Origin of the sequence: Amycolatopsis lexingtonensis (assembly GCF_014873755.1) — a bacterium.
Taxonomy (GTDB): Bacteria; Actinomycetota; Actinomycetes; order Mycobacteriales; family Pseudonocardiaceae; genus Amycolatopsis; species Amycolatopsis lexingtonensis.
Window position 1 is genome coordinate 8,125,398 of sequence record NZ_JADBEG010000001.1, and the last position, 54,627, is coordinate 8,180,024.

Annotated in this window: 59 protein-coding genes and 2 riboswitches (1 of these 61 cut by a window edge); of the genes, 34 read left to right on the plus strand and 25 right to left on the minus strand. The window is 71.3% G+C overall.

Annotated features, from left to right (window positions below):
• The 4 genes in view from H4696_RS37715 to H4696_RS37730 are tightly spaced (at most 46 nt apart) and all read left to right on the plus strand, a layout consistent with a single transcriptional unit that may run on beyond the window.
• A protein-coding gene (locus H4696_RS37715) for a ring-cleaving dioxygenase (RefSeq protein WP_086858917.1) crosses the window boundary here: on the plus strand, positions 1-83 show its final stretch. It extends 880 nt beyond the left edge of the window; the window shows 83 of its 963 coding nt (coding positions 881-963); its start codon lies beyond the left edge, outside the window; it ends in the stop codon at positions 81-83.
• Positions 83-685: an alpha/beta hydrolase gene (locus H4696_RS37720; RefSeq protein ID WP_086858918.1), complete on the plus strand. Its 603-nt coding sequence runs from the start codon at positions 83-85 to the stop codon at positions 683-685. The genes H4696_RS37715 and H4696_RS37720 overlap by 1 nt, the downstream gene beginning before the upstream one ends.
• A gap of 42 nt (positions 686-727) precedes the next feature.
• Complete coding sequence (locus H4696_RS37725; protein WP_086858919.1) at positions 728-1,867, plus strand: dipeptidase; 1,140 nt, start codon at positions 728-730, stop codon at positions 1,865-1,867.
• Between the two features lie 46 nt (positions 1,868-1,913).
• Positions 1,914-2,321, plus strand: coding sequence for a LapA family protein (locus H4696_RS37730; RefSeq protein ID WP_086858920.1), 408 nt, complete (start codon positions 1,914-1,916; stop codon positions 2,319-2,321).
• A gap of 59 nt (positions 2,322-2,380) precedes the next feature.
• On the opposite strand, the gene H4696_RS37735 is transcribed toward H4696_RS37730, so the two are convergent.
• A complete protein-coding gene (locus H4696_RS37735) occupies positions 2,381-3,202 on the minus strand; it encodes a maleylpyruvate isomerase family mycothiol-dependent enzyme (RefSeq protein WP_086858921.1) in 822 nt (273 codons plus the stop codon).
• 72 nt (positions 3,203-3,274) lie between these two features.
• Here H4696_RS37735 and H4696_RS37740 point away from each other — a divergent pair, with 72 nt between their 5' ends.
• Together H4696_RS37740 and H4696_RS37745 are read left to right on the plus strand one after the other, a co-directional pair.
• A complete protein-coding gene (locus H4696_RS37740; protein WP_086858922.1) occupies positions 3,275-4,066 on the plus strand; it encodes an Abi-alpha family protein in 792 nt (263 codons plus the stop codon).
• A 4-nt stretch (positions 4,067-4,070) separates the two neighbouring features.
• Positions 4,071-5,306, plus strand: a complete 1,236-nt coding sequence (locus tag H4696_RS37745; protein ID WP_086858923.1) for a DUF445 domain-containing protein — start codon at positions 4,071-4,073, stop codon at positions 5,304-5,306.
• Here the strand turns inward: H4696_RS37745 and H4696_RS37750 are convergent.
• Positions 5,303-5,662 carry a winged helix-turn-helix transcriptional regulator gene (locus H4696_RS37750; RefSeq protein ID WP_086858924.1) on the minus strand — a complete coding sequence of 120 codons (360 nt, stop codon included), beginning with the start codon at positions 5,660-5,662 and terminating at the stop codon, positions 5,303-5,305. The genes H4696_RS37745 and H4696_RS37750 overlap by 4 nt on opposite strands.
• 115 nt (positions 5,663-5,777) lie before the next feature.
• Here H4696_RS37750 and H4696_RS37755 point away from each other — a divergent pair, with 115 nt between their 5' ends.
• From H4696_RS37755 to H4696_RS37785, 7 genes are all read left to right on the plus strand, one after another.
• Positions 5,778-6,764: a zinc-dependent alcohol dehydrogenase family protein gene (locus H4696_RS37755; RefSeq protein WP_086858925.1), complete on the plus strand. Its 987-nt coding sequence runs from the start codon at positions 5,778-5,780 to the stop codon at positions 6,762-6,764.
• Between the two features lie 103 nt (positions 6,765-6,867).
• Complete coding sequence (locus H4696_RS37760; RefSeq protein WP_086858926.1) at positions 6,868-9,810, plus strand: patatin-like protein; 2,943 nt, start codon at positions 6,868-6,870, stop codon at positions 9,808-9,810.
• A gap of 217 nt (positions 9,811-10,027) precedes the next feature.
• Entirely contained in the window at positions 10,028-10,582 is a 555-nt protein-coding gene (gene ectA, locus H4696_RS37765) for a diaminobutyrate acetyltransferase (RefSeq protein ID WP_338064902.1), read from the plus strand.
• Positions 10,583-10,597: 15 nt separating this feature from the next.
• Positions 10,598-11,851, plus strand: coding sequence for a diaminobutyrate--2-oxoglutarate transaminase (ectB, locus tag H4696_RS37770; protein ID WP_192782758.1), 1,254 nt, complete (start codon positions 10,598-10,600; stop codon positions 11,849-11,851).
• Positions 11,852-11,863: 12 nt separating this feature from the next.
• The gene (locus H4696_RS37775; RefSeq protein WP_086862814.1) at positions 11,864-12,256 is read left to right on the plus strand and encodes an ectoine synthase; all 393 of its coding nucleotides are present in this window, start codon (positions 11,864-11,866) and stop codon (positions 12,254-12,256) included.
• A gap of 31 nt (positions 12,257-12,287) precedes the next feature.
• Positions 12,288-13,190 (plus strand): ectoine hydroxylase, encoded by a 903-nt coding sequence (gene thpD, locus H4696_RS37780; RefSeq protein ID WP_086862815.1) that lies wholly within the window; start codon positions 12,288-12,290, stop codon positions 13,188-13,190.
• Positions 13,191-13,581: 391 nt separating this feature from the next.
• Positions 13,582-16,350 (plus strand): AfsR/SARP family transcriptional regulator, encoded by a 2,769-nt coding sequence (locus H4696_RS37785; protein WP_086862824.1) that lies wholly within the window; start codon positions 13,582-13,584, stop codon positions 16,348-16,350.
• Positions 16,351-16,655: 305 nt separating this feature from the next.
• Here the strand turns inward: H4696_RS37785 and H4696_RS37790 are convergent, their stop codons facing one another.
• From H4696_RS37790 to H4696_RS37815, 6 genes are all read right to left on the minus strand, one after another.
• The gene (locus H4696_RS37790) at positions 16,656-17,321 is read right to left on the minus strand and encodes a hypothetical protein (RefSeq protein WP_086862816.1); all 666 of its coding nucleotides are present in this window, start codon (positions 17,319-17,321) and stop codon (positions 16,656-16,658) included.
• 250 nt (positions 17,322-17,571) lie between these two features.
• Positions 17,572-18,456, minus strand: a complete 885-nt coding sequence (locus H4696_RS37795) for a hypothetical protein (RefSeq protein WP_086862817.1) — start codon at positions 18,454-18,456, stop codon at positions 17,572-17,574.
• Positions 18,453-18,929 carry a DUF6932 family protein gene (locus H4696_RS37800; protein WP_086862818.1) on the minus strand — a complete coding sequence of 159 codons (477 nt, stop codon included), beginning with the start codon at positions 18,927-18,929 and terminating at the stop codon, positions 18,453-18,455. Before H4696_RS37800 ends, H4696_RS37795 begins: the two co-directional genes overlap by 4 nt.
• A 56-nt stretch (positions 18,930-18,985) precedes the next feature.
• Positions 18,986-19,372 carry a hypothetical protein gene (locus tag H4696_RS37805; protein WP_086862825.1) on the minus strand — a complete coding sequence of 129 codons (387 nt, stop codon included), beginning with the start codon at positions 19,370-19,372 and terminating at the stop codon, positions 18,986-18,988.
• A 13-nt stretch (positions 19,373-19,385) separates the two neighbouring features.
• Positions 19,386-20,123, minus strand: coding sequence for an OmpA family protein (locus tag H4696_RS37810; protein ID WP_225955911.1), 738 nt, complete (start codon positions 20,121-20,123; stop codon positions 19,386-19,388).
• A 211-nt stretch (positions 20,124-20,334) separates the two neighbouring features.
• On the minus strand, positions 20,335-21,162 hold the full coding sequence (locus H4696_RS37815; protein ID WP_086862827.1) for an SGNH/GDSL hydrolase family protein: 828 nt from the start codon (positions 21,160-21,162) through the stop codon (positions 20,335-20,337).
• A gap of 267 nt (positions 21,163-21,429) precedes the next feature.
• On the opposite strand from H4696_RS37815, the gene H4696_RS37820 reads away from it, so the two are divergent.
• Positions 21,430-22,089 carry a DUF3159 domain-containing protein gene (locus tag H4696_RS37820; protein ID WP_086862819.1) on the plus strand — a complete coding sequence of 220 codons (660 nt, stop codon included), beginning with the start codon at positions 21,430-21,432 and terminating at the stop codon, positions 22,087-22,089.
• 101 nt (positions 22,090-22,190) lie between these two features.
• On the opposite strand, the gene H4696_RS37825 is transcribed toward H4696_RS37820, so the two are convergent.
• Together H4696_RS37825 and H4696_RS37830 are read right to left on the minus strand one after the other, a co-directional pair.
• A complete protein-coding gene (locus H4696_RS37825; protein WP_086862820.1) occupies positions 22,191-23,156 on the minus strand; it encodes an N-acetylglucosamine kinase in 966 nt (321 codons plus the stop codon).
• Positions 23,153-24,199, minus strand: coding sequence for an SIS domain-containing protein (locus H4696_RS37830; protein WP_086862821.1), 1,047 nt, complete (start codon positions 24,197-24,199; stop codon positions 23,153-23,155). Before H4696_RS37830 ends, H4696_RS37825 begins: the two co-directional genes overlap by 4 nt.
• Before the next feature lie 148 nt (positions 24,200-24,347).
• Between H4696_RS37830 and H4696_RS37835 the strand changes: the two genes are divergently transcribed.
• Positions 24,348-25,103: a GntR family transcriptional regulator gene (locus H4696_RS37835; protein ID WP_086862822.1), complete on the plus strand. Its 756-nt coding sequence runs from the start codon at positions 24,348-24,350 to the stop codon at positions 25,101-25,103.
• Between the two features lie 42 nt (positions 25,104-25,145).
• The gene (locus H4696_RS37840) at positions 25,146-26,669 is read left to right on the plus strand and encodes an MFS transporter (RefSeq protein WP_086862823.1); all 1,524 of its coding nucleotides are present in this window, start codon (positions 25,146-25,148) and stop codon (positions 26,667-26,669) included.
• A 107-nt stretch (positions 26,670-26,776) separates the two neighbouring features.
• Here the strand turns inward: H4696_RS37840 and H4696_RS37845 are convergent, their stop codons facing one another.
• Positions 26,777-27,727: a threonine ammonia-lyase gene (locus tag H4696_RS37845; RefSeq protein ID WP_086863248.1), complete on the minus strand. Its 951-nt coding sequence runs from the start codon at positions 27,725-27,727 to the stop codon at positions 26,777-26,779.
• Between the two features lie 147 nt (positions 27,728-27,874).
• Between H4696_RS37845 and H4696_RS37850 the strand changes: the two genes are divergently transcribed.
• Positions 27,875-28,606, plus strand: coding sequence for a hypothetical protein (locus H4696_RS37850; protein ID WP_086863247.1), 732 nt, complete (start codon positions 27,875-27,877; stop codon positions 28,604-28,606).
• Positions 28,607-28,665: 59 nt separating this feature from the next.
• On the opposite strand, the gene thiE is transcribed toward H4696_RS37850, so the two are convergent.
• Complete coding sequence (gene thiE, locus H4696_RS37855) at positions 28,666-29,325, minus strand: thiamine phosphate synthase (protein ID WP_086863246.1); 660 nt, start codon at positions 29,323-29,325, stop codon at positions 28,666-28,668.
• A 31-nt stretch (positions 29,326-29,356) separates the two neighbouring features.
• Positions 29,357-29,462, plus strand: a riboswitch (TPP riboswitch).
• On the opposite strand from thiE, the gene thiO reads away from it, so the two are divergent.
• The 4 genes from thiO to H4696_RS37875 all read left to right on the plus strand — a co-directional run bounded on the left by thiO (position 29,456) and on the right by H4696_RS37875 (position 32,015).
• Entirely contained in the window at positions 29,456-30,529 is a 1,074-nt protein-coding gene (gene thiO / locus H4696_RS37860) for a glycine oxidase ThiO (RefSeq protein WP_086863245.1), read from the plus strand. (Overlaps the previous riboswitch by 7 nt.)
• Positions 30,529-30,729 carry a sulfur carrier protein ThiS gene (gene thiS, locus H4696_RS37865; RefSeq protein ID WP_086863244.1) on the plus strand — a complete coding sequence of 67 codons (201 nt, stop codon included), beginning with the start codon at positions 30,529-30,531 and terminating at the stop codon, positions 30,727-30,729. The genes thiO and thiS overlap by 1 nt, the downstream gene beginning before the upstream one ends.
• A 1-nt stretch (position 30,730) precedes the next feature.
• Positions 30,731-31,489 (plus strand): thiazole synthase, encoded by a 759-nt coding sequence (thiG, locus tag H4696_RS37870; protein WP_086863243.1) that lies wholly within the window; start codon positions 30,731-30,733, stop codon positions 31,487-31,489.
• Positions 31,490-31,586: 97 nt separating this feature from the next.
• Positions 31,587-32,015: a MarR family winged helix-turn-helix transcriptional regulator gene (locus tag H4696_RS37875; RefSeq protein WP_086863242.1), complete on the plus strand. Its 429-nt coding sequence runs from the start codon at positions 31,587-31,589 to the stop codon at positions 32,013-32,015.
• 1 nt (position 32,016) lies between these two features.
• Here the strand turns inward: H4696_RS37875 and H4696_RS37880 are convergent, their stop codons facing one another.
• Positions 32,017-32,376 carry a winged helix-turn-helix transcriptional regulator gene (locus tag H4696_RS37880; protein WP_086863241.1) on the minus strand — a complete coding sequence of 120 codons (360 nt, stop codon included), beginning with the start codon at positions 32,374-32,376 and terminating at the stop codon, positions 32,017-32,019.
• 91 nt (positions 32,377-32,467) lie between these two features.
• Here H4696_RS37880 and H4696_RS37885 point away from each other — a divergent pair, with 91 nt between their 5' ends.
• Positions 32,468-33,307 carry an SDR family oxidoreductase gene (locus H4696_RS37885; RefSeq protein WP_086863240.1) on the plus strand — a complete coding sequence of 280 codons (840 nt, stop codon included), beginning with the start codon at positions 32,468-32,470 and terminating at the stop codon, positions 33,305-33,307.
• Here H4696_RS37885 and H4696_RS37890 read toward each other — a convergent pair.
• Entirely contained in the window at positions 33,304-34,107 is an 804-nt protein-coding gene (locus H4696_RS37890) for an ion transporter (protein ID WP_086863239.1), read from the minus strand. The two genes, H4696_RS37885 and H4696_RS37890, sit on opposite strands and share 4 nt — an antisense overlap.
• Before the next feature lie 78 nt (positions 34,108-34,185).
• On the opposite strand from H4696_RS37890, the gene H4696_RS37895 reads away from it, so the two are divergent.
• Entirely contained in the window at positions 34,186-34,482 is a 297-nt protein-coding gene (locus H4696_RS37895) for a hypothetical protein (RefSeq protein WP_086863238.1), read from the plus strand.
• 3 nt (positions 34,483-34,485) lie between these two features.
• On the opposite strand, the gene thiD (H4696_RS37900) is transcribed toward H4696_RS37895, so the two are convergent.
• The gene (gene thiD, locus H4696_RS37900) at positions 34,486-35,304 is read right to left on the minus strand and encodes a bifunctional hydroxymethylpyrimidine kinase/phosphomethylpyrimidine kinase (protein WP_086863237.1); all 819 of its coding nucleotides are present in this window, start codon (positions 35,302-35,304) and stop codon (positions 34,486-34,488) included.
• 103 nt (positions 35,305-35,407) lie between these two features.
• On the opposite strand from thiD (H4696_RS37900), the gene H4696_RS37905 reads away from it, so the two are divergent.
• The 3 genes from H4696_RS37905 to H4696_RS37915 all read left to right on the plus strand — a co-directional run bounded on the left by H4696_RS37905 (position 35,408) and on the right by H4696_RS37915 (position 37,444).
• Entirely contained in the window at positions 35,408-36,418 is a 1,011-nt protein-coding gene (locus tag H4696_RS37905; RefSeq protein ID WP_086863236.1) for a phosphatidylinositol-specific phospholipase C domain-containing protein, read from the plus strand.
• 160 nt (positions 36,419-36,578) lie between these two features.
• The gene (locus H4696_RS37910; RefSeq protein ID WP_158104385.1) at positions 36,579-36,722 is read left to right on the plus strand and encodes a hypothetical protein; all 144 of its coding nucleotides are present in this window, start codon (positions 36,579-36,581) and stop codon (positions 36,720-36,722) included.
• A complete protein-coding gene (locus H4696_RS37915) occupies positions 36,719-37,444 on the plus strand; it encodes a DUF6338 family protein (RefSeq protein WP_086863235.1) in 726 nt (241 codons plus the stop codon). The genes H4696_RS37910 and H4696_RS37915 overlap by 4 nt, the downstream gene beginning before the upstream one ends.
• Here H4696_RS37915 and thiD (H4696_RS37920) read toward each other — a convergent pair.
• The 4 genes from thiD (H4696_RS37920) to H4696_RS37935 all read right to left on the minus strand — a co-directional run bounded on the left by thiD (H4696_RS37920) (position 37,387) and on the right by H4696_RS37935 (position 41,276).
• A complete protein-coding gene (gene thiD, locus H4696_RS37920) occupies positions 37,387-38,187 on the minus strand; it encodes a bifunctional hydroxymethylpyrimidine kinase/phosphomethylpyrimidine kinase (RefSeq protein WP_086863234.1) in 801 nt (266 codons plus the stop codon). The genes H4696_RS37915 and thiD (H4696_RS37920) overlap by 58 nt on opposite strands.
• Complete coding sequence (thiC, locus tag H4696_RS37925; RefSeq protein WP_276328951.1) at positions 38,184-39,821, minus strand: phosphomethylpyrimidine synthase ThiC; 1,638 nt, start codon at positions 39,819-39,821, stop codon at positions 38,184-38,186. Before thiC ends, thiD (H4696_RS37920) begins: the two co-directional genes overlap by 4 nt.
• A riboswitch (TPP riboswitch) is annotated at positions 39,815-39,936 on the minus strand. Its footprint overlaps the gene before it by 7 nt.
• Positions 39,937-39,984: 48 nt before the next feature.
• A complete protein-coding gene (locus H4696_RS37930) occupies positions 39,985-40,896 on the minus strand; it encodes a S1C family serine protease (RefSeq protein WP_086863232.1) in 912 nt (303 codons plus the stop codon).
• Positions 40,897-41,132: 236 nt separating this feature from the next.
• On the minus strand, positions 41,133-41,276 hold the full coding sequence (locus H4696_RS37935) for a hypothetical protein (protein ID WP_158104384.1): 144 nt from the start codon (positions 41,274-41,276) through the stop codon (positions 41,133-41,135).
• A gap of 159 nt (positions 41,277-41,435) precedes the next feature.
• Between H4696_RS37935 and H4696_RS37940 the strand changes: the two genes are divergently transcribed.
• Positions 41,436-43,601 carry a glycoside hydrolase family 15 protein gene (locus H4696_RS37940; protein ID WP_192782759.1) on the plus strand — a complete coding sequence of 722 codons (2,166 nt, stop codon included), beginning with the start codon at positions 41,436-41,438 and terminating at the stop codon, positions 43,599-43,601.
• A gap of 62 nt (positions 43,602-43,663) precedes the next feature.
• Here H4696_RS37940 and H4696_RS37945 read toward each other — a convergent pair whose 3' ends face one another.
• Complete coding sequence (locus H4696_RS37945; protein ID WP_086857645.1) at positions 43,664-44,242, minus strand: peptide deformylase; 579 nt, start codon at positions 44,240-44,242, stop codon at positions 43,664-43,666.
• Between the two features lie 154 nt (positions 44,243-44,396).
• On the opposite strand from H4696_RS37945, the gene H4696_RS37950 reads away from it, so the two are divergent.
• Entirely contained in the window at positions 44,397-44,705 is a 309-nt protein-coding gene (locus H4696_RS37950) for a DUF3263 domain-containing protein (protein ID WP_086857646.1), read from the plus strand.
• Complete coding sequence (locus tag H4696_RS37955) at positions 44,702-45,325, plus strand: LytR C-terminal domain-containing protein (protein WP_225955912.1); 624 nt, start codon at positions 44,702-44,704, stop codon at positions 45,323-45,325. The genes H4696_RS37950 and H4696_RS37955 overlap by 4 nt, the downstream gene beginning before the upstream one ends.
• 33 nt (positions 45,326-45,358) lie before the next feature.
• On the opposite strand, the gene H4696_RS37960 is transcribed toward H4696_RS37955, so the two are convergent.
• From H4696_RS37960 to H4696_RS37970, 3 genes are all read right to left on the minus strand, one after another.
• The gene (locus tag H4696_RS37960) at positions 45,359-47,626 is read right to left on the minus strand and encodes an AAA family ATPase (RefSeq protein ID WP_086857662.1); all 2,268 of its coding nucleotides are present in this window, start codon (positions 47,624-47,626) and stop codon (positions 45,359-45,361) included.
• 97 nt (positions 47,627-47,723) lie between these two features.
• On the minus strand, positions 47,724-48,674 hold the full coding sequence (gene pssA, locus H4696_RS37965) for a CDP-diacylglycerol--serine O-phosphatidyltransferase (protein WP_086857647.1): 951 nt from the start codon (positions 48,672-48,674) through the stop codon (positions 47,724-47,726).
• A gap of 3 nt (positions 48,675-48,677) precedes the next feature.
• A complete protein-coding gene (locus H4696_RS37970) occupies positions 48,678-49,403 on the minus strand; it encodes a phosphatidylserine decarboxylase (protein ID WP_086857648.1) in 726 nt (241 codons plus the stop codon).
• Between the two features lie 257 nt (positions 49,404-49,660).
• On the opposite strand from H4696_RS37970, the gene H4696_RS37975 reads away from it, so the two are divergent.
• Entirely contained in the window at positions 49,661-49,876 is a 216-nt protein-coding gene (locus tag H4696_RS37975) for a hypothetical protein (protein ID WP_086857649.1), read from the plus strand.
• Positions 49,877-49,915: 39 nt separating this feature from the next.
• On the opposite strand, the gene H4696_RS37980 is transcribed toward H4696_RS37975, so the two are convergent.
• Positions 49,916-50,200, minus strand: a complete 285-nt coding sequence (locus H4696_RS37980; RefSeq protein ID WP_086857650.1) for a GlsB/YeaQ/YmgE family stress response membrane protein — start codon at positions 50,198-50,200, stop codon at positions 49,916-49,918.
• A gap of 72 nt (positions 50,201-50,272) precedes the next feature.
• On the opposite strand from H4696_RS37980, the gene H4696_RS37985 reads away from it, so the two are divergent.
• Positions 50,273-50,833, plus strand: a complete 561-nt coding sequence (locus H4696_RS37985; protein ID WP_086857651.1) for a helix-turn-helix domain-containing protein — start codon at positions 50,273-50,275, stop codon at positions 50,831-50,833.
• Positions 50,830-52,083 (plus strand): MFS transporter, encoded by a 1,254-nt coding sequence (locus tag H4696_RS37990; RefSeq protein ID WP_086857652.1) that lies wholly within the window; start codon positions 50,830-50,832, stop codon positions 52,081-52,083. The genes H4696_RS37985 and H4696_RS37990 overlap by 4 nt, the downstream gene beginning before the upstream one ends.
• Here H4696_RS37990 and moeA read toward each other — a convergent pair.
• Complete coding sequence (moeA, locus tag H4696_RS37995) at positions 52,037-53,230, minus strand: molybdopterin molybdotransferase MoeA (RefSeq protein ID WP_086857653.1); 1,194 nt, start codon at positions 53,228-53,230, stop codon at positions 52,037-52,039. The genes H4696_RS37990 and moeA overlap by 47 nt on opposite strands.
• A 72-nt stretch (positions 53,231-53,302) precedes the next feature.
• Here moeA and H4696_RS38000 point away from each other — a divergent pair, with 72 nt between their 5' ends.
• The gene (locus H4696_RS38000; RefSeq protein WP_086857654.1) at positions 53,303-53,980 is read left to right on the plus strand and encodes a TIGR00266 family protein; all 678 of its coding nucleotides are present in this window, start codon (positions 53,303-53,305) and stop codon (positions 53,978-53,980) included.
• A complete protein-coding gene (locus tag H4696_RS38005) occupies positions 53,980-54,603 on the plus strand; it encodes an AIM24 family protein (RefSeq protein ID WP_086857655.1) in 624 nt (207 codons plus the stop codon). Before H4696_RS38000 ends, H4696_RS38005 begins: the two co-directional genes overlap by 1 nt.
• Positions 54,604-54,627 lie beyond the last annotated feature (24 nt).

Below are 54,627 nucleotides of genomic sequence, written 5' to 3' on the forward strand. Positions count from 1 at the left end.
CGTGGCTGGAGCCGCGCCGCGAGGAGATCCAGCACATGCTGCCCAAGCTGAACCTCCCCGCCGAAAACAACCCGGAGCTGTGATGACCCTGCGGCACAAGTTCGTCGAAGGCGCGCCGGACGCGCCGGTGCTGCTCCTGCTGCACGGCACCGGCGGCGGCCCGGACGACCTGCTCGGCCTGGCGCGCGAGCTCAGCCCGGACTCCGCGGTGCTGGCCCCGGCCGGCCCGGTGTCGGAGCACGGCGCCGCGCGCTGGTTCCGGCGGCTGGCCGAGGGCGTGTTCGACCACGAAGACGTCGTCAAGCGAGCGAATGAGCTTGCCGACTTCGTGCTCGAAGCCCGCGAGGAGTACGGGTTCGGTGGCCGGCGCGTGGTCGCGGTGGGCTTTTCGAACGGGGCCAACATCGCGGCCGCGGTCGTCCTGCTGCGGCCCGAAGTCGTGCGCGAGGCCGCGCTGTTCGCGTCGATGTCACCGGTCCCGGAGCCTCCGGCGCACGATCTCAGCGGCGCCCGCGTCTTCCTGGCCAACGGCGAAAACGACGCCATGGCGCCATTGGCGTCGACCGAGGAGCTGATCCGGCTGCTGCGCGAGCGCGGTGCCGACGTCGTCACGCAGCGCCATCCCGGTGGGCATCAGATCACTGTGGACGGTGTCCGCGCCGCGGCCGAGTGGATCAAGCTCTAGCGTTTGTACGGGGCGTATACCGGTGCGTCCTACGATCGGGCGATGACTAACGAGGCACTACAGCGTGCCGGCAAACTGCTGGACGCGGCCATCCTGGCCGACGGGCACAACGACCTGCCGTGGGAGCTGCGGCAGCACGGCGGCCCGAACCCGGTCGAGGCGGCCGCGTCGCTGGACCTGACCGTCCGGCAGCCGGCCCTGCACACCGACTTCCCGAAGCTCGCCGACGGGAAGCTCGGCATGCAGTTCTGGTCGGTCTACGTGCCGTGTGAGTTCGAAGGCCACAGCGCCGTGACCGCCGTCCTCGAGCAGATCGAGGTCGTCCACCAGCTCGCCGAGCGCTACCCCGACCGGCTCCGGCTGGTCGACACCGCCGACGAAGCCGAAGCCGCGTTCGCCGACGGCCGGATCGCGTCGCTGCTCGGCGCCGAGGGCGGGCACAGCATCGCCGAGTCGCTCGGCGTGCTGCGGATCCTGCGCCGTCTCGGCGTCCGCTACATGACGCTGACGCACAACTTCAACACCACGTGGGCCGACTCCGGCACCGACGAGCCGGCCCACGGCGGGCTCACCGAGTTCGGCCGCGACGTCGTGCGCGAGATGAACAAGATCGGGATGATGGTCGACCTCTCCCACGTCGCGCCGTCGACGATGCGGGCGGCGATGGAGGTCAGCTCGGTCCCGGTGATCTTCAGCCACTCCTCGTGCATCGCGGTCAACGACCACCCGCGCAACATCCCCGACGACGTCCTGGCCAAGCTGCCCGGCAACGGCGGCGTCGCGATGGTCACCTTCGTGCCGGCGTTCATCTCGCCGAAGGTCGCGGCCTGGGACCAGGAGCTGAAGGCCGCCATGGAGGCCGCGGGCCGGGAGTACCGGAACCTCGCCCAGCGCGGCGAGTTCGTGAAGGAGTGGGACGGCCCGGTCAAGCCGAAGGCCACCGTCGGCGACGTCGTCGCGCACATCGAGCACGCCCGCGAGGTGGCCGGCGTCGACCACATCGGCCTCGGGGGCGACTACGACGGCGTCGGCACGCTGCCCGAGGGGCTGGAGGACACCTCCAAGTACCCGGTGTTGTTCGCCGCGCTGCTCGAGCGCGGGTGGAGCGAAGAAGACTGCGCGAAGCTGGCCGGCAAGAACACCCTCCGCGTCCTCCGGGAGGTTGACGGCTTCGCCCGTTAGGGGGTTTGACACGGCGCTCCCCGCGTGCCGGGCGGACACTGGGCACATGACGCACGCGCGCGGGGACGCGGCCGACCGCCCCACCGGTTCCGCACACCACGACCTGCCCGAGGGCGCACTGGAACCCGCCGAGCTGCGGGCCGGCGACGTCCGGCCCGGCGAGGAGGAGGTCACGCCGGTGCGCCCGGCGCCGGCCAAACCGGCGGGCAAGGCCCGGCCGACGCGGATCAGCGGCACCTGGGTCGCGGTCATCGCCGGCCTGGTCGTGCTGGTCGTGCTGCTGGTCTTCATCCTGCAGAACCTCGACCCGGCGACGGTGCGGTTCTTCGGCGCCGAAGGCAGCCTGCCGCTGGCCATCGCGATGCTGTTCTCGGCTATCGGCGGCGCGGTGCTGGTCGCGCTGATCGGCGGCGCCCGGATCCTGCAGCTGCGGAAGCAGGCCCGGCGCCGCTGACCCGCACTTTCACGTGAAAGTGCCGCCCCCAGGTGGGAGCTTTCACGTGAAAGCTACGGTCAGACGATGATCGAGGTCATCCCGAGGACGACGGCGCAAACGTTTTCGTCGCCGGTCGTGCGGACGCGGGCGAGGTCGGCGGCGTTGCGGGTGCAGAGCCGCCAGAGCGTGTCCAGGTCCGTCGTCACCGTGGCCAGCGGGGTGCGCGACGGCGGTGCGCCGCGGTCCAGGACCCAGCCGTCGCGCTCGCGGCGGGCGTACCACTTGCCGGCGCCGGTGACGGTGTAGCCGACCTGCTTGCCGACGCGCGCGTCGACGTCGCGCAGGGTGTGTGGCAGCGCGCGGACGAACGTGTCGGCGATCGGCTCGGCGTACTCCGCCTCCAGCGGCGTGTGCTCCAGCGCTTCGCGCAGCTGCACGTGGTGGACCCAGAACTCCGAGTAGTCTCGGGCCGCGTCGAGCCAGCGCGGCGCGGGCTCGACGCCGGCCCAGCTCACCGGGTCGCCGTCGGCGTCGAGGTCCAGCTTCGCCCAGTACTCGGTCGTCTGGCCCATGAACTCGTACATCATCGTGAGCAGCACGTCCGTCGAGAGGCGGCGGCACGCGACGACCCACTCCTCGTTGATCCGGTCGATGAAGCGGGGGAAGGACTCACCCGCGCGGGGGGCTTCGGCGGCGTGCCCGTCGCGGCTTCGGGACAGCCGGCCGACCTTGCCGCCCAGCAGGTGGGCGGCGATGTCCTTGACCGTCCAGCCCGCGCACATCGTCGGCCGCGTCCAGTCTTCCTGGGTCAGCGCGCCGAGCAGGGTCATCAGCGCCTGCTCTTCCTTCGAGAAGTACGGGAGGACGTCGATCGGCGGACCCCAGCGCGTCGGACTCATGTGGGCATCCAAACACCTCCATTCGGCCTACCCGCAGGTAGCATCACCCCGTACGCAGAGGGGAGTGGGCTCGTGAACGCAGAGCGACCGAACGGCCGGGGTACCGGTGACGAGGTGGCCGACCTGGCCCGCCGCGCCGGTCAGCTGGCCGGCTGGGCCGCGCGCACCGGGTTCGCGCTCGGGCGCAAGCTCCCCGGGGTGGAGACCGCCGAACGCGGGGTCCGGCAGGTGGAGCGGCAGGTGCTGACCGAGCTGCGCCGCCGGCTCGACCAGGTCGACGACCCGTACCACGCGGCGCTGACCGCGGCGTCGGCGATGAACCGCCCCTCGGTGCCCGGGTCGGTCGAAGCCACCGTGACGATCGTGCCCGCGCGCGACAACGCCGTCGAGCCGCTGCGCGCCGCGATGGCCGAGCTGCTCAACCACTCCATCGGCTTCGGCCGCGACCGCGCCCGCGAATACTTCTACGCGATCATCCTGCGCCAGCTGACGCCGGACGAGGCCCGCATCCTCTCCGCGCTCTCGGACGGCTCGCCGTTCCCCGCGGTCGACGTCGTCGAGCGGACCGGCATCGGCGGCACGGGCCGGGTCGCGCTGCGCAACGCGTCGACGGTCGGCAAGGCGGCCGGGGTGTCGCTGCCCGACCAGGTCCCCGGCTACGTGACGCGGCTGATCGGGCTGGGCCTGGTCGACCTCGACGAAGAGGTGCCGTCGCTGGAGACGCAGTACGAGATCCTGCTGACCGACGAGACCGTGCGCGACGCCGAGAAGCACGTCAAGCGCGCGAAGTACGTCCGGCGGACGATCCACATCTCGCGCCTGGGCGCGCAGTTCTGGCAAGCCTGCGACCCGAGCCTCGGCTGACCGGATGGGGTCGTTCCTCGCCGGCATCGTCGCCGACTTCGCGCAGCACTGGCCCCTCTACGTCTCGATCCCGATCGTCGCCGCGCTGATCGGCTACGGCACCAAGCTCGTCGCGATCCGGATGATGTTCCAGCCGGTGGAGTTCATCGGCGTCAAGCCGTTCCTCGGCTGGCAGGGCATCGTGCCCAAGCGCGCCGCGCGGATGGCGTCCATCGCCTGCGACACGATGACCGAGCAGCTGATCAAGCCGGCCGAGGTCGTCGCGCGGCTGGACGCGTCCCGGATCGCCCAGGAGATCGAGAAACCGCTGCTGGCCGGGGTCGAGGACATCGTCCGCGAGGTGGCGGGCCACTACCAGCCGGGCCTGTGGGAGTCGCTCCCGGTCCGCGTGCAGCGCCTGGTGATCGAGCGCGTCCAGCACGAGTCGCCGCGGATGGTCGCGGCGGTGCTCGACCTGATCAAGTCCGATGTGGACAGTGTGTTCGACCTCAAGGGCATGGTCGTCACCAGCCTGGTCAAGGACAAGCGCCTGCTCAACCGGATCTTCCAGGAGGCGGGCGCGAAGGAGTTCAAGTTCATCGCGCGCTCGGGCCTGGTGTTCGGCGGCGCGATCGGCATCATCCAGATGGTGGCGTGGGTGCTGTTCAAGTTCCCGCCGATCATGCCGATCTTCGGCCTGTTCACCGGCTGGTTCACGGACTGGCTGGCGCTGCGGATGATCTTCTACCCGATCGAGCCGCGTCGGTACTTCGGCGTCCAGTGGCAGGGGTTGTTCCTGAAGCGGCGCGCGGAGGTCGCGGAGGCCTACGGGTCGTTGATCGCGAAGGAGATCATCACCCCGCACAACGTCATCGAGGCCATCCTGCACGGGCCGCTGTCGGACCGCGTGCTGGCGCTGATCCAGCGCCAGCTCGACCGCGAACTCGGGAGCGTCGCGAAGCCGCTGCTGGTGTTCGCGGTGGGGAGCCGCAAGTACCAGGACATGAAGCTGTCGATCGCTTCGCAGATCATGTCCCGGCTCCCGGAGACGATGCGCTACATCGAGGACTACGCGACGGACGCGATGGACATCCGGAACGTGCTGGTCTCGAAGATGAAGCAGCTGTCCCCGAAGGAGTTCGAGCGCTTGCTGCGGCCGGCTTTCGAGCAGGACGAATGGATCCTGATCGCGACGGGCGCCGTGCTGGGGTTCGCGGTCGGTGAGGCCCAGGTCCTGCTGCTGGAGCACCTGGCGGCTTAGCCGACGTCGTAGGCTCGACGCGCTGCGGCGACCTTCGCCCGGTGCTTCGCCGCCCAGGCCGACAGCGCGTGCAACGGCTCGTCCAGCTCCGCCGCGTGGGGCGTCATCGTGTACTCCACCCGGGGCGGGACCTCCGGGTACACCTTCCGCGTCACCAGTCCGTTGCGCTCCAACCCTCGCAGCGTCAGCGACAGCATCCGCCGGGAGACGCCCTCCAGCGCGCGCTCCAGTTCGCTGAACCGCCGGGCGCCGTCGCCCAGCTGGACCAGGACCCGGATCGCCCACTTGTCGCCCACCAGGTCCAGGACTTCGCGCAGGGAGCACATCTCCGCCGGAAGAACTTCGCCGTTGTCCATCGCTGTGACCTCGTTCGTAACAGGAATGTGCCGTCGTACCAGGAAAGTGCCGTCTTCCTGCGGGAACGCCGGCGGTCCACGATCGATTCCGGCAAGCACCGGAAAGGAACGTGGAATGACGAAGACAGTGCGGTTCGCCGTCGAAGGCGGGCCGGAAGTGCTGGAGCTCGTGGACGTCGAGCTCGGCGACCCCGAGGCCGGGGAACTGCGGCTGCGGGTGGAGGCGATCGGGCTCAACCGGGCCGAGGCGATGTTCCGCTCCGGCACCTACTTCGAGCGCCCCGGCGCGTTTCCCGCGAAGCTCGGGTACTCCGCGTCCGGGATCGTGGAAGCCGTCGGAGAAGGGGTCACCGAGTTCGCGGCCGGCGACGCCGTGAGCACCGTCGCGGGCTTCTCGATGCGGGACTACGGCGTCTACGGCGAGGCGGCCATCGTGCCGGCGTCCGCCGTGCTGCGCCGCCCGGAAGGTCTCGACGCCACCGAAACCGTCGCGTTGTGGGGACCTTTCCTCACCGCGTACGGCGCCATCGTCGACGAAGGGAACGTCCGGCCCGGGGACTTCGTGCTGATCACCGCCGCTTCGAGCAGTGTGGGGCTGGCGACCATCGACGTCGTCAACCACATCGGCGCCATCCCCATCGCCGCCACGCGCACGGCCGCGAAGAAGCAGCGGCTCCTCGACGCCGGTGCCGCGCACGTGATCGTCACCGACGACGAAGACATCACCGGGCGCACGCTCGAAATCACCGGGCAGCGGGGCGCGGAGTTCGTCTTCGACGCCATCGCCGGTGACGGCGTCCGCAAGCTCGCCGCCGCCACCGCGAAAGGCGGCACGCTCGTCGTCTACGGCGCGCTCGACACGAAGGAAACGCCGTTCCCGCTGTGGTTCGTGCCCACCATGCGGCTGTTCAACGCCTTCGACCTCACCCTGGACCCCGGGCGCCTGGCCCGTGCGGAGCACTTCATCCGCGCCGGGGTCCGGGCGGGAACCTTCCGGCCGCGCGTGGACCGCGCTTTCGACCTCGCCGACATCGCCGCCGCGCACCGGTACCTCGAGGCGAACGGGCAGTTCGGGAAGGTGGTGGTCGGCGTGGGCGGCTGAGCGGGCGAGCAAGTCCACCCGAACGGCCGTACACCTGGACGTATCCCCGCGCTTACCTTGCGCCTCTACTGTGCGTCACGACTACGACCGGGCGGGGGAGCCCATGACTGCCGAACCTTGGCCGCAGGAGATCCGGCTGGCGGTGACCATGGTCGGGGGCGCCAGCCTCGCGATCTGGATGGGCGGGGTCGCCACCGAGACGTCGCAGCTGCTCCGGGAATCGCACGGCACCGCCGCGCCCGGGCGCTACCGCAAGCTGCTCGACCTCCTGCGGGCCACCGTCTCGCTCGACGTCCTGACCGGGACCAGCGCCGGCGGGATCAACGCCGCCTGCCTGGGCCTCGCGGAAGCTTTCGGCTCCTCGCCGGGGGTTCTGCGCGACACCTGGATCACCACCGGCTCGCTGGAGAACCTGATCCGGGACGCGCGCGAGAAGGAACCGCGGTCGGTGCTCGACGGGGACCGCGTGCTGCTCGATGACCTCGAAAAGGTGCTGTGCGAGATCACGGCGAAGGGCGCGCGCCCCGTCGAGGAACCCGACGTCACCGTGCTGCTCACCGGCACCATGATCGACGGCGAGACCACCCGGTTCGACGACGCGCTCGGGAACCTGGTGCGGGACACCGAACACCGGATGCTGTTCCGCTTCTGCGGTCCACTGTGGACCGATGGGGTGGAGGCGCCGCTCGCGCTGGCGGCGCGCTCCACCGCGTCGTTCCCGGGCGCGTTCGAGCTGTCCCGGATGCCGATCGGCACCAGTGGCACCGACCGGCTGCACCCCGACATGACGCCCTACACCGAGCTGACCCGCTCGCACTGGCTGACCGACGGCGGGGTGCTGCTGAACAAGCCGTTGCGGCCGGCGCTGCGCGAGATCTTCGAGCGCCCGTCGCACGCGGACGTCCGGCGGCTGCTGCTCTACGTCGTGCCGACCGGGGAAAAGGTCGCCGACGCCGTCGATTGCGACGCGGCGAACCCGCCGCTGCTGTCGAACGCGATGGCCAAGGTCGTCAACACCGTGATGAGCCAGTCGATCAGCGCCGAGCTGGACGACCTGACCCGCCACAACGACGCCGTGCTGCGCGCCAGGGACACCCGGGTTTCGCTGGCCGCGCTGGGTTTGCGCGGTGGGCCCGAATGCCTGGTCGACGCGCGGATCGCCACCGCGTACCGCGAGCGGCGGACCGCCGAGGACGCCGCCGATCTGGTCCGGGCCGCCGCGCGGCGGTATTCGATGTCCGAAGCGGACACCCCGGACCGCGAGTGGGCGTCCGGGATGTCGCGGCAGCTGCGCGAGATCGCCGTCGCCGGGCTGAGCAGTGGTGTGCCGGACCGGCCGCCGTCGGAGAGCCTCGCCGTCGCCGACCTGGTCGGCTACCGGACGACGGCGCTCGACGACGCCGTCGCGACCGGGCTGCAGCTGGTCAACGCCGGGTTCCGGCTCCAGCCGGACGCCGCGAGCGCCCAGGCGCTGAACGACGCCCGGGGCCAGCTGCACGCCGCGCGCTCGACGGCGTCGCGCGGGGTGCGGCTCGGGCAATGGGTGGCCGCGCACGACGGGCCCGGCGCGAGCAGCACCCTCGAGGTGTGGATCCGCGAGCTGGCCGAGGAGTGGGCCGGGCTGGGGCGTTCGGCCGCCGTCGCCGAGGCGTGGCCGAAGGTGGTCGCGGGCCTGCGCACGGCCGCGCCGACGCTGCGGGCGCTGGCCGCCGCCGGGGACGAAGCCGGCACGGTGACCACGCTGCTGGACTGGCTCGCGCTGACCTCCGATGTGGCCGACGACGTGGTCCAGGCGCGGCTGGTGGCCTTGCACGTGGCGACGCGTGGGCTGCTCGCGCAGGCGCCGTCGGTCGACCAGCGGGTCGACCTGGTGCAGGTCAGCGCCGATTCCCGGACGTTGCTGGACCTGACGCGCAGCCGGGCCGAGGACAAGCTGACCGGGCTGCAGGTGAACTACTTCGGCGCGTTCTACAAGGCGTCGTGGCGCGCCAGCGACTGGATGTGGGGCCGCGTCGACGGCGCCGGCTGGCTCGTCCAGTGCCTGCTCGACCCGGCCCGCCTCGAGACGCTGCGGGACATCCTCGGCCGGGAGCGGTTCCGCGACGAGCTCGTCGCCGCGTTCGGCCCGGACTGGCGCGCGCCGGACGAGCAGGACCGCTGCACGCCGGCCGAAGCGGCGCAGCTGCGTGCGCAGCTGAACGCCGAGCTGGCCTTCCTCGGCCTCGACGCCGACCTGAAGCCGGCCGAGTTCGGCACCGAACGGCCGGTCAGCCTGCCGGTCACGGCGATGGTGCTGGCCAGGGCGCGGCAGGCCGAGATCGCGGCGGAGGAGCTGCCGGTCGTCACGCTCGCCTCGCGCTACGACGCCGCCGACCGCAAGGGCATCGGGGAGGCCTTGGCGAAGGAACGCGAGCCGGCCGACGCCGGTGGCGCGCAGGCGCGGTTCCAGGCCTGCCGCGTCTCGGCGGAGAAGCTCGCCGGCGAGCAGGGCACCGCGCGGCTGACCCGCACGCTGGTCGCGCTCGGCGCGGCGACGGTGAACGCGGGGACGGTCGCGTTCCGCCTGCCCGGCGGCTGGCTGCGGACGGTCGCGGGCATCCTGCGCACGGTGGCCAGGAGCTCGGCGAAGGTCTCGCAAGGCGCGTCACGGCTGGGCACCGCGGGCTCGCTGGCCGCCGGGGTCCTCGCGCTGCTGGCGGGCTTGGTGCTCGGCAACAACGGCGGCGCGGTGCTGCAGTGGGTCGGTCTCCCGGTGCTGGCGGGCGCGGTCGTCTACCTGGCGACGGCGCTGCTCACGATGGGCCACCTCGCCCGGCGGCTGTTCGCCGCGCTGGGGGTGCTGGTGGTCGCGGCGCTGCTGCTGGCCGCGTTCTTGCCACCGCTGGCCCAGCCGTTCTTCGGCTGGCTCGGCGGGGTCGTCGCCGGCTGGCGCCGCGGGGACGGCGCGGTCTGGTGGCTGGTGGTGTCGGGGCTGCTGATCCTGCCCGCGGTCGTGATGCCGGTGAGCGCGATCGTGCGCGGCGTCCGCCACCGCAAGCGCGCCTGAGGCGTAGCTTTCACGTGAAAGCGACGCCTCGGGCCGGAGCGTGATCGGCCCGTCGCCTTGCGATCAACCCCGAATGGGTTCATCGTGCGCATAGGCCGCGAGCCACGCGCGAGCGACCCAGGCGCGCGTGTGCCCAAGCACCGTCCACTTCAAACATGTTTGTGGGACTCCTCACCGGGTACCCCGCGTCGCCGCAGGTCATCACGGGGGTCGTGAGCTGCGTCGCTGGCGAGCGGAAAATTCTCTGTTACGTTTCCTGAGTATGTCCGTAACGCACTTGATCGAATCCCCGACCAAGGCGGACGGCGCGGAGCTGTGGAGAATCGCGCGCGATTCCGCCAAGCTCGATCTCAACTCGCCGTACGCATACATGCTGTGGTGCCGCGATTTCGCCGAGTCTTCGGTCGTCGCGCGTGAGGACGGCAAGGCGGTCGGATTCGTCATCGCCTACCGCAGGCCGGACGAGCCCGAGGCCGCGCTCGTCTGGCAGGTCGCGGTCGACGCGTCCCAGCGCGGAAAGGGCCTGGCCGGGGCCCTGCTCGACGCGCTCTACACGAGACTCGTCGACGACGGCGTGCGTTACCTCGAGACCACGATCACCCCGGACAACGAGGCGTCCATCCGGCTCTTCGCGTCGTTCGCGAAGCGGTGGAACGCCGCGATGGAAACCAGTGTGCTGTTCGCCGGGGAAGATTTCCCCGAAGCCGGGCACCTGGCCGAAGAGCTTTACCGCATCGGTCCGCTCACACCACGCAAAGATCCGGGCGAGTAGGAGAAAAGAAACGTCATGAGCATCTTCGAAGAGCTCGAATCCGAAGTACGCAGCTACAGCCGCGGCTGGCCGGTCGTGTTCGACCGCGCGCAGGGGAGTCACCTCTACGACGAGAGCGGCAAGGCCTACCTCGACTTCTTCGCCGGCGCCGGCGCGCTGAACTACGGGCACAACAACCCGAAGCTGAAGCAGGCCCTCATCGACTACATCCAGCGCGACGGCGTCACGCACGCGCTGGACATGTTCACCGTGGCCAAGCGGGACTTCCTGCAGACTTTCCGCGACAAGATCCTCGACCCCCGCAACCTGAACTACAAGGTCGTGTTCCCGGGTCCGGGTGGCGCGAACGCCGTCGAGGCGGCGCTGAAGCTGGCGCGCAAGGTGACCGGCAAGGAATCGGTCATCAACTTCACCAACGCCTTCCACGGCATGACGCTGGGCGCGTTGTCGGTCACCGGCAACTCGATGAAGCGCGGCGGCGCCGGCGTCCCGCTGGTGCACGCCACCCCGATGCCGTACGACAAGTACTTCGACGGCGCGATGCCGGACTTCCTCTACTTCGAGAAGCTCCTCGAAGACTCCGGCAGCGGGCTCAACGAGCCGGCCGCGGTGATCGTCGAAGGCGTGCAGGGCGAAGGCGGCATCAACGCCGCGCGCCTCGAGTGGCTGAAGGGTCTCGACGACCTCTGCAAGCGCCACAACATCCTGCTGATCCTCGACGACGTCCAGATGGGCTGCGGCCGCACCGGCCCGTTCTTCAGCTTCGAGGACGCCGGGATCACGCCGGACATCGTGTGCCTGTCGAAGTCCATCGGCGGGTACGGCATCCCGATGGCGCTGACGCTGATCAAGCCGGAGCTCGACGTCTGGGAGCCCGGCGAGCACAACGGCACGTTCCGCGGCATCAGCCCGGCGTTCGTCACCGCCAAGGAAGCGATCGACGTCTACTGGAGCGACGACGAGCTCGAGAAGTCGACGAAGGCGAAGGGCGAGCGCATCGCCGCCGCGTTCTCCGGCATCGTCGAGGCCTACCCCGAGGCCGAACTGCTCGCCAAGGGCCGCGGCCTGGCGCGCGGCATCGAGTTCCAGAACGGCGACCTCGCCGGCCGCGTCTGCGCGGAAGCGTTTGCGCGCGGCCTGCTGATGGAAACCTCGGGTCCCGACGGCGAAGTCATGAAGCTGCTGCCGCCGCTGACCCTGACCGACGACGAGCTCACCCAGGGCCTGTCGATCATCGACGAGTCCATCAAGGCCGTCCTGAAGAAGTAAAGGAGTACGCCCGTGCTCGTGCGCACCCTCGACGAGGTCACCGACACCGACGCCGACATCAAGACCCCCAACTGGCGCAGCAAGAGAATCATCCTGGCCAAGGAGGGCGTCGGCTTCTCGGTCCACGAGACCACGCTGTACGCGGGAACGGTCAACGACTTCTGGTACGCCAACCACATCGAGGCGGTGTTCATCACCTCCGGTGAGGGCGAGATCGAAGACCTCGCCACCGGCAAGGTGTACGAGCTCAAGCCGGGGACGCTGTACCTGCTCAACGACCACGACAAGCACCAGGTCCGGCCGCGGACCGAGATCAAGTGCGTGTGCGTCTTCAACCCCCCGGTGACCGGCCGCGAGGTGCACGACGAAAACGGCGTGTACCCGCTGATCACCGAGGACGCGTAAAACACCGGAGAGGAAACAGGAGGCGAAGCCCGTGACGCTGACGGACACCCGGGTCGACGACACTTACCCGACCCGGATCACCGGTACGCCGGCTCACCTGCCGCGCGTGCACCCCACCGTGTGGGGTACCGAAGCCGACGGCCCGATCGACGCCGCCACGCTGGCGAACCACGAGACCAAGGGTTACACCGTGGTCGACGACATGCTCTCCGTCGGGGAGGTGCAGACGTACTGGCAGGAACTGGTGCGGCTGTCCTCCGACGCCGAGCTCGCCCGGGACGAGCGCGTGATCACCGAGGCGAAGACCGGTGAGGTCCGGTCGATCTTCGACGTCCACGAGATTTCGGACCTGATCGCCGAACTGGTGCGCGACCCGCGCGTGCTGGACCGGGCCCGGCAGCTGCTCGGCTCCGAGGTGTACATCCACCAGAGCCGCGTCAACTACATGCCGGGGTTCAAGGGCACCGGGTTCTACTGGCACTCGGACTTCGAAACCTGGCACGCGGAGGACGGCATGCCGTCCCCGCGCGCGGTCAGCTGCTCCATCGCGCTGACGGACAACTACCCGTTCAACGGCGGCCTGATGATCATGCCGGGCTCGCACCGGACGTTCGTCCAGTGCGCCGGCGAGACGCCGGACGAGAACTACAAGAGCTCGCTCAAGGACCAGCGGGTGGGCGTGCCGAACGAGGACGACATCACCCGGATGGCGGCCGAGCACGGCATCGACCAGTTCACCGGCCAGGCGGGCTCGGCACTGTGGTTCGACTCGAACATCATGCACGGCTCCGGGAACAACATCACGCCGTACCCGCGCTCCAACATCTTCCTGGTGTTCAACAGCGTGGAGAACGCGTTGCAGGAACCGTTCGCGGCCAGCGTCCCGCGACCGGCCTTCATCGCCGGGCGTGACTCGACCCCGATCTCGCGCTGAAGTGACCGGCCCGGCGGTGACGGACCCGGTGCGCTTTGTTACCGTGTCGCCACCGCGCGGGCGTGTGGTCCGCGCAACAGACGTCTTCGCAGACGATCGGCGGCGGGTGCTTCGCTCGGGGTGAGCACACCCGCCCGATCGCCCGCGAAGACGACGGGCGGACCGCGCCCCCTGGCGGCCCGGCCGGGAGTTCCAGCACGACCCCGTACCACCGGATCGGGACCGGTGGTACGGGGTCGTGTCATGTCCGGGGGATGTCGCAGGGCGTGGACACCCGCGCTGCGGAATCCGCAGACCGCCAAAACTCCTGGTACCGGACCTGCTCGACAACCTGTCACCACGGTAGGTTGATTTTCGCGGCAAAGCGGAACCCGGGGAGGTGGGCGCGAGCATGGCCCCGATCCGGTTCCGGCTGCTCGGCCCCGTCCAGCTCGTCCACGGCGACGAGCCCGTCCCGATCGGCGGGCCCGGCGTGCGCGGCCTGCTCGCGCTGCTCGCCCTCAAGCCCGGGAAGGTCGTCGGGCTCGACGAGATCATCGACGCGCTGTGGGGGCACGATCCGCCCGCGACCGTCCGCACGATCATCCACGGCAACGTCTCCCACCTGCGAAGGATCCTGCGGGAGATCGACGGCCCCAGCATCCTCACCACCCCGCCGGGCTACCGGCTCGACGTCGACCCCGACCAGGTCGACGTCCACCGCGCGCACGCGTTGCTGGACCGGGCTTCGGTGGCCACGCCCGAGGTCGCGGCCGCGCTGCTGGCCGAGGCGCTCACGCTGTGGCAGGGGCCCGCGCTCGGCGGCGTGCCCGACTCGCTGCGGGCGCCCGAACTCGAAGACCTCCGCCTCGCCGTGCACGGGGCCCGCGTCGACGCCGACCTCGAACTCGGGCGGCACGCCGAGCTGATCGTCGAGCTCAGCCCGATCGTGCGGGCCGATCCGCTGGCCGAGCGGACGGCGGGGCAGCTGATGCGGGCGCTGTACCACGCCGGGCGCCGCGGGGACGCGCTCGAGCTGTACCGGACGGTCTCGCGCGCCACCCTCGGCACCCTGGGCGTCGAGCCCGGCGCCGAGCTGCGCTGGCTGCACGAGCGGGTGCTCAACGACGACCTCCCGCCGCTTTCACGTGAAAGCTCCCACCAGGGGGCGTCGCTTTCACGTGAAAGCGACGCTGCCGCGAAGCCGATTTCGCAGTTGCCGGCTGCCGTCCCGAGCCTGGCCGGGCGCGCGGAAGAGCTGGCCTGGCTGGACGGGCTCGTCACCCGCGCCGAAGCCGGGGAGACCACGATCGCCGTGGTCACCGGCACCGCCGGGGTCGGCAAGAGCACCCTGGTCGTGTGGTGGGCGCACCGGGTCGCGTCGCGGTTCCCGGACGGCGTCCTCTTCGCGTCGCTGCGCGGTTTCGACCCGCACCACCCGCCGCTGGAGCCGGCCGAGCTGCTCACCCAGTTCCTGCTCGGCCTCGGCGTCGAGACCGCGAAGGTCCCGGAGCTGCTGCACGAGCGCGTCGCGCTGTACCGGTCGCTGATCGCCGGGCGGCGGATGCTGGTGCTGCTCGACGACGCCCGCACCGCCGAGCAGGTGCGCCCGCTGCTGCCGCCGAGCGCCCGGACGATGACGGTGGTGACCAGCCGCTCGCGCCTCGACGGGCTGACCGTGTCGAACGCCGCCAAGCAGCGCGTGCTCGGCACCCTCGCCCCCGACGACGCCGTCCGGCTGATCGAGGAGCTCGCCGGCCCGGCCGACCTCAACCACGCCCTCGCACGGCTCTGCGGCTACCTCCCGCTCGCCCTCCGGATCGCGGGCGCGCGGCTGTCGGCGAGCGCGCTGCGCACCGCGGAGGAGATGGTCGACGAGCTCGGCAACGAGCGCACCCGGCTGGCCGGCCTGCAGGTCGAGGGCGCCGAAGACGGCGTGCGCGCCGCGTTCGACGTCTCCTTCCGCGGTCTGCCCGGCGAGATCGCCGAGACGTTCCTGCAGCTCGGCGCGGTGCCCGGGGTACTGGTCGGGCCGCACGTGATGGCCGCGGTCGCGCAGATCCCGGTCACCGAGGCGCGGCGGCGGCTGCGCGCGCTGGCCGCGCACAACCTCATCGCCGAGACCGCCCGTGACGTCTTCGTCCCGCACGACCTCGTCTGGCTCTACCTGCGCGAGCTCGCGGAACAGGAACTCGGCGAGAAGGAGCGGGACGAGGCGCTCGGCTGGACCGTCCGCTACTACCAGGCCGTCGCCGACCGGGCGCGGCGCCGGCTGGGCCCGGTCGCGGACCCGCTCGACTTCACCGGCGTGCTCGCCGACGACGCGATGCCCCCGTTGCGCGGCTTCACCGAGGCGCACGACTGGTTCGCGGCCGAGTGGCCGAACCTCCTCGCGGTCCTCGACGCCGCGTTCGCCGCGGGCCGCCTCGACGACGTCTGGCGGCTGGCCCGGCTCGGGCACAGCTACCGCCTCGCCTGCCCGCTGCTGGACGAGTGGACGCGGATGGCCGACCTCGGCGTCGCGGCCGCCGAAGCCGCGGGCGACGTCGCCGGACAGTGCTGGCTGCGGCTCGCGCGGTCGGAGATCGCGCTGGCCTTCGAACTGCCGGGGTTCGGCCACGCCGACGCCGAGCGGGCGGCGGAACTGGCCACCGGACTCGGCGACGAGCGGCTGACGACGTCGGCCGACCTGCACCTCGGCCGCGCGCTCAGCCGCCTCGGCGAGCACGAACGGGCCATCGAGCGGCTGGGCAAGGCGGTGGCGGAGGCCGGCGACGTCACCCTGCGCGGTCAGGCGCTCAGCAGCTGCGCCCAGGCGGAGAAGCGGGCGGGCCTGCTCGCCGAGGCCATCGCCCACCAGCTCGCCGGCCTGCGCATCGACCGCGAACTGGGCGACGACGACCGGGTCGTGGTCTCGCTCGACAAGCTGGCCGACCTCAGCCTGCGGGCCGGCGACCTCGAGGCGGCCGAGCGGTACGTCTGGGAAGCGATCGACCTCGCGATCAGCCGCGAGTTCGTCGCGCGGGAGGGTGCGCTGCGGCTGACGCTGGGCCGCGTGCTGCGGGCCCGCGGCGACATCGACGGCGCGCGCGAACAACTCGCGTTGTCGGTGCGCATTTACGAGCGGGTGCACCCCAAGCTCGTCGGTGAGGTGCGCGCCGAACTCGCCGAACTGCAATGAAGATTCGCCCGCGCTTTCGAGCTGCGACAACTCGGTGTCGCCCCGATGCATTCATGGCGATGATTCGGTTGCGAATGGGTCACGGCCGGGCTCGCGCCGTGAATCCTTAGTGGATTCTTAGTGGGCGCGGGCGGCGTCCGCGTAGGTTCGGCGGTGCCGGCGGAGCCCTAGGGGAGGGGCAGGCTGAGACGCCGGCGCCGGGCCCCGCGCGGGAAACCGCGACGGGGCCGGGAGCCGCCAGGAGCGGCTCGTGGCGATCCGGCCGGCCGACGTGGGGGTAGGCCGGCCGGTCGCCAGGCAGGGGATCAGCCCACGTTGGCGGTGCACAGCGCGATGGTCGTCCCGCTGTTTTCCGCGACCTTCTTGCCGTCGACCGAAATGGCGCACTTGATTTCGTTGTTGACGTTCGAATTGCGGGTGTCCGCGGTGAGCGTCAACAGGTACGAACCATTGTTGTACGAAGCCTCGCCTTGCCACGCGTCGGTGCTGGCGGGCGCGTTTTCGGTGCGCTGGTCGCTCAGGCTGCCGTAGCGGACGGTCGCGCCGCCGGCCGAGGTGACCTCGAAGACGACGGAGTGCTTGTCGCCCGCGACGGCGGGCAGGTGCAGCCCGGACTCGCCGCCGCCGAGGAAGGTCGAGTAGAGCAGCAGCCCCGCCGTCGACAGCAGGGCGGCGACCGAGACGACGGTGGCGGTGATCGCCACCCCGCGGTCGCCCGTGGTGCCCTTCTTGACCTGGACCAACCCGGCGATCGCGAGGATCAGCCCGAGCCCGGCCAGCGGCCACGCGACGAATCCGATGTCCGGGACGAACGCGACACCCAGTGCGGCCAGGCCGAGCAGCAGGCCGACGATCGCCAGGATGTTCCGCCCTGGCTTCGCGTTCGCTTGACGACGCTCCGTGGCCGTCACCGGCGGCGCTGGTCTGCCGTGGCGCGCGGTGGTCGGCGGGTACTGCGGGTCGGTCATCATGCGGGCCCCTTCGGGTGGGAGTGCGACGACGTTAACCCATAAGAGTGCCCGCGAACGAAATTGTTACATTCTGGAAAAAGTCATTGTCCCACCATTTTGCGGTGAGTATCGGTATTTCCTGACATCGCGCGCAGGGTGTGGCGATGTGATCAATGGGAAGAATATCGGTGGTCCCACTGTTTTCGTGGCCGTGCGGCCTACGACGACCGTCGGTACCGGTGTTCAAGACGAAGGTCGCAAGCTGGACTTTTCAGTCGAAAAGGCTCACTTCTGGGGTGATTTCGAGGAGTTCGAACACCGGACGCCCGCGGCGGCCGTCGATCGTCGTCGTGCGAACGACGCGCAGCCGGGCGGTCACCGGGCGGTCGAGGTTCTCCTTGATCTGGTCGAGCAGGTCCGGCGCCACCGCGCCCTGGATGGTCCCGCCGGACTCGCGGTCGAGGTAGAAGATGCGCCGCCGGGTGCGCACGCCGTCGAGCCGCCCGCGCACCGTCTCGTAGCCGACCGCCTCGCGGGACTCGCGGAGGCTGCCCTGGAGGATCCGGGCCTGTTCGGTGGTCATGCTCCGGGTGACCTGCTCGCCCGCGGTCGGGGTCAGCGCCATCCCGATGCCGGCGTTCTTCGCGACGGCGTTGACGATGTCGCTCACCGCGTTGCGGACGGTGTCGCGCTGCAGCAGCACGGCGTCGAGCGCGCCGTCGTCCGAGCCGTTCGCCGGCAGGAAGTCGCACAGTTCCTTGACGGCGCGCTCGGAAAGTGTCTCGATGCCGTCGAGGATGAGCGCGTCATCGGAGACGTCGAGCTCCGGGAAGCCGAAGAAGATCGCGTTGCCGGCCTGGCCGCGCTGGATCAGCGGTGCTTTGTCGCGGTCGGCCTGCTGGACCTGGGTGACCTCGCCGGACGGGTTCCGGATGATGTGCCCGATCTTCGCGGTCGCGTCCTGCAGCGCGCGGCTGATGTCGGAGAAGGTGTAGGCGTCGATGGTCTGCTCGCCGATGACCGAGACGTGCAGCAGCGGCGAGCGGGACGTCCGCTCGAACTTGGCGTTGGCCGCCATCGCCGAGGCGCGCGCGAGGTCGTCGAGCCACGTGCCGCCGGGGATCTCGTCGGCGATGCGCCGGAACTCGTTCCTCACCAGATCATCTCCGGGTAGCCCCTGCCGCCTTCGGCCCAGACCTCGGCCCAGGTGTCCTCGTCGCCGGGACGGCAGAGGAAGCCGTCCAGCATGCCGCCGACCGGCTGCACCTGGTCGAGGTACATCGCGGGCTGCCCGACGATGACGCCGCGCAGCGTGAGCAGGCCGTACAGCGCCGACCGGCCGGCGTCGTCGAGCCGCTTCAGCGCGCCCCACTCGTCCGGGATGAGGACGACGTCGAGGCCGCGCGGCGGGTGCGCGGTGCGGGTGATCAGCTCACCGCCGATCCAGGCGCGGCCGGACGGCATGATCCGGCGGGCCACGCCGAGGTAGCTGTTGAGCGCGCTGAAGAGGATCTCGCGCTCGTTCTGGTGCGGCGCGTCGAAGACCAGGCGCTCGTAGACGTCGGCGAGGTCGCACGCGTGGCGGCCCGGCGGCAGGACCTGCTGCGCCGTCCAATGGGGGAGCGCCACGCCACTCCCTCCTCAGCCTCGCTCACAGTGCGTAGCCGAATTTACCAGGATGGGTGTCAGCCGCCGCGCCCAGGCTGCTGCGGCCACCGTGGAGCGGCTTCTTCGCTCTCGGGCCAGGCCGGTTCTTCTTCGGTCGGCCAGTCCTCGGCCTCGGCCCCGCGCTGCGGCGGCAGCGGCAGGTGCCCTTCGCGGTGACCGGCGGGCTCGGGCTCGTCGTCGGCTTCGGCGGGCTCCTTGGGCGGGCCCTGCGCCCACGCGGCGGGGATGAACTGCGTCTGCTCGGTGGCGAGCGGTTCGTCGTACCGCGGCTCGGGTTCCGGCTCGTACGGGGCTTCGGGGACTTCGGCGGGCTTCGCGGTCCGCAGGACGAGCCACGACGTGAGCGCGCCGAGGGCGAAGGCGACGATCAGCCACAGCCAGATCTGCCCGAACAGCCACAACATCGGCACCACCCCTTCAGATGACCGTGATCTCGACCCGCCGGTCCTCTTCGCCGCCGCTGGCCGGCCGGGTGTCGCCGAGGCCCCGGTAGGTCACGCGCTTGGTCGTGAGGCCGTTGGTGGTGAGGATCCGCGCGACGGCCCGCGCGCGGTCCCGGGACAGCTTCAGCGCGGCGCTCTCGCCGCCGGGCCCGCGGCCGACGTGGCCGGTGACGCGGTACCGGAAGGTCTCCGGCGCCTTGGCGAGCGCGACCGCGATCCCGCGGGCGGCCTGCTCCCCTTCGGGCGTGAGCCGCGCGGTGTCCGGCACGAAGGTCACGGGCGCCTCGGCGAGCAGCCGGTCGATCTCGGCCTGCACCCCGGCCTTGTCGGTCGGCGGCGGCGCGGTCGTGGTCGTGGTGGGCGGCGGAGGGCTGGTGCTGGTGCTGCTGCTCGGCGGCGGTGCTTCGGTGGTGCTCGGGGCCACGGGGACGACGTCGCCTTCGAACTCGGCGGTCCGGACGCCGTCGACGCCCTGGACGACTTCGAGGGCGCGGAGGGCCTGGCCGGGCGGGAACCCGTTGAGGGTGGCGTCCCGGCCGTCGAAGCTGACGTTCCCGGCGGGCAACCCGGCGGCGGCGAGCGCGGCTTGCGCCCGTGCGGTGAGGTCACGCTGGACGCTCCCGGCCTGCGCCCAGGTCACGACCCCCGCGAGCAGCGCCGTGACCAGCACCGCGATCGGGACCAGGAGGATCCAGCGACGCCGACCGGACATAAGGGGACTGTAAGCCGGGCGGGACGGGTTGGCGAGTCGGCCGGGGAGGTCCGTCCACAAGTTGTCCCCAGGCAAGTCGACATGTGGACAACTCGGGGCTCTGTGATCAGGCGAGCACTTTCCGGCACATGGCGGCCCGCAGTTGTCTTGAATGACTCATTCAGGACCTCCGGGGACCTGAATGAGTCATTCAAGACGGCAACGGCCGGCCCTAGCTGGCCTGCTGAGCGTTGTCCGGCACCTCGAGCACCTCGAGCGGAGCCAACGGCGTCAAGGGAGCCAACGGCGCCAGCTGCGGCCGCTTCGGCGACAGCCCGTCCCCCATCGACTCGCCGCGCAGCTGCCGCCGTATCCACGGCAGCAAGTGCACCTTCGTCCACGTCAGGTCCGACCGCCGCGAGTCGATCCAGCGGCTCGGCACCGCCTCCGGCGGCCACGGTTCGCGCCAGTCGCCCTCGACCGGGATGCCCAGGACCTCCGCCGACTTCAACGCGATGCGGCGGTGGGCGTCCGGGGAGAAGTGGAGGCGGTCGTCGCTCCAGGCGCGGCGGTCGTGGAGGGGGGTCATCGCCCACAGGTCGACCATGCGGGCGCCGTGGCGCTCGGCGATGGCCCACAGGTGGGTGTTGTAGATCGCGACCTTGCCGCGCAGGACCGACATCACCGACAGGACCTTCGTGTCCGGGCCGTTGAACATCAGCACCGGGATGCCCGCCTCGCGCAGCTTGGCGACGCCCTCTTCCAGGCGCTCCGCGACCGCGTCCACGTCCGCGCCCGGCACGATGATGTCGTTGCCGCCCGCGCAGAGGGTGACCAGGTCGGGCTTCAGCTCCAGGGCGATCGGGAGCTGCTCGTCCATGATCTCGTCGAGCATCTTGCCCCGCAGCGACAGGTTGGCGTACCGGAAGTCGGGCCTGCCCGCCGCCAGGATCTCCGCGAGCCGGTCGGCCCAGCCCCGGAACGAGCCGTCCGGCAGGGCGTCGTTGAGGCCCTCGGTGAAGCTGTCTCCTATGGCTACATAGCTGTCGATTCCGTACACGTGGGTCCCCTTCCCCATCCTGCGACCGACTCCCCGACATGTAGTTGTACACCACAACTAATCATCGGGGTCCAACCCCCGCGAAACTCCAGTCGTTCAGCTCGGAGTAACAGTGTCTTATCTTGTCGGCCTTCTGCGCTCCCCTATTACGCAGTCTTCACCTTCGGCATGCCGTGAAACAGCACACTCGGCGGCAAACCGGGCACCCGATGTGGCGAAGATCTCCCTGCTTGGAGCGTCCCGGGCGGTTTCCGGCAGGCTGGACACGTGTCCGGAGAACCCCGTGAGTCGCTCGCGCAGATCCTCGGCGGCCGCCGGGGTGCGCTCGACGCCAGCGTCCCGCCCGCCGGTTTCGTCGTCGGCTGGCTCGTGGCCGGGCAGTCCGTCGCCTGGGGGGCCGGGGCCGCCATCGCGGTCGCCGTCGGGCTCGGGGTCTACCGGGTCGTCCGGGGCGGCAAGGTCCGCGCGCTCGTGGTCAGCCTGGCCGCCGTCGTCGCGGCCGCGCTGATCGCCCTGCACACCGGTCGCGCGCAGGACTTCTTCCTGCTGCAGCTGATGTCCAATGTGGCCAGCGCCCTGCTGTGGGCGGCCAGCATCGTGGTGCGCTGGCCGTTGCTCGGCGTCATCGTGGGGCTGCTGCTCGGGCAGAAGACGCGCTGGCGCCGGGACGAGGTGCTGCTCAAGGCGTACTCGCGGGCCAGCTGGGTGTGGGTGCTCCAGTACGTGCTGCGCGTCGTCGTCTACGGCCTGCTGTGGTGGGCCGGCCAGGTGATCGCGCTCGGCGTCGCCCGCACGGTGCTGTCGTGGCCGCTCGTGGCGCTGACCGTCGCGGTCAGCGGCTGGGTGCTCTACCGCGCGTTGCCGCCGGAGCACCCCGGCCTGCGCCTGGCGCCGGAGACCAGCTCGGACGACGTACCCGGGGCATAAGGCGGCCCCCGGCGAGGGGGGAGGGTCCGGGGGCCACTGCCTACGGTACCCGGACTACCCGGGTTCAGTCGACGTTTTCGCGCTTTCGCGCCGCGTTTTGCTCAATCTCCCCGTGACGTGGGTCTCGGTGCGCCCTCGCCGAAGGCGTCCACGGCAGCCAGCCAGGCCGCCCCGAGCACGCCATCGGAGCTGGTCAGCACCTCGAGGCCGGACAATCCACGGCGGACGAGCGCGCCGACCGGGCTGTCCCCGGTGAGCACCGAGCCGACGAGCACGACCGGAGTCGACTCGCCGGGCTCGCGCGCCGCGAGGGCGTTCGCGACCAGCAGCTCGGCCGCCCGGGCGACGATCTCCCGCGCCGCGGGCTCGCCGGCGTCGTGCGCCGCGCTCACCAGCGGGGCGAAGCGGGCGAGCCGCACCGGTGCCTCGGCGTTGGCGGTCGTGATGAGCGCGCGGGACGCGGCGAGCCGGTCCGCGTCGGTTCGGACGTCCAAACCGGACGGTCCGAGCGCGGCGGCGAGCACCGCCGACGGCAGGCCGTCCAGCGGCAGGCCGCGGCCGAGAGCATCCAAAGTGGAACGGACGGCTTCGCGACCGAGCCAGAACGCCGATCCCTCGTCGCCGAGCAGCCAGCCGTAGCCACCCGCGGTGCCGGCCAGCCGCCGCTTGCGGATGCGGCCCGCGATCGAGCCGGTGCCGGCGACGAGGACCGTCCCGTCGGGAGCCGAAGTCGCCGACGCGTACGCCACTTCGGCGTCGGCGACGGTCCGGACCACGCCGGTGAGCCCGATCCGCGCCCACGCCGCCTCGAACACCGCCGCCACCGCCGGATCGCTCAGCTTGCTGACCCCGGCCATGCCGACGACGCACGCCCGCACCTCGCCGGGGTCGCGGCCGCCGAGTGCCGCGACGATCGCGTCGGCGATCCGGCCCGCGGCGACCTGCGGCGCGTGCGCGTTGGGGTTGGCGCCTTCGCCGCGCCCGCTGCCGAGCACGACGCCGGCGGCGTCGACCAGTGCGGCCCTGGTCGACGTGCCGCCGGCGTCGACGCCGATCGCGGAGGTCACCGGGTCTTGGTCACCTTGAGCAGGCCGCGCGGGTTGTCCGGGTCGCCGCCGCGCGCCAGCGAGAGGCCCAGCGCGATCTGCTGGATCGGCAGGATCTCCAGGATCGGCGCCAGCTCCTCGACGGTCTGCGGGACGTCGATGCGCAGCGCCGCGGGGGTGTCCGCCGACGCCGAACCGACCGCGACGACGTCCGCGCCGCGCTTGCCGACGGCGTCGATGACGTCGCGCATGGCTTCCGCGCCGTGCCCGGCACTGGTCACCGCCAGCACCGCGGTCTGGTCGTCGACCGCGGCGACCGGGCCGTGCAGCAGGTCCGCGCCGCTGTACGCGCGGGCCGCGAGGTAGCTCGTCTCGGCGAGCTTGAGCGACGCCTCCAGCGCGGTCGCGTAGGAGTAGCCGCGGGCGGCGGTCAGGACCCGGTTGACGAACCGGTACCGGTCGACCGCCCGCTGGACGCCCTCGGCGGCGCCGTCGAGGGTCTGCTGCGCCAGCTCGCCGATCTTCTCGGCGTCGGCCGCCTTGCCGCCGCGCACCGCGTCGATGAGCAGGTACAGCGCCATCAGCGTCGCGGAGTACGTCTTGGTCGCCGCGACCGCCTGCTCGACGCCGGCGCCGATGTCGACGCCGAGCTCGGACGCCGCCCGCAGCGGCGAGTCCGGGGTGTTGGTCACGGAAACGGTCAGGGCGCCCTGGCGTCGCGCCGTTTCGGTGACCTCGATCAGGTCAGGGGAGCCACCGCTTTGGCTGACGGTGACGAACAGCACGTCCCGCAGATCGGGCCGCGCGCCGTACAGGGTCGCCGTGGACGGGGAAACCAGACCGGCCGGCAGGCCGAGGAGTACCTCGATCAGGTACTTCGCGTACAACGCTGCGTGGTCACTCGATCCACGCGCGGCGAGCAAAGCGAAGCGCGGAGGTCGTTGTGAGATCTTTTCCGCCACTTCGGCGATTTCCGCCTGACGCTGCACCAGTCCCGCCAAGACGTCCGGCTGCTGGGCGATCTCCGCGGCCATGTGCTCGCCGGGCCGTTGTTGGGTCATCATTTTCCTCTCCACCTCCGGCATTATGTACCGGACTCAGGCGGCGTCGGTCAGGTCTAGACCAATGTTAGTGGGGCGGCCCGTCGGGGGAAAAGGGTACGTTTCTTACGGGGACGTGGCGTGCGATGAGGGAAGGCAGAGGGAGTCGGGCATGTTGGAGACCACCACCACGGGCGAGGCGGCCGCCGTCGCCGGGATGCGCGGACAGCGCGAGCCCAAATACTGGGCATTGAAACAGCACCTCCTCGATCTCTTGGACGTCCTCCCGCCGGGGTCGCCGATCCCGACCGAACGCGCGCTCGCCGGGGAGTTCACGGTCTCCCGCACCACCGTGCGCCAGGCGCTGGCGGACCTGACCGCCGAGGGCCGCCTGCACCGGGTGCAGGGAAAAGGCACCTTCGCGGCCGAGCCGAAGCTCGCGCAGCGGCTGCAGTTGTCGTCGTACACCGAGGACATGCGCAAGCAGGGCCTGAAGCCGTCGTCGAAGCTCTTGGAAGTCGAGGAGCTGCCGGTCGAAGGAGATCTGGCGAAGCTGCTCGGAATCCGCACGGGTGCGAAAATTCTTCGCCTTCGACGCCTTCGACTCGCGGACTCCCAGCCGATGGCGCTGGAGACCACGCACCTCCCGCTCGGCCGTTTCCGCGGGCTGCGCAAGCACGTCTCGCAGGGCGGCTCGTTGTACGCCGTTCTGCGCGAGCACTACGGGGTCGAACTCGAGCGTGCCGAAGAGACGATCGAGACTTCGCTCGCCGGACCGCAGGAAGCGGAAATGCTCGGCGCGGACGTCGGCATGCCGGTGCTGATGCTGACCCGGCACTCGTTCGCCACGGACGGCAAGCCGGTCGAATTCGCGCGCTCGGTGTACCGCGGCGACCGCTACAAGTTCGTGACGACGCTGCTGCCGTAGGGCGCGGTTGACGGGGATCACCGGGCAAGGTGGAGTTAGCAGGTGACTGCCACCGAAGACACCGGGATCCGGTGGGGGACGCGCGCCGCCCGCGGCGTGCTCGCCACCACCATCCTCGGTTCGGGCATGGCGATGCTCGACGGCACCATCGTCAACGTCGCCCTGCCCCGCATCGGCGCCGAGCTGAACGCCTCCGTCGCCGGGCTCCAATGGATCCTCGACGGGTACCTGCTCGCGCTCGCCGCGCTCATCCTCGTCGCCGGCTCGCTCGGCGACCGCTACGGACGGCGCCGCACGTACCTCGTCGGCGTCGTCTGGTTCGGCGTCGCCTCCGGGCTGTGCGCCGCCGCGACGTCCACCGAAATGCTCGTCGCGACGCGCATCCTGCAGGGCATCGGCGGCGCGCTGCTGACACCGGGGTCGCTCGCCATCCTCCAAGCGTCCTTCGCGCACGACGCCCGCGCCCGCGCGATCGGCGCGTGGTCCGGCCTCGGCGGCATCGCGGCCGCCGCCGGGCCGCTGCTCGGCGGGTTCCTCGTGCAGGTCTGGTCGTGGCGGCTGGCGTTCCTGATCAACGTGCCCATCGCCATCGCCGTGGTGCTGATGGCGCGGAAGTTCGTCCCCGAATCCCGTGACCCGGAGGCCACCGGCCACCCGGACTTCGGCGCCGCCGCGCTCGGCGCCGTCGGCCTCGCCGGGGTCACCGGCGCGCTGGTGGAGGCGCCGGGACGCGGCATCGGCGACCCGATCGTGCTGGTCGCGGGCCTGCTCGGGATCGCGGGGCTGGCCGCGTTCGTCCTCGTCCAGCACCGCTCGGCGGAACCGCTCGTGCCGCCGTCGCTGTTCCGCGACCGGACGTTCACGCTCTCGAACGCGCTGACGTTCGTCGTCTACGCGGCGCTCGGCGGGGTGATGATGCTGCTGGTCATGCAGCTGCAGGTGTCGCTCGGCTATTCGCCGACCGCGGCGGGGCTGGCCGGGCTGCCGCTCACGCTCGTCATGCTGCTGCTCTCCGGCCGCTCCGGCGCGCTCGCGCAGCGCATCGGTCCGCGCACGCAGCTGGTCGTCGGCCCGATCATCGTCGGCATCGGGATGCTGCTGATGCTGCGCATCGCGCCCGGCGCGTCCTACCTCGGCGCGGTGCTGCCGGCGGTCGTGGTGTTCGGGCTGGGCCTGGCGACGGTCGTCGCCCCGGTGACCGCGACGGTGCTCGCCGCGGCTCCGGACCGCTTCGCCGGCGTCGCCTCCGGCGTCAACAACGCGATCGCGCGCTCGGGTGGCCTGCTGGCGGTGGCGGTGCTGCCCGCGGCGGCCGGGCTGACCGGCGAGGCGTACGCGGACCCGGTGGCGCTCACCGCGGGCTGGCGGACGGCGCTGGTCATCTGCGCCGCGCTGGCCATCGCGGGCGGGCTGATCGCGCTGGGCATCCACAACGGCGTCCTCGAACCGCCGTCGACGGCCAAGCCCGACGACGAGTGCCCCCACCTGGGCGAGTGCTATCACTGCGGCGTCGAGGGCCCGCCGACGCACGTCCGCGGCGGCGGGACCCCGGTCGCCGGCTCCTAGTGCCCGGAGCGCCCCAATGTGGCGTTGGTTGCGTCTGACGCACCGAACGCCACATTGGGTGCGCTGGACGCACCGAACGCCACATTGGGGCGCGTGGGGCGGGGCTCTTAGCCCGCGAGGATCTCGGCGAACATCGCCGGGTCGGCGTTGCCGCCCGAGACGAGGACGACCGTCTTCCCGGCCGGCAGTTCCTCGGCGTGGAAGAGGTACGCGGCCGTCGTCACCGCGCCGCTGGGCTCGGCGACCAGCCGGGCCTGGCGGGCCAGGACGCGCATCGCTTCGCGGATCTCGTCCTCGGTGACCGTGACCATCCGGTCGACGACCTCCCGCAGGTGCGCGAAGGTCAGTTCGGACGGCTGCGAGCGCAGGCCGTCGGCGATCGTGCGGGCGCGGTCGGCCTGCGGCCAGCGGACCAGCTCGCCGCGCTCGAGGCTGTCCGCGGCGTCCGCGGCCAGTGCCGGCTCGACACCGATGACCCGCGCCCGCGGGCAGCGGGCCTTGATCGCGGTGCCGACGCCGGCCGCCAGTCCGCCGCCGCTGATCGGCACGAGGACGACGTCGACGTCCGGCAGGTCTTCGGCGATCTCCAGGCCCGCGGTGCCCTGCCCCGCGATGATGGCCGCGTCGTCGAAGGGCGGGACCAGGGTCAGGCCGCGTTCGGCCGCCAGTTCACGCGCTTTCGCCTCGTGCTCGCCGATCGGCACCTCGATCACCTCGGCGCCGTACGCGCGGGTGGCCTCGACCTTGATCCGCGGCGCGACGTCCGGCACGACGATCACCGCGGGCACGCTGTACCGCTGCGCCGCGTACGCGACCGCCTGCGCGTGGTTGCCGCTCGAGTACGCGATGACACCGCGTTCGCGCGCCGCGTCGTCGAGGGAGCCGATCGCGTTGAACGCGCCGCGCACCTTGAACGCGCCGATCGGTTGCAGGCTCTCGGGTTTGAGCCACAGGGTGCCGCGGGGATCCCACGTCTGGAGCAGCAGGGGCGTGCGCACGGCGACACCGTCGACGCGCTTCGCGGCGGCCTCGATGTCGGAGATCGTCACCAGTTCCATGTGCCGAGTATGTCAAGAAATCGTTCGATCCGGAGTGTCTATTGTGGACGGACAGAGTGGCCCTCCTCACGCCGCGGCAACGCGGGGAGTTCCTCGCGCGCCTTAAGCGTTGGACAAGGGGAGAAGACGGACTACCGGATCGGGATCATGACAAAGGAGAATTCAGCGGCTTCCGAAGGAAAGACGGAGGAAAAGTCGGGCCTGCGCATCGCGCAAGTGGCGGCGGCGGCGCTGGCGGCGGTGACCGCGGCGCTGCTGGGCTCGACGCTCGGCGTGGCGGGCACGGTGGTCGGCGCGGGCGTGGCGAGCGTGGTGTCGACGGTCGGCGGCGAGCTGTACTTGCGCTCGCTGCAACGCACGCGTGAAGCGGCGCTCAAGGCCCGGGTGCTGGCGACGTCGGGGATCCGGCGGCGAGGTTCCGTCGAACCGGGGGAAATCCCGATCACCGAACAACCCACGGTCCAGCTGCCGAAACCCGGGGAAGGCGGGCCGTCGCGGCTGCGGAAACTGCGCTGGCCGTTGATCATCGGCACCAGCGTGGCGGCGTTCGCGGTGGCGATCCTGGCGATCGTCGGCTTCGAGTCGGCGACGGGCACCCAGATCGGCGGCGGCACGGGCACGAGCATCGGCAAGATCTTCGGCGGCGGTGGCCACACCGATACGACCCCGTCGACGACGCCCACCACCGGCACGAGCGACACCCAGGTGTCTCCGACGGAGACGACCACGACCCCGTCGGACACGTCGACGGCCCCGACGACGTCGTCGCCGACCCCCACCACGACACCGAGCACGTCGACGCAGCAGCCGTCAACCTCGGCCCCGGCCACGACGACCCCGCCCACCAGCCAGGGCGCGGCGACCACCCCGACCCCGTAAAGCCGTGAAGGCCTCCTTACCGGTCAAAAACGCCGGTAAGGAGGCCTTCACGGACTTGCTCAGGCGAGGCGGGAGCGGAGGGCGCGGGCGGCGGCCTCGGGGTCCTCGGCCTCGGTGATCGCGCGGACGACGACGATCCGGGACGCGCCGGCCTCCAGCACCGCGGGCAGGCGGTCGCCGTCGATGCCGCCGATCGCGAACCACGGGCGGTCGGGGGCCGCCGAAGCGACCGAGCGCACCAGGTCCAGGCCCGGGGCGTGGCGGCCCGGCTTCGTCGGCGTCGGCCAGCACGGGCCGGTGCAGAAGTAGTCCACGCCCGGCTCCGAAGCCGCGGCGAGGGCCTGGTCGACCGAGTGCGTCGAGCGGCCGATGACGACGTCGTCGCCGAGGATGCGGCGGGCCAGCGGGACCGGGATGTCGTCCTGGCCGAGGTGGAGCACGTCCGCGCCGACCGCCAGCGCTACGTCCGCCCGGTCGTTCACCGACAGCAGGGCGCCGTGGCGGGCGCACGCCTCGGCCAGCACCTCCAGCGCCGCGATCTCGCCGGCGGCCTCCAGTGCGCCGGTCTTGTCGCGCAGCTGGATCACGTCGACGCCGCCGGCCAGGGCCGCGTCGGCGAACGAAGCGAGGTCGCCGCGGGAAGTGCGTGCGTCCGTGCACAGGTACAGGCGCGCGGCGTCGAGGCGCGCGCGGATCTTGTCACCGGAGAGGGCGGGCATAGCGGCGACCGTACATCGCGAGTTAGGGTGGACGGGTCCGCACGGGAGCCCGAGGCACGGGCTGAGAGGGAGCTGCCGCTCCGACCGTGGAACCTGATCCGGGTCATGCCGGCGCAGGGAGCGTGATTCCATGACGAACCTGGCAGTGGTGGGCGGCGGCGTGATCGGCCTGTCCGCGGCGTGGTGTGCCGCGAAGGCGGGCCACGACGTCACCGTCCACGATCCCGAGCCCGCTCGCGGCGGTGCGTCCTGGCTGGCCGGGGGCATGCTCGCCCCGGTCACCGAGGCCTGGCCCGGCGAAGAAGACGTGCTCAGCCTCGGCGAAGCTTCGCTGAAACGCTGGCCCGGCTTCGCGAGCGACCTCGCACAGGAAGGCGTCGACCCCGGACTCGCCGAGCACGGGACGCTCGTCGTCGCGTTCGACAGCGCCGACGCCGGGCACCTCGACATCCTCGCCGGCTACCTGCACTCGATCGGCCGCGCGGCCGAACGCCTGACCAGCCGGGAGACCAAGCGGCTCGAACCCGGCGTCGGGTCCGTCCGAAGTGGACTGCACGTGCCCGGCGACCTGGCCGTGGACAACCGGAAACTGCTCAACGCGCTGTACGAGGCCTGCGTCAACCACGACGTCCGGTTCGTGCGCGAGCGCGTCGAAAGCCTGCCGGACGCCGAAGCCGTCGTGCTCGCCGCGGGCGCGTGGACCGGGCGGCTGCACCCGCAGCTGGCCGGGGCCGTCCGGCCGCTCAAGGGCGAGATCCTGCGGCTGAAGCCGCGTCGCGGCTGCCTGCCGCCGCCGCCGCACACCGTGCGGGCCGTCGTCGAGGGCCGGCCGATCTACCTCGTGCCGCGCGGCGACCAGGAGCTCGTCCTCGGCGCCACGCAGTACGAGGCCGGCTTCGACCGGGCGGTCACCGCGCGCGGCGTGCGCGAGCTGCTCGAAGGCGCCGAACGCGTCTTCCCCGCGATCACCGAGTACGAGCTGGCCGAGACCGCGGCCGGCCTGCGGGCCGCGAGCCGGGACGTGCTGCCCTACATCGGTGTCCTGGACGACGGCGTCTTCGCCGCGACCGGGCACCACCGCAACGGCCTGCTGATGGCCCCCGTGACCGCGGCCGCCGTCCTCGCCTGGCTCGACGGGGCGGAGCCACCCGAAGGCGTCGAAGCGGCCTCGCCCGCCCGGCTGCACCAGAAGGAGCACGTGTGATGGAGATCAAGCTCAACGGCGAGTGGACCGAGTTCCCGGACGGCGCCACGGTCGCCGACGTCCTCGACGCGTCCGGCGGCCAGCGGCCCGGGATCGCCGTGGCGGTCGACGGCGTCGTCGTCCGGCGCGCCGACTGGGCGGCCACCCCCGTGCCCAAGGGCGCGGGCGTCGACGTGCTCACCGCGGTCCAGGGAGGCTGAAGTGGACGAAGAACCGCTGGTCATCGGCACCACCAAGCTGACGTCCCGGCTGATCATCGGCACCGGCGGCGCGGCGAACCTCGCCGTGCTCGAACGCGCGCTGGTCGCCTCCGGCACGGAGCTGACCACCGTCGCCATGCGCCGCGCCGACGCCGAAGGCGGCTCCGGTGTCCTGGAGCTGCTCAAGCGGCTCGGCATCGAGCTGCTGCCGAACACCGCGGGCTGCCGCACGGCCGCCGAGGCCGTGCTCACCGCGCAACTCGCCCGGGAAGCGCTGGAAACCGACCTGATCAAGCTCGAGGTGCACGCCGACGACCGGACGCTGCTCCCGGATCCGTTCGAGACCCTCGACGCCGCCGAACGGCTGGCCGCCGACGGGTTCACCGTGTTCGCCTACACGAACGACGACCCGGTGCTCGCGCTGCGCCTGGAGGAGGCGGGCTGCGCCGCGGTGATGCCGCTGGGCGCGCCGATCGGCACCGGCCTCGGCATCCGGAATCCGCACAACATCGAACTGATCGTCTCGCGAGCGGGCGTGCCGGTGATCCTGGACGCCGGAATCGGCACGGCGTCCGACGCGACGCTGGCGATGGAGCTCGGCTGCGACGCCGTCCTGCTGTCCACGGCCGTCACCCGGGCGGCCGATCCGGAGCGGATGGCTTCGGCGATGCGTTCGGCCGTCGTGGCCGGTCACCTGGCCCGTGGCGCAGGCCGGGTGCCCCAGCGCTTCTGGGCGAAAGCGTCGAGTCCACCCCGGTGAACCGGAGCGCCTTCACGCCGAACGCGCACATCGAACCCGTAAGGTGGACGGCACTTTCCGGCGCACCGGCGGCGGGGCAGGGCAGAAGGAGCCAGCCGTGACGAGCACATCGGTCCAGGACGTCTCGGGCAGGTTGTACCTGGCCGTCGGCAGGCTGTCCCGGTCATTGCGGCAGGCCGGCGTGCCGGGCCCGGGCCACGGCGCGATTTCGGCGCTGGCGACGCTGGTGAACTCCGGCCAGCTCCGCCTGGGCGACCTCGCGGCCAAGGAGGGCGTCGCCGCGGCGACGATGTCGCGGATCATCGCGTCCCTGGTCGAGGCCGGGTACGTGAGCCGCGAGTCCGACCCGGTCGACCGCCGGGCGTGGCTGGCGAAGGCGACCGAGGAGGGCGAGCGGCTCGTCTCCGGCGTCCGGTCGACACGGGTGCAGGAGCTGAACCGGCGGCTGGACCGGCTTTCGCCCGAGCACCGCGAAGCCCTGACGGCGGCGATCCCGGCGCTCGAGGCCCTGATCGCGGACGACTGAGCTAGCCCGCGAGCCGGCGCGTGATCCGGTCGAACAGCTCCGTCAGCGGTTCGCCGATGTCCCGGCCGAAATCGGTCAGCCCGTAGGTGACCTGGGGTGGCGTCGTGGGCTCGACCCGCCGCCAGACCAGGCCGTCCGCCACCAGCGCGCGCAGGGACTGCGCGAGCATCTTCTCGCTGATGCCCTGGATGCTCTCCCGCAGCTCGAAGAACCTGAGATCGGTGCGCCGCAAGGAGATCAGCACCCAGATGCCCCACCGGCTGGTGACGTGGTCGACGACGTCCCGCGCGGCGCAGTCAGTGTGAAACACCTCATAGCGAGCCTCGGGACCGGTCGGGGTGAGCTGCGAGCCTCCGGTCATGTCCGGAGCTTACCCAGAGGTATGTACTTACCAGAAGTTAGCCCGACTCCTACCGTCCCGATCACCAGGAAATCGGACGAAGGAGCTGTTCATGATCGTGGTGACCGGGGCTACCGGGAACGTGGGCCGGCCGCTGACGCGGGCGCTGGCCGAGGCGGGGCAGCAGGTGACGGCGGTGTCGCGGCACGCCGCGGCGGTGCCGGACGGCGTCGAGCACGTGGTGGCGGACCTCGCCGACCCCGCCGGTCTCGGGCCCGCGCTGGCCGGCGCGAAGGCGTTGTTCCTGCTGCTGTCCGGCGACCTGCACGCCGTCGGGGCCAACCCCGCCGACGTCGTCGGCCGCGCCGTCGACGCCGGGGTCGGCCGGGTCGTCCTGCTGTCCACCCTGGGCGTGGTGACCAGGCCGTTCGGCACGACGCGGGTCGCGATGCGCGAGCTGGAGGACGTGGTGCGGGAGTCCGGCGTCGACTGGGCCATCCTGCGGCCCGGCGGCTTCGCGTCCAACGCCTTGTGGTGGGCCGAAAGCGTCCGCACGCAGCGCGTCGTCGCGGCGCCCTTCGGCGACACCGGCGTGCCGATCATCGACCCGGCGGACATCGCCGAGGTCGCCGCGGCCTGCCTGGTGGACGACCGGCACACCGGCGGCGTCTACGAGCTGACCGGGCCGGAGGTGATCACGCCGCGCGGGCAGGCGGAGGCGATCGCCGCCGCGCTGGGCTCGCCGGTGCGGTTCCACGAGCTGACCCGCGAGGAGGCCAAGGCGGGCATGACGCGGAGCATGCCGGGGGAACTCGCCGACGACACGCTGGACATCCTCGGCTCGCCGAGCCCGGCCGAGGTGCGCGTCCGCCCCGACGTCGAGCGGGTCCTCGGCCGGCCGCCGCGTACGTTCGCGGACTGGGCCGCCCGAAACGTCGCCGCGTTCCGCTAAGCGGCCCGCTGCCGCAGCTCGGCGAGCTCCGCGCGCAGGGCGCGGAGCTCATCGAGGATCTCCTGGTTCGCCGCCGCCTGGGTTTCGGCCTGCTTCGCCTCTTCCTCGCGGATGTCCTGGCGCAGTTCGTCCTCCATGCCGCTGACCACGACGGCGATGAAGAGGTTCAGTACCGCGAAGCTGGACACCAGGATGTAGACGACGAAGAAGATCCACGCCAGCGGTGCCTGTTCCATGATCGTCTTCGCGATGTCCGGCCAGGCTTCGCCGGTCATCACCTGGAACAGGGTGAACAGCGACGTGCCGAGGTCGCCGAAGTCGCCCGGGTCGATGGCGCCGAACAGCTTCGTCGCCATCACCCCGGCCACGAAGATGATCAGCGCGAGCAGGGCGGCGATCGAGGCCATGCCGGGGATCGCGGCGAGCAGCCCGGAGACGACCTTCCGCATCGACGGCACCACCGAGATCAGCCGCAGCACCCGGAGCACGCGCAGCGACCGCAGCACCGCGAACGGCCCGGTCGCCGGGATCACCGCGATGCCGACGACGAGCAGGTCGAAGACGTTCCAGTTGTCGCGGAAGAAGGCGCCGCGGTAGGCGTAGAACTTCGCCAGCAGCTCGGTGACGAAGATGCCGAGCGCGAGGTGGTCGAGCGCGTGCAGGAGATCGCCGTAGCCGGCCATGATCGACGTCGACGTCTCCATGCCGAGGGTGACCGCGTTGAAGACGATCACGGCGATGATGAAGTTCTGGAAGCGGCGGTCTTCGAGGACCTTCGCCGCCCGCTCGCGTCCGGTCAAGGCCGTCCCTCGCTTGGTTCAAGGATCAGTAAACCCGTTCGGCGGCCAAGATATCTTGCGACGAGAGAGGGGAAGCGCATGGGTGAAGGCCCCGAAATCCCGCTGTCCCGGCTGCGCGAAGTGACCGAACTCCTGCTGGCGCAAGCGGAACGCGCCGGCGGCTCGGTCGCGCTCCGGCACGACCTGTTCTGGGAGCTGACCCCCGGGCAGCGTTACGACCTCGACCGGGAGCCGTCGGAGCACACGATCGGGCAACTGAGCGAGTCGTGGGCGCAGCTGGTGGCGATGGCCGACGACCCGGACCGGGCCGTCGGCTACGGGCTCGTCTGGCTGGCCGACGTCCTGCGCGCGCTCGGGCAGCAGTCGCTCGGCTGAGCCTCAGCGTTCCTCGGGCGCCAGCCGCCAGAACGCCGACACCGGGCCGACCTTCGCGCCCATCGGGTAGGCGTGCTCGACCGCGTGCGAGACGAACCACTTGCCGTAGCGGGCCGCCTCGACCACGGACATGCCCTTCGCGAGCCCGGCGGTGAGCGCCGACGCCATCGTGTCGCCCGCGCCGTGCGTGTGCGGGGTCGAGTAGCGCTTGCCCGGCAGCTCCACGAACGTCGAGCCGTCGAACAGCAGGTCCACGCACTCCGGGTCCGACTGCAGGTGGCCGCTCTTGACCAGGACGTACCGCGGGCCCATCCGGTGCAGCACCACGGCCGCGGTGTGCATGCCTTCGCGGTCGGTCACCGTCATCCCGGTCAGCAGCCGGACTTCGTCGAGGTTCGGGGTCAGCACCGTCGCGCGCGGGAGGAGTTCGTCGCGCAGCGCGTGCAGGCCGGCCTCGTCGAACAGCGGGTGGCCGTGCATCGACGCCGCGACCGGGTCGACGACGAACGGGATCTTCTCGTCGCGCCCGATCTCCGCGCGGTCGCACGCGGCCGCCACCGCGTGGATGATCTCGGCCGACGCCAGCATGCCCGTCTTGGCCGCGCCGACGCCCATGTCCGCCGCGACCGCCTCGATCTGCCCGGCCACGATGTGCGGCGGCAGGTCGGCGCGGTCGTGCACGCCGAGCGTGTTCTGGACGGTGACGGCGGTGACCGCGACCAGGCCGTGCACGCCGCACGTCAGGAACGTGCGCAGGTCCGCCTGCAGCCCGGCGGCGCCGCCGGAGTCCGACCCCGCGATGGTCAACGCCGTAGGAATCATGGTTTTCCCGACTTCTGGTCTAGGCCAATCAGCCTCTTTTGCTTCATCAACAGTCAACCACGGTGAGACATTATGAAGATTACTCACGTTCGAAGGAGCCTGGATGAAGCTCTTCTCGGTGGCAATCCTCACGGCGGCGCTCGTGCTCTCCGGGACGACCGCGGCCAACGCGGACAGCCCGAAGCTGTCCCACGTCACGACCGTCGGCGTGCACAACACCTACGACCCGGCGGCCTACGGCTACCTGGCCCAGGCGCTCGACGCCGGCTCGTCGCTGATCGAGCTGGACGTCTGGCCGGACTTCTTCACCCACGAGTGGAAGGTCAGCCACTCGAACCCGCTGGGGAACAGCAACAACTGCGTCGCGGCCACCTCGGCGTCGCAGCTGTACAGCGGCGGCACGAACAAGAACCTCGAGTACTGCCTCGACGACATCCGGATCTGGCTCGCGGCCCACCCCGGGCACGCGCCGATCACGCTCAAGCTCGAAATGAAGACCGGGTTTTCCGACAACACCGGCATGGGCCCGGACGAACTCGACGCCACCTTCCGCTCGCACCTCGGCAGCGTCGCCTTCCGCCCGGCCGAACTGCTCGGCGGCTACGGCACGCTCGACGACGCGGCCAAAGCGGACAACTGGCCGTCGGTGGACGCGTTGCGGGGCCGGGTGATCACCGAGATCATCCCCGGCACGGTCGAAGAGGGGAACCCGACCGACACGCTGAAGACCGACGTCGAGTACGCGCGCTACCTGGTGGGGCTCAAGAACGCCGGCAAGCTCGGCGACGCGAACATCTTCCCGACGGTGCACGGCGCGGCCGGCGGTGACCCGCGCGACAAGTACACCGCCGACCTCAAGCCGTGGTTCGTGGTGTTCGACGGCGACGCGAACGCGTGGGTCACGCAGACCGGGCCGTGGTGGTACGACGCCAACCACTACTACCTCGTGATGACCGACGCGCAGAACGTCGCACCGGCCATCGACGCCCACAACCCGACGGTCGACCAGGCCAACCAGCGCGTCGCCGATTTGGCGAAGCAGCACGCGTCGGTGGTGACCGCGGACTGGACCGGGCTCACGACGGTGCTGCCGCAGGTGGTCGCGCGGGGTTAGAGCGGCGAGTCCGAAGTAGACGCCCACCGGTCGGGGTGGTCGATCGGCGCTCCGTTCACCACGCGCGGGTAACGATCCGCCCGGACCGGCAACACCCCCGCCGGTCCGGGCGACTCACGGGACGCCGGTGTGACGGGCTTTCGCGTGGAGGTGACCGGGCGTGACCGGATTCTTCGACTGGGTCGACCGGGCGATCGGTGAACCGCCCGAGACGATCCCGGACATCAAGGGCTCCGACGAGGGGCCCGAGCCCGACGGCGGGACGACTGTCGCGGACCCGAATCCGCCCGACTACCCAGGATGATCCCCAGCACGTGGCTGGCTGTCGTCCTGTTCCTGATCGTCGTCGCGCCCGGGTTGTTCTTCGACCTGCTCGGCGCTCGCCGACGGGTCGAGGCCGCCGAATCGGCGTTCCGCGAGATCGGCCGGGTCGCGCTGGGCAGCTTGGGTTTCACCTTGGTGACGCTTCTGCTGCTACTGGGCGTGCGGTGGGTTTTCCCCCGGCTGCTCTTCGATCCGAAGTCGCTGATCCTCGGCGGCAGCGCCTACCTGGCGGAGCACTACGGCCAGGTGGTCCTGACGATCGTCGCGGCGACCGTGGTTTCGCACGCGTTCGCTTTCGGCCTGCACAAGTGGCTCGCCCGGCGGCAGGGCGAGACCTACCGGAAGATCAGCGTCTGGGGTAAGGCGTTCCGCGACGGCGTGCCGCCCGGGCATGCGGTGTTCGTCCGGGTCCGCTTGTCCAGCGGACTGGTGTACACCGGGCAGGTCGAGAACTTCACCGCGGACCTGCCGATGGCGGACCGCGAGCTGCTCCTGCGGAAACCGCTGGCGGCCAAGCTCGACGCGGACAGTGCCCTCAGCCCGCTGCCCGACGTGTATGACCGCGTAGTGCTCCGCGGCTCGGAAATCGACGTGATCAGCGTGGAGTACCGGCGAGTCCCGCCGAGCGCCGGGAAGAAGCGGCTTCAGCGATCCAGCACCCAGAACGGCGACACCGGACCCACTCCCTTGCCCAGCGAGTAGGACTCCGCGACACACCGTTCGATGAACTTCTTCCCCGCCGCCACGGCGTCCGGCACCGACGCGCCCTTCGCCAGTTCCGCCGTGATCGCCGACGCCAGGGTGTCGCCGCCGCCGTGGGTGTTCTCCGTGATGTACCGCGGACCGCTCAGTTCGAGGAACTCGCGGCCGTCCGACAGCAGGTCGACACACTCGGAAGTGCCCAGCATGTGCCCGCCCTTGACCAGGACCCAGCGGGAGCCGAACTCCAGCAGGGCTTCGGCCGCCGCGCGCTGGGTGGCCGCGTCCGTGACGGAAACCCCGGTCAGGAGCCGGACTTCGTCGAGGTTCGGCGTGATCAGCGTCGCGCGGGGGAACAGCTCCGTGCGGATCGCCTCCAGCGCGTCCTCACGCAGCAGGGAATGCCCGGTCATCGACGCCGCCACCGGGTCGACGACCAGCGGGAAGTCCAGGCCGAGCTCGTCCAGGGTCTTCGCCACCGAGCGGATGATCTCGGCCGTCGCGAGCATGCCCGTCTTCGCCGCGTCGACGCCCATGTCGGACGCCACCGCCTTGATCTGCGCGCACACGACGTCGGCCGGAATCTCCGTGAAACCCTGCACGCCCAACGAGTTCTGCACGGTGACCGCGGTCAGCGCCACGAGCCCGTGGACGCCGTTCGCGAAGAACGTCCTCAAGTCGGCCTGGATGCCCGCACCACCGCCGGAGTCGGAACCGGCGATGGTGAGGGCGGTGTGCGGTGTCACGGTTGCACCACGGGCAGGTAGACCTTGCCGCCGGACTCGGTGAACTCCGCCGACTTCGAAGCCATGCCGGCCTCGATGGCCTCCACAGTGGACAGACCGTGCTCCTCGGCGTACTTGCGGACGTCCTGCGTGATCCGCATCGAGCAGAACTTCGGCCCGCACATCGAGCAGAAGTGCGCGGTCTTGGCCGGCTCGGCGGGCAGCGTCTCGTCGTGGAACGAGCGCGCGGTGTCCGGGTCGAGCGAGAGGTTGAACTGGTCGTTCCAGCGGAACTCGAAGCGCGCCTTCGACAGCTCGTCGTCCCACTCCTGCGCGTACTTGTGGCCCTTGGCCAGGTCCGCGGCGTGCGCGGCGATCTTGTACGTGATCACGCCGGTCTTGACGTCGTCGCGGTTCGGCAGGCCGAGGTGCTCCTTCGGCGTGACGTAGCACAGCATCGCCGTGCCGTACCAGCCGATCTGGGCCGCGCCGATGGCCGACGTGATGTGGTCGTACGCCGGGGCGATGTCCGTCGCGAGTGGACCGAGGGTGTAGAACGGGGCCTCGCCGCAGAGCTTCTCTTCGAGCTCGACGTTCTCCTTGATCTTGTGCATCGGCACGTGGCCGGGGCCTTCGATCATCACCTGGACGTCGTGCGAGCGCGCGATGTGCGTCAGCTCGCCCAGGGTTTCCAGCTCGGCGAACTGGGCGCGGTCGTTGGCGTCGGCGATCGAGCCCGGGCGCAGGCCGTCGCCAAGGGAGAACGTGACGTCGTACTGCCGGAGGATCTCGCAGAGCTCCTCGAAGTGCGTGTACAAAAAGGACTCTTGGTGGTGCGCCAGGCACCACGCGGCCATGATCGACCCGCCGCGGCTGACGATGCCGGTGACGCGCCGCGCGGTCAGCGGGATGTAGCGCAGCAGCACGCCGGCGTGCACGGTGACGTAGTCGACGCCCTGCTCGCACTGCTCGATGATGGTGTCGCGGTAGACCTCCCACGACAGCTTTTCCGGTTCGCCGTCGACCTTTTCCAGCGCCTGGTAGATCGGCACGGTGCCGACCGGGACCGGCGAGTTGCGGACGATCCACTCGCGCGTCTCGTGGATCCGCTTGCCGGTGGAGAGGTCCATGATCGTGTCGGCGCCCCAGCGGGTCGCCCACACCATCTTGTCGACCTCTTCCTCGACCGACGACCAGACGGCCGAGTTGCCCATGTTGGCGTTGATCTTCACGAGGAAGTTCTTGCCGATGATCATCGGCTCGGACTCGGGGTGCTTGCGGTTGACCGGGATCACCGCGCGGCCGCGGGCCACCTCGTCCCGCACGAATTCGGGCGAAACCCGTTCGCGCGCGGCGATGTACTCCATTTCCCGCGTGATGACGCCCTGTTTGGCCCAGCCGAGCTGGGTGTTGTGCTCCCGCCCGTCGGCCCAGCCGGCCCGCAGCCGATGCAGTCCACTGTGGACGTCGATGTCCGCTTCGGGATCGGTGTATGGGCCCGAAGTGTCGTAGACGTCGAAGTGCTCACCGTTGGACAGATCGATCCGGCGAGCCGGCACGCGGAGCCCGGATTCGGTCTGGTGGTACACCTTGCGCGAGCCGGTGATCGGCCCGGTCGTCACGGAGACGGCAGCATTGTTTTCCAATGTCGTCAACGACTTTCACTCCCTACGCCGGCATTACCCGGTCAGGTTCATGCGGTCGGTGACGCCTGCGAAACGCAAGTCACCCTCTCAGCCCGCCATGGCGCGAGCTCCCGCGTTGGTGTTGTAACCCCGACCATGCCACGCCGACGCGCGATACTCAAGTCAGGTCACCTCACCCGACCAGTTCGGCGGGTGTGGCGTAGACGTCGACCATGGCTCCGTTGCGCAGCACGGTGATCGGGAGTGCGGTGCCGATCACTTCCGCGAACAGCTGCCGCTGGATGCCCTGGGCGTCGGAGACGCGGGTGCGGCCGACGGTCAGCACGAGGTCGCCCGCCTTGAGGCCCGCGCGGTCGGCCGGGCCGCCGGAGACGACTTCGCGCACCCGCAGCCCGGCGCTCTGCCCGGTGCGCTCGGCGACGTCGTCCGGCAGCGGCGCGGGCACGCCGACGACGCCGAGGTAGGCGCGCCGCACCCGCCCCTCGACGACGAGCGTGTCGATGATCCGGCGGGTGGTCGCGTTGATCGGCACGGCGAGCCCGAGCCCGACGCCGGCGACGGCGGTGTTGACGCCGACGACGCGGCCGGCGGAGTCGGCGAGCGCGCCGCCGGAATTGCCGGGGTTGAGGGCGGCGTCGGTCTGGATGACGTCCTCGATCACGCGCCCGGCGCGGCCGTGGCGCACCGGCAGGGCCCGGCCCAGCGCGCTGACGACGCCCGCGGTGACGGTGCCGGAGAACCCGAGCGGGCTCCCGACGGCCACGACGAGCTGCCCGACGACGAGCCGGTCGGCGTCGCCGAGTTGAGCGGCCGACGGCGTTTCGCCGCGCGCCCGCAGCACGGCGAGGTCCGACAGCGGGTCGGCGCCGACGACGTCGAAGGGCACCTCGCTGCCGTCGGCGAAGGTCGCAACGCCGCGTCGGTGGTCGGTGACGACGTGGGCGTTGGTGAGCAGGTGACCGTCGTCGGCGAAGACGACGGCCGAGCCGCTGCCGCGCGCGAGCTGGACCCCGGCGACGTGCGGGGTGACGGTCTTGGCGACGGTGCTGACCGCGCGCGAGTAGGCGTCCATCGCGTCTTCCATGAGGGCACCTCGATTACACCGTTGCAGGTACTACAAGTGTGCGCCCGGTCGAGCGGGAAGTCCGTTCGCTGCTGGTGAACTCAGCCCTCGAGAGCCACGGTGACGCCAAGCCGACCAACAGCCCGCCTTGGGGTTGCCGATGTTCGTGACGAGACCGGAGCGGAAGCCCGCGCCGGGCCGAATCTCCTTCTCCTCGCCGGAACTCCGGAAGAACAGCGCCTTGATCCCCAGGTAGATCAGGAAAAGCTCGCCCGCGAAGCGCAGGATGTCCTACGCCACTTGGAAGCGGCGAGCACCGCGGTCAGGCCGAACACCGCCGTGAGCCCCCAGAATGCGACGCCGGCTTCGATACCGGCGATGGTCGCGAGCAGGTTCGGCATCGCCCGAGCGTGCGCGAGCCGGACACGCTGGGCAAGCGGATTACCGGACCAGTGACGGTCAGTGGTTCACCGGATCGGACCATGCGCCGGTGAAGATTCGGCGGCAGACTCCCAAAGCGCTTCTGTAACGGTGCAGAAGCGATCTTCTGTGGGGTTGATATGCGCAAACTCATCTTCGGCGCCCTCGCCGGGCTGCTGGTCACCGGCCTGATCCCGGGGATCGCGGCGGCCCAGGGCGAGGCTCCTGGCGCCCCGGGTGCCCATCCCAGCTGGCTGCCCGCGAACAAGACCGGCTTCGGCACGGCACACGACCGCTCGAGCAACGTCTGGTTCACGCTCCAAGGCGGCCAGATGTCCGAGGTCTACTACCCGGACCTGTCGACGCCGAGCGTCCGGTCGATGAACTTCGTCGTCACGGACGGCCGCGGCTTCGCGACCATGGACTACACGGCGAAGTCCCAGCAGGTCCGGCGGACCGACGACGACAGTTTGGTCTACGAGCAGACCGTCACCGACGACCAGCACCGCTGGCGCCTGCGCAAGACCTACGTCACCGACCCGGCCGCCACGACCGTGCTGGTGGACGTCGACTTCCAGTCGCTCACCGGGCGGCCGTACCAGCTCTACGCGGTCGCCGACCCGGACCTGACCAACGACGGCTCCGACGACTCGGCCGCGCGGCAGGGTGACGCGCTCACCGCGCAGGACGCCACGAACGCGGCCGCGCTCACCGCGATGCCCGCCTTCACCAAGACCAGCGTCGGCTACGCGGGGGCGTCCGACGGGAACACGCAGCTCACCAAGACCTTCAAGCTGAACACCTACGACACCGCCGCGAAGGGCAACGTCCTGCTGACCGGGCAGACGAGCGCCGACGGCGTCCGGAACCGGCACGTCACCCTCGCGCTCGGCATGGGCGCGAAGGCCGCCGACGCGCTCGGCAGCGCGCGGGCGTCGCAGCGACGCGGCGTCCGCGACATCACCCGCGCGTACGACCGCGGCTGGGCGCAGTACCTGCGCGGGGTCAGCAAGCCGCCGTCGTCGCTGAAGACCGACGCCGAGCGTGACCTCTACAAAGCGTCGATGCTGACGCTCGCCGCGAGCGAGGACAAGCACCACCCGGGCGCCTTCATCGCGTCGCCGAGCATGCCGTGGCGGTTCGGCAACAACGACCCCGAGTGGTCGCCGTCCGGCACCTACCACCTGGTCTGGCCGCGGGACCTCTACCAGATCGCGACCGGCCTGGCCGCCGGTGGCGACAAGGCGGCGGCGAACCGCGCGGTGTCCTACATGTTCGGCACACAGCAGCAGGCCGACGGGCACCTCCCGCAGAACAGCCGGGTCGACGGCGTGCCGTACTGGACGTCGATCCAGCTCGACGAAACCGCGTTCCCGATCGTGCTGGCCCAGCAGCTCGGCCGCACCGACCTGTGGCCCGGCGTCAAGAAGGCCGCCGACTTCATCATCGGGTACGTGGGCCCGAACGGGCAGCCGTCGCCGTACACCCAGCAGGAGCGCTGGGAGGAGCAGGACGGCTGGTCCCCGTCGACCATCGCCTCGGTGATCGCCGGGCTGGTCTGCGCCGCGGACCTGGCTTCGCACACCGGCGCGGCCGCCGACGCCGCCCGGTACCTCGCCGCGGCCGACAAGATGAAGGCCGACCTGCCGAAGCAGACGATCACCACGAACGGGCCGCTGTCGAAGGACCCGTACTTCGTCCGCCTCACCAAGGACGCCAACGCGAACGCCGGGACGACGTACAACCTCGGGAACTCGAGCGTCACGATGGACCAGCGCGCGGTCACCGACGCGGGCTTCCTCGACCTCGTGCGGCTCGGCGTCTACCGGGCCGACGACCCGGTGATCCGCAACAGCGTGCGCGTCACCGACAAGGAGATCGCCTTCACGACGCCGACCGGGCAGTTCTGGCACCGGTACACGAAGGACGGCTACGGCGAGCAGGCCGACGGTTCGCCGTGGGACTACACGTTCCCGGCCGAAAGCCGCACGACGTTCGGCCGGCTGTGGCCGCTGCTGGCCGGCGAGCGCGGCGAGTACGAGCTGGCGCTCGGCGATCCGGCTTCGGCCGCGCGGCGGCTGCGTGACCTCGGCCGGGTGAGCAGCTCGGCGGAGACCATGCCGGAGCAGGTGTGGGACGAGAACCCGCCGTCGGGCCAGACCGGCTTCCCGGCCGGCACGCCGAACACGTCGGCGACCCCGCTGGCCTGGACGCACGCCCAGTACGTCCGGCTCGCCTGGGACGTCAAGGCGGGCACGGTCCTCGAAACGCCTCGCGTGGTCCGCTGCCACTTCCTCGGCTGCTGAAAAGCCGTGAATGCCACATTGAGAGACTTTAGGTCTCTCAATGTGGCATTCACGGACCTTGATCAGATGACGGCGCCGTCGTCCTCGGGGGTCTTGGGCGGGAGCCACGAGTTGCCCGGGACGCCCCACTTGTTGTGCTTCAGCATCTTCTTCGCCGCGCGCGCGTGGCGGCCGACCAGGCGGTCCAGGTAGATGTAGCCGTCCAGGTGGTCGGTCTCGTGCTGCAGGCAGCGCGCGAAGTAGCCGGTGCCCTCGACCTCGATCGGGGTGCCGTCGACGTCGGAGCCGGTCACCTTCGCCCACTTCGCGCGGCCCGTCGGGTACGACTCGCCGGGCGCCGACAGGCAGCCCTCCCAGTCGTCGTCCGGGTCCGGCATGGTCTCCGGGATCTCCGACGTCTCGAGCTTCGGGTTGACGACGACGCCCTTGTGCCGCACGCCCTCGTCGTCCGGGCAGTCGTAGACGAACACCCGCAGGTCGAGGCCGATCTGGTTGGCCGCGAGGCCGACGCCCTCGGCGGCGTACATCGTCTCGAACATGTCGTCGACGAGCGTGCGCAGCTTCTCGTCGAACTCGGTGATCTCCCGAGTCGGCTGGTGCAGCACGGGTTCGCCGGCGATAACGATGGGGTGGATGGTCACGGCGAGCCAGTTTAGTCGGACCCTTCTGGTAGACCTGCATCAGACCGTGACGCGCCGGGGTCGATGCCCACGTCGGCGGCCGCTTCCGTGGTTGAATGGCGCCCGCGGAAGAGCTAGGTCTGATTCGCCATACGCCCGATTGAGAGGGACTCGGATGGACGCCGCGGAGTCGATGGCTGAGCCGCAGCCGTCGCCGCCGAAGCCCGTGCCCGGCCTGACCGAACGCGAGGTCGAGATCCTCGCCTTCGAACGTCAGTGGTGGCGACACGCCGGGGCGAAGGAGAACGCCATCCGCGAACGGTTCTCGTTGTCGGCCACCCGCTACTACCAGCTGCTCAACAAGCTGCTGGAGAAGCCGGAGGCGATCGAGGCCGACCCGATGCTGGTGAAGCGGCTGCGCAAGACGCGCGCCGCCCGGCAGCGCAAGCGAGGCGCCCGGCGACTGGGGATCGAGCTGAAATGAGTGTGTTTTCGGGCATGTCCCGGCCGATGAAGGCCGCGGGCGTCGTGCTGATCGGCGTCGCCATCGTCGCGGCGGTCGTCGGCGGGATCACGGCGCTGAGCGGTGACGGCTCCAACGAGGCCGGGCCGAGCGGTACGTCGTCGACCCCGCCGGGCACCTCCGGCGGCACGTCCGCGCCGCCGGCCACCTCGTCGACGGCCACCCCGCCGTCGACCTCGACGAACCCGACCTCGCCCACGCCGCCGTCGCCGACGAGCCCGGCGCCCGGCCAGCCGACGCAGGGGCAGCCGGGCCAGCCCGGTGACCAGCAGGCGTCCAACAAGTGGGTGACCGTCCGGGTCTTCAACAACTCGACGATCAAGGGCCTGGCGGACCGCGCGGCGGAGGACTTCCGCGGCAGCGGCTGGAACGTCAACGAGGTCAGCAACTACTCCCAGGGCGTCATCCCGACGACCACGGCGTTCTACCGGCCGGGCACCGACGAGGAAGCCGCGGCCAAGCAGCTCGCCCAGGAGTTCGGCATCAAGGCCGAGCCGCGCTTCCCGGGCATCGAGAGCGCGAGCCCCGGCGTGATAGTGATCGTGACGAAGGAATACCAGTCCGGCCACAAGGGCAGCTGACCGGAAGGGGCCATCGGGTGATGGCCCCTTCGCTCACTCCCCGGCCTGCGTCTTCGCGTACGCCTCCAGCGTCGCGAGCTGTGCCGGGTCGAGGCTGGGCCGGACCGTCTTGCGAGCTGCGTCCAGGTGCGCCGCGGTGACTTCCCGGGCCTCCAGGGACTCGCGCATCGCCGTCAGGGCCGCTTCGCGGATCAGCGCGGCGCAGTCGGCGGCCGAGTAACCGTCCAGAGTGGACGCGACCTCGGCGAGGTCCACATCGGAGGCCAGCGGCGTGTTCTTCGAGCTGGCCGCCAGGATCGCGGCACGGGCCTCGGCGTCCGGCGGCGGGACGTAGACGCGGCGCTCCAGCCGGCCCGGCCGCAGCAGCGCCGGGTCGACCAGCTCCGGCCGGTTCGTCGCGCCCAGCACGACGACCTCTCGCATCGGCTCGACGCCGTCGAGCTCGGTGAGCAGCGCCGCGACCACGCGGTCCGCGACGCCGGAGTCCGACGACTGGCCGCGGCGCGGGGCCAGCGCGTCGATCTCGTCCAGGAAGATCAGCGACGGCGCGGCCTCGGCGGCCCGGCGGAACAGCTCCCGCACCGCGCGTTCGGACTCGCCGACCCACTTGTCCATCAGCTCGGCGCCCTTGACCGCGAAGACGTTCAGCGCGCCGGTGCCCGCGAGCGCCCGCACGAGGAAGGTCTTGCCGCCGCCGGGCGGCCCGTACAGCAGCACCCCGCGCGGCGGCTCGACGCCGAGCCGGGCGAACGAGTCCGGGTACCGCAGCGGCCACAGCACGGCCTCGGTGAGGGACTGCTTGACGTCGACCATGTTCCCGACGTCGTCGAGGGTCAGGCCGCCGGTGGCCAGGTTGTCCGAAGTGGACATCGACACCGGGCGGACGGTGGCCAGCGCGTCCAGCAGGTCCTGCTGCGAGATCCGCGGCTCGTCGGTGTCGCGCTGGCGCAGCGCGGCCCGCAGCGCCGCGTCCCGCCGCAGCGCGATCAGGTCGGCGGCGACGAACCCCGGCGTCTTCTCGGCGAGGACGCCGCAGTCGATGCCGGTGTCCAGCGGGACGTCGCGCAGCAGCACGTTCAGCAGCTCACGCCGGGTCTTCGCGTCCGGCAGCGCCAGGCCCAGCTCGCGGTCGAGCAGGTCGGCGGCGCGCAGCCGCGGGTCGGCCGACTCCGCGCGGGCCGTCGTCGCGACGACGGCGAACTGCCCGCGCCGCAGCGCTGTCCGCAGCTCTTCCAGCACGACCGTGGCGACCGGCGGCGGGGTGGTCGCGGGCAGCAGCGCGTCGACGTCGGTGAGCAGCAGCACCGCGGGCCCGTCGGCGGAGCGGACCGCCTCGCGCAGGCGCGCGACCGCGACGTTCGGATCCAGCACGGCGAGGTTCGGCGCGGCCAGCGGCACGACGTGGATGCCGGCTTCGTTCGCGACCGACCGCACGAGCGTCGCCTTGCCGACGCCTTCCGGTCCGGACAGCAGGACGCCGAGGTGGGCGGGCGCGCCGAGTCGCGCGAGCAGCTCGGGCCGGTGGAACGCCAGGTCGAACCACTCGCCGAGCTTGCGCGCGGCGGCTTCGGCGCCGATCAGGTCGGCCAGCGGGACGGCCGGCTCGACGACCTCCTCGACGGTGACTTCGTCTTCCACGATCTCCGCGTCGATCCACTCCTCGGCCGCGGTGACGGCGGAGGTGCGCACCAGCGCGGTCGCCGTCCGGGGCGCGGCGGGCTCGGCGGCCGGCCGCGCGCCGTCGCGCCAGACGACCACTGTGGACGGTCCGACCGCGACGGTGGCGGCCGGCTCGGTCGCGGTGACGGTGAGCAGCTCGTTGGTCCAGGTCGCCCCGATCGCGCGGGACAGCTGGCCGCGCAGCCCGGCCGGGTCGGACCCCGGCGTCGGCGCGAGGTCCTGCGGCAGCAGCGAAACGGCGTCGCCGACGGTCAGCACCTTGCCGATCAGGGCGAGCCGCAGCATGTGCGGGCTGACCGAGACGCTGGCCAGCCGCGACCCCGCGACGGTCACGGTCCGCGCCGCGGCGACCTCGGCGGGCGCGACCACGACCTCCGAGCCCTCGGTGACCCCGAGGTTCGACATGGTGACGTCGTCGGTGAGCAGCACGCCGGGCATCCCGGCCTCGTCGGCCGGCGCGGCGAGCGCGGCGCTGATCCGGGCCCCGGTCAGGTGCACGGCATCCCAGGCCCGCAGGCCCAGCGCGTCGAGGACTTCGGGGTGCAGCCGCACGACGCCGCGGCGGGTGTCCAGCGCGGAGGGGGTGTGCCGGACGGTCAGCGTGATCTGGGGGTGGCTCACGCCGTTCACCCTAGCGATCCACGGCCCACCCGAAAGCCGTGAAGGCCTCCTTGCCGGTCATAAATGCCGGTAAGGAGGCCTTCACGGATCTTTGGGACTACTTGCGGCGCAGGCCGATCTGGCGCCACGAGCGGCGCCGCGGGCCCTGGCCGTTCTGCGAGGCGCCGCGGGGGGTGCGGACCGTTTCGCGGGGGAGGCGGACCGCGCGCATCGCCGCGCCCGCGACGCGGCGGCGCAGCGGGGGACGCAGGCCGAGGCGGCGCGGGGAGCGGGCCCGGCGGATCGCGCGGCGCTCGCGCGGCGGGACCGTCCAGGCCTCCGGGTGCGCGGCCAGCCAGCGGTGCCGGTAGACCGAGTACGGGATGTGCGCCAGGTACAGCACCATCGCCACGATCAGCGCGACCAGCGGGAACTGGATGATCGCCGCGGCCAGCAGGGCCACGCCGAGCAGCAGCGGGGCGATCGCCTTGGCCGGCGCCTTGACCGTCTTCAGCGACAGCGTCGGGATGCGGCTGATCAGCAGCGCCGCGATGGCGACCGTCCACGCCCACACGACGTACTGCGACGACCACCACCCCTCGCCCCACTGGAGGTAGGCCACCAGCGGCAGCATCGCGAGCAGGCCACCCGCGGGCGCCGGGACGCCGACGAAGAACTCGCTCGCGTACGGCGGCTGCTCGGTGTCGTCCAGCAGCGTGTTGAACCGCGCGAGGCGCAGGATCATGCAGACGGCGAAGATCAGCGACGCCACCCAGCCGATCCGGTCCGCGCCGGTCTGCCAGACGTAGATGACCAGCGCCGGGGCCACGCCGAACGAGATGCCGTCGGACAGCGAGTCCAGCTCCGCGCCCATCTTCGACGTCGCGTCGAGGAGGCGGGCGATCCGGCCGTCCAGGCTGTCGAGCACCGCGGCGATGCCGATCGAGGCGATCGCCATCGCGTAGTTCTTGGACAGCGCGAACTGCACGGCCGAGAGGCCCGCGCACAGCGCCAGCACCGTGATGGCGTTCGGCAGCAACCGGACGCCCGGGGTGGTCACGCGGACCATCGATCAGCCTTTCGCAGGCGCGGCAGGGAGTTCGGCGATGACCGTCTCGCCGCCGATCGTGCGCTGGCCCTTGCTGACCAGCACCGTCGAGCCCGGCGGAAGGTAGAGGTCGACCCGCGAGCCGAAGCGGATGATGCCGTACGTCGCGGCGGCGCCGACCTTGTCGCCCTCGCGGATCTCGCAGAGGATGCGGCGCGCGACCAGCCCGGCGATCTGCACGACGACGAGCTCGTGGCCGTCTTCGGTGCGCATCAGCACGGAGTTGCGTTCGTTGTCGTCGCTGGCCTTGTCCAGGTCGGCGGAGAGGAACTTGCCGGGGCGGTAGGCGACCCGCTCGATCACGCCGTTCGCCGGCACGCGCTGGACGTGCACGTCGAACACCGAGAGGAACACCGACACGCGCATCCGCGGCTCGGCGGGCAGGCCGAGCTCGGCGGGCGGGACGGCTTCCTCGATCAGCGACACCAGGCCGTCGGCCGAGGCCAGCGCGACGCCGGAACGCGGCGGCGGGACGCGCTTCGGCTCGCGGAAGAACGCGGCCATCGCCACGGTCGTCAGCGCGCCGACGACCCCGAGGCGCTTGGAGAACCGGCGGGCGACCAGGGTCGCGACGGCCCCGCCCGCCACGAACGGGCGGCCCGCGGGGTGCATCGGGGGCAACGTTTCGCGGGCGAGCTGCACGGCGTGCGCGACTGGGTTGCCGGCGGGCTCCGGCCGGGTGCCGCTCATGGTCGGGTCCCCTGGTTTCGTGTCGGAAGAACGGGTCGGCGCCGGGGTCCGGCGGCCGCGTACGGGCGCCACCACGCTACCGCTGCCCCAGGTGAGGGTGTCCGCGTCCCCCTCGGTGGCTCCTCCGCGAGGGGGTCACCGCGAAGGGTGGGAGCGACCACATCCCGGTAACGCAAGGTCGATTTCAGCGATGACTCTGGGTAGTTGATGCCGTTCGGGGCGCTGCCGCGCACCCCGCCTGACCCAGTGAGGGGACGATGACCGACCACCGCGATCCGGCCCACGTCCGTCTCACCGAGCTGTTCGGCGCGTGGCGCGCGGAGATCGACGAGGTGCCGCTGCCGTCGCTGGTGGACCCGGAGTACGCCGTCGACGTCGTCATCGAAGCGAAGAAAAAAGGGGGCCGGGTGCATCCGCCCCCCGACGGCGCATGCACCCGGCCACCGGGTAATGCGCGTGACGAAGCAGTCTAACGTCCGAAGGCCTGTCGATCACGATTCGTCCGGCAAAAGTTACCAACGGTCACTCGGACGACGGCCGAGCCCGCTCACGAGCCGCAGGATCGCCAGTAGCGCCACGGCGCCGAGAACGGCCACGCCGAAGCTGGGGAAGTCGAAGTCGAACGTCTTCGGCTGGCCCGTCGCGAGCCGGTAGACCAGGCCGCCCAGAGCCGCGCCGACCACGCCGACGAGCACGCTGACCAGGCAGCCCTGCCGGCGCCGCTCCCGGCCGCCGACGACCAGGTTCGCGGCCCAGCCGACGATCGCGCCGAAGATGACCCATGCGACGAAACCCATGCCGGAAGCTTACGCGAGCAGACGTACAAGAGTCATTGCGCAACTGTTCTTGTGCAACTACTCTTGTGCGTCATGAGCGACGACATCCGGGAGATCCGGGATTCGAAGGTGCTGGCGGCCATGTCGCACCAGCTGCGCCGCCGGCTCCTGGAGCTGCTCCGCCTCGACGGCCCCGCGACCGCGTCGATGCTGGCCGGGAAGACCGGGCAGGCGGTCGGCAACGTGAGCCACCACATGAAGGTCCTGGCCGCGGCGAAGCTGGTCGAGGAGGCCCCGGAACTGGCCCGCGACCAGCGGGAGCGGTGGTGGAAGCGCAGTGCGAAGACCCTGCGGTGGGCCGCGGCCGACTTCCCCGGCGACCCGGTCGCCGAGGCCGCCGAAGTCCTCGTGCTCGACCACCAGGTGGCGGTCGCCCGCGAGTGGATCGCGAGCCGCGAGTCCTACCCCGAGGAGTGGCGCGGGGCGCCGTTCAGCATCGACACCTGGGTGCGGCTGTCGAAGGAGGAGCTCGACGAGCTGAACGAGCGGATCTTCCTCCTGATCAGCGAGTTCGAGAACCGCACCGAACCTGGTGACGGCGTCGAGCGCCGGCCGGTCTTCTTCGCCGCACGGGCGTCGCTGGGCAAGCCGTGAAGGGGCTCTGGGGGAACAGGGACTTCCGGCTGCTCTGGACCGGCGAGACGACCAGCATGCTCGGCAGCATGGTCGCGAGCACGGCGTTGCCGCTGGTCGCGGTGGTCACGCTGCAGGCGAGCACCTTCGGCGTCGCGCTGCTGACCGCCGTCGCGTGGCTGCCGTGGCTGGTGATCGGTCTGCCGGCCGGCGCCTGGGTCGACCGGCTGCCGAAGCGCCCGGTGATGCAGGTCTGCAACACCGTCTCGATGGTGGTGTTCGGCAGCGTGCCCCTCGCTGCCGCCTTCGGGCTGCTGACCCTGCCGTACCTGCTCGCCGCCGCCCTGCTCGGCGGCGTCGCGAAGGTCTTCTTCACCCTCGCCTACCGGGCCTACCTGCCGGTGCTGGCCCGCGACCACGAACTGCTCGAAGCCAACGCGAAGCTGCAGGGCAGCGAGTCCGCGACGCAGGTCGCCGGGCCGGGCGTGGCCGGGCTGCTGGCCCAGGTGTTCGGCCCGGTCAGCGGCATCCTGGCGGACGCGGTCAGCTTCGGCGTCTCCGTGCTGTGCCTGCGGGCGATCCGGGCGCGCGAAACCGTCGTGCCGAAGCCGAAGGCGTCGATGCGCAGCCAGATCGCCGAGGGCCTCCGGTTCGTCGTGCGCGACCGGTACCTGCGGTCGTTGATGACGTTCGGCGCCGTCTCGAACCTCGCCCTCACCGGGTACAGCTCGATCCAGATCGTCTTCCTGTCCCGCACACTCGGCACCGCGCCCGGCCTGGTCGGGCTGGTACTGGCGCTGGCCGCGTCGGGCGGGGTGCTCGGTGCGGCCGCGGCCGGGCGGCTCGCCGCGCGCTTCGGCGCCGCGCGCGCGTGGCTGCTGTGCGAGGGCTTCGCCGCGCCGATGCTGCTGCTCGGGCCGCTGAGCGAGCCGGGCTGGGGCCTGGTGCCGTTCGTGCTCGCGTTGTTCGGGGTCTGCGCCGGTGTCGTCGCCGCGAACGTGCTGGTCACGACGTTCCGGCAGCAGTACTGCCCGCCGGAGCTGTTCAGCCGGATCAACTCGAGCATGTCGATCGTCAACTACGGCTCGGTCCCGGTGGCCGGCGTCCTCGGTGGCGTGCTGGGCGAAGCGATCGGCATCCGCGAGACGCTCTGGGTGGCCGCGGGCTCGCTGATCGTCGCGTTGCCGCTGCTCGCGCCGTACCGGAAGCTGCGCGACTTCCCGGTCAGAGCAGCAGGACGTCCACCTCTTGACCTTCCGCTGCCGACGTGACGTCCTCCGGCAGCACGATCAGGCAGTTGGCCTGCGTGAACGCGGCCAGCAGGTGCGAGCCCGGCCCGCCGCGCGGCCCGACGACGCCGGTGACTTCGCGGTCGGACGGGGTGAACACGCCCCGGCGGTACTGCCGGCGGCCGGCGGGCGAGGACATCTCCTCCGTCAGCCGGGCCCGCACGCGCCGCCGTGTGACGTCGGTGTGGCCCATGGCCGTCAGCAGCGCCGGGCGCAGGAACGCTTCGAACGACACCAGCACGCTGACCGGGTTGCCGGGCAGCGTCACCACCGGCACGCCCTGCCAGCGCCCGCAGCCCTGCGGCCCGCCCGGCTGCATCGCGATCTTGGCGAACTCGACACCCTGGCCGGTCAGCGCGTCCTTGACGACTTCGTAGGCGCCCGCGCTGACGCCGCCGGACGTCACCAGCAGGTCGGCGTCGGCCAGCTTCGGCTCGATGACCTTCCGGAACTCCTCGACGTCGTCGACGACGCTGCGGACGACGTCGACCTCGCAGCCGAGGGCGCGGATCGCCGCGGCGAGCATCACGCTGTTGGACTCGTAGATCTGGCCGTGGCGCAGCGGGGCGGGCGCGTCGATCAGCTCGGTCCCGGTCGAGGCGATCAGCACCCGCAGCGGCCGGTGCACCCGCACCTCGGCCAGCCCGACCGCGGCCGCGAGGCCGAGCTGGGAGTGCCCGAGCACGGTCCCGGCGTGCAGGGCGACGCTGTCGGCCACGACGTCCTCGCCGGTGTGCCGGATGTGCGCGCCCTCGCGGGCGGGCGCCGAGATCGTCACGGTTTCCGTGCCGCCGTCGGTGTCCTCCACCATCACCACGGCGTCGGCACCGGGCGGCAGCGGGGCGCCGGTCATGATCCGGTGCGCGGTGCCCGGCTCGAGCGGCTGGACGTCGACCCGGCCGGCCGGGATGTCGTCGGCCACCGGCAGGGTGACCGGCGCCGCAGTGACGTCGGCGGCGCGCACCGCGTAGCCATCCATCGCGGAGTTGTCGAAGGGCGGCAGGGAGACGCCGGCCCGCACGTCTTCGGCCAGCACGAGGCCGGCCGCGGCGGCGAGGGGCAGGGCGGTCGCGGGGGCGGTGCCGAGGAGCTCGGCGACGCGGTCGCGGTAGTCGTCGACGGAGATCACCGGACCATCCTCCCCGCCTTTTGGGCTCGTGCAAGACTCTGCCCGTCACAGGCACGCCGATGGGGAGCAAGCATGCAGGTTCAGGTCCGTCAACAGCCTTCGTTCGCCGTCGCCCGGCTGATGCTGGCGCCCGGGGAGCCGTGCCAGGTCGAGTCCGGCGCGATGATGGCCACGAGCTACGGCGTGCAGGTCCAGTCGCAGGCGCAGGGCGGGATCATGAAGGGCCTCGGGCGCGCGTTCCTCTCCGGCGAGTCCTTCTTCATCTCCACCTTCACCGCGCCGCAGAACGGCGGCTGGGTCGACGTCGCGGCCAACCTGCCCGGCGACATCCAGGTGATCACCCTCGACGGCCGCACCGGCTGGGCCGTCACCCGCGGCTGCTGGCTCGCGTCGTCGCACGGCGTGCAGACCGAGACCAAGTGGGGCGGGATGAAGAACCTGATGGGCGGCGAAGGCGGGTTCCTGACCCACGCCACCGGCCAGGGGCAGCTGCTCGTCTCCTGCTACGGCGCGGTCGAGACGATCACGCTGCAGCAGGGCGAGATGGTGACCATCGACACCGGGCACGTCGTCGCGTACGCCGACACCGTGCAGTACCAGATCCGCAAGGTCGCGCAGGGCATCATCCAGTCCATGAAGAGCGGCGAAGGCCTGGTGTTCGACTTCGTCGGCCCCGGCCAGATCATGACGCAGACGCGCAACCCGTCCGCGTTGGTGAACTGGATCATCTCCCACGTCCCGTCCCGCTGATGCGCGTCCAGACCCGGCACACGCCCGCCTTCGGCGTCGCCCGCGTCCTGCTGGACCCGGGCGAAGCCGTGCAGGCGTCGCCCGAGACGTTGCTCGCCAGCCGGTTCGGCGTCACCGAAACGCCCGTCGGCCGCGGCGGTGTCCGCGCGAGCAAGGCGACGACGGTGGTCTACACCGCGCCGTCCGACGGCGGCTGGATCGACTTCGCGCCGCTGCGCCCCGGCGACGTCTACCCGCTGGACGTCGGCGGCGGCACGGGCTGGTCGGTGCACCGCGACGCGGTGCTGGTGCGGCCCTCGACGGTCCGGCACGACCCGAACTGGACGCCGTTGCAGCAGCTCTTCGGCGCCGACTCCGGGTTCCTCGAGCACTACAGCGGAACCGGCCCGCTCGTGCTGGCCGCGCCCGGCCCGGTGGACGCGTTCGAACTGGGCAAGGGCGAGCTGGTCACGGTCCGTCCGGACTACCTGCTGGCCTACCCGGACACCGTCCAGTGCCGCCTGCGGGCGCTCGACCCGGGCGGCTCGCAGTCGCTTCGCAGCGGCGAAGGGCTCGCCGTCGACTTCGCGGGACCGGGGACCGTGCTCGTGCACGCGCGGAACAGACGCCTTTCGGGCACGTGATCTTCGGACGAATTGCCCATTGCC

Bases quoted from the DNA above. Each gene is read 5' to 3' on its own strand.
- H4696_RS37720 (WP_086858918.1), top strand. From the start codon at position 83: ATGACCCTGCGGCACAAGTTCGTCGAAGGCGCGCCGGACGCGCCGGTG.
- H4696_RS37725 (WP_086858919.1), top strand. From the start codon at position 728: ATGACTAACGAGGCACTACAGCGTGCCGGCAAACTGCTGGACGCGGCC.
- H4696_RS37730 (WP_086858920.1), top strand. From the start codon at position 1,914: ATGACGCACGCGCGCGGGGACGCGGCCGACCGCCCCACCGGTTCCGCA.
- H4696_RS37735 (WP_086858921.1), bottom strand. From the start codon at position 3,202: ATGAGTCCGACGCGCTGGGGTCCGCCGATCGACGTCCTCCCGTACTTC.
- H4696_RS37745 (WP_086858923.1), top strand. From the start codon at position 4,071: ATGGGGTCGTTCCTCGCCGGCATCGTCGCCGACTTCGCGCAGCACTGG.
- H4696_RS37750 (WP_086858924.1), bottom strand. From the start codon at position 5,662: ATGGACAACGGCGAAGTTCTTCCGGCGGAGATGTGCTCCCTGCGCGAA.
- H4696_RS37755 (WP_086858925.1), top strand. From the start codon at position 5,778: ATGACGAAGACAGTGCGGTTCGCCGTCGAAGGCGGGCCGGAAGTGCTG.
- H4696_RS37760 (WP_086858926.1), top strand. From the start codon at position 6,868: ATGACTGCCGAACCTTGGCCGCAGGAGATCCGGCTGGCGGTGACCATG.
- ectB (WP_192782758.1), top strand. From the start codon at position 10,598: ATGAGCATCTTCGAAGAGCTCGAATCCGAAGTACGCAGCTACAGCCGC.
- H4696_RS37785 (WP_086862824.1), top strand. From the start codon at position 13,582: ATGGCCCCGATCCGGTTCCGGCTGCTCGGCCCCGTCCAGCTCGTCCAC.
- H4696_RS37790 (WP_086862816.1), bottom strand. From the start codon at position 17,321: ATGATGACCGACCCGCAGTACCCGCCGACCACCGCGCGCCACGGCAGA.
- H4696_RS37805 (WP_086862825.1), bottom strand. From the start codon at position 19,372: ATGTTGTGGCTGTTCGGGCAGATCTGGCTGTGGCTGATCGTCGCCTTC.
- H4696_RS37810 (WP_225955911.1), bottom strand. From the start codon at position 20,123: ATGTCCGGTCGGCGTCGCTGGATCCTCCTGGTCCCGATCGCGGTGCTG.
- H4696_RS37830 (WP_086862821.1), bottom strand. From the start codon at position 24,199: ATGATGACCCAACAACGGCCCGGCGAGCACATGGCCGCGGAGATCGCC.
- H4696_RS37835 (WP_086862822.1), top strand. From the start codon at position 24,348: ATGTTGGAGACCACCACCACGGGCGAGGCGGCCGCCGTCGCCGGGATG.
- H4696_RS37845 (WP_086863248.1), bottom strand. From the start codon at position 27,727: ATGGAACTGGTGACGATCTCCGACATCGAGGCCGCCGCGAAGCGCGTC.
- H4696_RS37850 (WP_086863247.1), top strand. From the start codon at position 27,875: ATGACAAAGGAGAATTCAGCGGCTTCCGAAGGAAAGACGGAGGAAAAG.
- thiE (WP_086863246.1), bottom strand. From the start codon at position 29,325: ATGCCCGCCCTCTCCGGTGACAAGATCCGCGCGCGCCTCGACGCCGCG.
- thiO (WP_086863245.1), top strand. From the start codon at position 29,456: ATGACGAACCTGGCAGTGGTGGGCGGCGGCGTGATCGGCCTGTCCGCG.
- thiS (WP_086863244.1), top strand. From the start codon at position 30,529: ATGGAGATCAAGCTCAACGGCGAGTGGACCGAGTTCCCGGACGGCGCC.
- H4696_RS37880 (WP_086863241.1), bottom strand. From the start codon at position 32,376: ATGACCGGAGGCTCGCAGCTCACCCCGACCGGTCCCGAGGCTCGCTAT.
- H4696_RS37885 (WP_086863240.1), top strand. From the start codon at position 32,468: ATGATCGTGGTGACCGGGGCTACCGGGAACGTGGGCCGGCCGCTGACG.
- H4696_RS37895 (WP_086863238.1), top strand. From the start codon at position 34,186: ATGGGTGAAGGCCCCGAAATCCCGCTGTCCCGGCTGCGCGAAGTGACC.
- thiD (WP_086863237.1), bottom strand. From the start codon at position 35,304: ATGATTCCTACGGCGTTGACCATCGCGGGGTCGGACTCCGGCGGCGCC.
- H4696_RS37905 (WP_086863236.1), top strand. From the start codon at position 35,408: ATGAAGCTCTTCTCGGTGGCAATCCTCACGGCGGCGCTCGTGCTCTCC.
- H4696_RS37915 (WP_086863235.1), top strand. From the start codon at position 36,719: ATGATCCCCAGCACGTGGCTGGCTGTCGTCCTGTTCCTGATCGTCGTC.
- H4696_RS37930 (WP_086863232.1), bottom strand. From the start codon at position 40,896: ATGGAAGACGCGATGGACGCCTACTCGCGCGCGGTCAGCACCGTCGCC.
- H4696_RS37935 (WP_158104384.1), bottom strand. From the start codon at position 41,276: ATGCCGAACCTGCTCGCGACCATCGCCGGTATCGAAGCCGGCGTCGCA.
- H4696_RS37940 (WP_192782759.1), top strand. From the start codon at position 41,436: ATGCGCAAACTCATCTTCGGCGCCCTCGCCGGGCTGCTGGTCACCGGC.
- H4696_RS37950 (WP_086857646.1), top strand. From the start codon at position 44,397: ATGGACGCCGCGGAGTCGATGGCTGAGCCGCAGCCGTCGCCGCCGAAG.
- H4696_RS37955 (WP_225955912.1), top strand. From the start codon at position 44,702: ATGAGTGTGTTTTCGGGCATGTCCCGGCCGATGAAGGCCGCGGGCGTC.
- pssA (WP_086857647.1), bottom strand. From the start codon at position 48,674: ATGGTCCGCGTGACCACCCCGGGCGTCCGGTTGCTGCCGAACGCCATC.
- H4696_RS37970 (WP_086857648.1), bottom strand. From the start codon at position 49,403: ATGAGCGGCACCCGGCCGGAGCCCGCCGGCAACCCAGTCGCGCACGCC.
- H4696_RS37975 (WP_086857649.1), top strand. From the start codon at position 49,661: ATGACCGACCACCGCGATCCGGCCCACGTCCGTCTCACCGAGCTGTTC.
- H4696_RS37980 (WP_086857650.1), bottom strand. From the start codon at position 50,200: ATGGGTTTCGTCGCATGGGTCATCTTCGGCGCGATCGTCGGCTGGGCC.
- H4696_RS37985 (WP_086857651.1), top strand. From the start codon at position 50,273: ATGAGCGACGACATCCGGGAGATCCGGGATTCGAAGGTGCTGGCGGCC.
- H4696_RS38000 (WP_086857654.1), top strand. From the start codon at position 53,303: ATGCAGGTTCAGGTCCGTCAACAGCCTTCGTTCGCCGTCGCCCGGCTG.
- H4696_RS38005 (WP_086857655.1), top strand. From the start codon at position 53,980: ATGCGCGTCCAGACCCGGCACACGCCCGCCTTCGGCGTCGCCCGCGTC.